General features: G+C 52.4%; 51 protein-coding genes and 1 tRNA gene (1 of these 52 running past the window's edge). 28 read left to right on the top strand and 24 right to left on the bottom strand.

Annotated elements, in window-relative coordinates:
• The 3 genes from pabB to A9165_RS04285 all read left to right on the top strand — a co-directional run.
• Positions 1–1,014: the 3' portion of an aminodeoxychorismate synthase component I gene (pabB, locus tag A9165_RS04295; protein WP_065955030.1), read on the top strand. The gene continues 366 nt to the left of window position 1, outside the view; 1,014 of the gene's 1,380 nt are visible here — the last part of the coding sequence; its start codon lies beyond the left edge, outside the window; the stop codon is at positions 1,012–1,014.
• A gap of 14 nt (positions 1,015–1,028) precedes the next feature.
• Positions 1,029–1,589 (top strand): CoA pyrophosphatase, encoded by a 561-nt coding sequence (locus A9165_RS04290; protein WP_065955029.1) that lies wholly within the window; start codon positions 1,029–1,031, stop codon positions 1,587–1,589.
• A gap of 217 nt (positions 1,590–1,806) precedes the next feature.
• Positions 1,807–3,186, top strand: a complete 1,380-nt coding sequence (locus tag A9165_RS04285; protein ID WP_065955056.1) for an L-serine ammonia-lyase — start codon at positions 1,807–1,809, stop codon at positions 3,184–3,186.
• Positions 3,187–3,211: 25 nt separating this feature from the next.
• Here A9165_RS04285 and A9165_RS04280 read toward each other — a convergent pair whose 3' ends face one another.
• Genes A9165_RS04280 through A9165_RS04265 form a run of 4 tightly spaced genes read right to left on the bottom strand, consistent with a single transcriptional unit; the run spans position 3,212 to position 9,490 of the window.
• Positions 3,212–3,472 (bottom strand): DUF2007 domain-containing protein, encoded by a 261-nt coding sequence (locus A9165_RS04280; RefSeq protein ID WP_008610232.1) that lies wholly within the window; start codon positions 3,470–3,472, stop codon positions 3,212–3,214.
• Positions 3,473–3,495: 23 nt separating this feature from the next.
• Complete coding sequence (locus A9165_RS04275) at positions 3,496–5,097, bottom strand: L-lactate permease (protein WP_083216219.1); 1,602 nt, start codon at positions 5,095–5,097, stop codon at positions 3,496–3,498.
• 29 nt (positions 5,098–5,126) lie between these two features.
• Positions 5,127–8,291, bottom strand: coding sequence for an efflux RND transporter permease subunit (locus A9165_RS04270; protein WP_065955028.1), 3,165 nt, complete (start codon positions 8,289–8,291; stop codon positions 5,127–5,129).
• 2 nt (positions 8,292–8,293) lie between these two features.
• Positions 8,294–9,490, bottom strand: a complete 1,197-nt coding sequence (locus A9165_RS04265; protein WP_065955027.1) for an efflux RND transporter periplasmic adaptor subunit — start codon at positions 9,488–9,490, stop codon at positions 8,294–8,296.
• Between the two features lie 398 nt (positions 9,491–9,888).
• On the opposite strand from A9165_RS04265, the gene A9165_RS04260 reads away from it, so the two are divergent.
• Positions 9,889–10,197: an isoamylase early set domain-containing protein gene (locus A9165_RS04260; protein ID WP_065955026.1), complete on the top strand. Its 309-nt coding sequence runs from the start codon at positions 9,889–9,891 to the stop codon at positions 10,195–10,197.
• Positions 10,198–10,244: 47 nt separating this feature from the next.
• Here the strand turns inward: A9165_RS04260 and A9165_RS04255 are convergent, their stop codons facing one another.
• Positions 10,245–11,363: a beta-ketoacyl-ACP synthase III gene (locus A9165_RS04255; RefSeq protein ID WP_065955025.1), complete on the bottom strand. Its 1,119-nt coding sequence runs from the start codon at positions 11,361–11,363 to the stop codon at positions 10,245–10,247.
• Between the two features lie 280 nt (positions 11,364–11,643).
• Between A9165_RS04255 and A9165_RS04250 the strand changes: the two genes are divergently transcribed.
• Together A9165_RS04250 and A9165_RS04245 are read left to right on the top strand one after the other, a co-directional pair.
• Positions 11,644–13,344 carry an autotransporter assembly complex family protein gene (locus tag A9165_RS04250; RefSeq protein WP_065955024.1) on the top strand — a complete coding sequence of 567 codons (1,701 nt, stop codon included), beginning with the start codon at positions 11,644–11,646 and terminating at the stop codon, positions 13,342–13,344.
• Positions 13,341–17,126, top strand: a complete 3,786-nt coding sequence (locus tag A9165_RS04245; protein WP_065955023.1) for a translocation/assembly module TamB domain-containing protein — start codon at positions 13,341–13,343, stop codon at positions 17,124–17,126. Before A9165_RS04250 ends, A9165_RS04245 begins: the two co-directional genes overlap by 4 nt.
• 51 nt (positions 17,127–17,177) lie before the next feature.
• Here A9165_RS04245 and A9165_RS04240 read toward each other — a convergent pair whose 3' ends face one another.
• From A9165_RS04240 to A9165_RS04230, 3 genes are read right to left on the bottom strand one after another with little or no spacing between them, the layout of a single operon-like run.
• Entirely contained in the window at positions 17,178–17,957 is a 780-nt protein-coding gene (locus A9165_RS04240) for a methyltransferase (protein ID WP_065955022.1), read from the bottom strand.
• Positions 17,958–17,992: 35 nt separating this feature from the next.
• Positions 17,993–18,751: a Nif3-like dinuclear metal center hexameric protein gene (locus A9165_RS04235; protein ID WP_065955021.1), complete on the bottom strand. Its 759-nt coding sequence runs from the start codon at positions 18,749–18,751 to the stop codon at positions 17,993–17,995.
• Positions 18,748–19,998 carry a glycosyltransferase gene (locus A9165_RS04230; RefSeq protein WP_065955020.1) on the bottom strand — a complete coding sequence of 417 codons (1,251 nt, stop codon included), beginning with the start codon at positions 19,996–19,998 and terminating at the stop codon, positions 18,748–18,750. The genes A9165_RS04235 and A9165_RS04230 overlap by 4 nt, the downstream gene beginning before the upstream one ends.
• 178 nt (positions 19,999–20,176) lie before the next feature.
• On the opposite strand from A9165_RS04230, the gene trxB reads away from it, so the two are divergent.
• From trxB to infA, 4 genes are all read left to right on the top strand, one after another.
• Positions 20,177–21,133, top strand: coding sequence for a thioredoxin-disulfide reductase (trxB, locus tag A9165_RS04225; protein ID WP_065955019.1), 957 nt, complete (start codon positions 20,177–20,179; stop codon positions 21,131–21,133).
• Between the two features lie 50 nt (positions 21,134–21,183).
• Positions 21,184–21,906, top strand: a complete 723-nt coding sequence (gene aat / locus A9165_RS04220) for a leucyl/phenylalanyl-tRNA--protein transferase (RefSeq protein WP_065955018.1) — start codon at positions 21,184–21,186, stop codon at positions 21,904–21,906.
• Entirely contained in the window at positions 21,899–22,621 is a 723-nt protein-coding gene (locus A9165_RS04215; RefSeq protein WP_065955017.1) for an arginyltransferase, read from the top strand. Before aat ends, A9165_RS04215 begins: the two co-directional genes overlap by 8 nt.
• Positions 22,622–22,716: 95 nt before the next feature.
• The gene (gene infA, locus A9165_RS04210; RefSeq protein ID WP_008610216.1) at positions 22,717–22,935 is read left to right on the top strand and encodes a translation initiation factor IF-1; all 219 of its coding nucleotides are present in this window, start codon (positions 22,717–22,719) and stop codon (positions 22,933–22,935) included.
• Between the two features lie 117 nt (positions 22,936–23,052).
• Here infA and clpA read toward each other — a convergent pair whose 3' ends face one another.
• Positions 23,053–25,329: an ATP-dependent Clp protease ATP-binding subunit ClpA gene (gene clpA, locus A9165_RS04205; RefSeq protein ID WP_008949422.1), complete on the bottom strand. Its 2,277-nt coding sequence runs from the start codon at positions 25,327–25,329 to the stop codon at positions 23,053–23,055.
• A gap of 64 nt (positions 25,330–25,393) precedes the next feature.
• Complete coding sequence (gene clpS, locus A9165_RS04200; protein WP_008610212.1) at positions 25,394–25,714, bottom strand: ATP-dependent Clp protease adapter ClpS; 321 nt, start codon at positions 25,712–25,714, stop codon at positions 25,394–25,396.
• 199 nt (positions 25,715–25,913) lie between these two features.
• Here clpS and cspD point away from each other — a divergent pair, with 199 nt between their 5' ends.
• Positions 25,914–26,129 (top strand): cold shock domain-containing protein CspD, encoded by a 216-nt coding sequence (gene cspD / locus A9165_RS04195; protein WP_008610211.1) that lies wholly within the window; start codon positions 25,914–25,916, stop codon positions 26,127–26,129.
• A 137-nt stretch (positions 26,130–26,266) separates the two neighbouring features.
• Here the strand turns inward: cspD and A9165_RS04190 are convergent, their stop codons facing one another.
• Entirely contained in the window at positions 26,267–28,495 is a 2,229-nt protein-coding gene (locus A9165_RS04190; protein ID WP_065955016.1) for an NADP-dependent isocitrate dehydrogenase, read from the bottom strand.
• Between the two features lie 221 nt (positions 28,496–28,716).
• Here A9165_RS04190 and A9165_RS04185 point away from each other — a divergent pair, with 221 nt between their 5' ends.
• The 6 genes from A9165_RS04185 (at position 28,717) to A9165_RS04160 (ending at position 34,357) form a co-directional block, all read left to right on the top strand.
• The gene (locus A9165_RS04185) at positions 28,717–29,337 is read left to right on the top strand and encodes a pseudouridine synthase (protein WP_141686133.1); all 621 of its coding nucleotides are present in this window, start codon (positions 28,717–28,719) and stop codon (positions 29,335–29,337) included.
• A 14-nt stretch (positions 29,338–29,351) separates the two neighbouring features.
• Complete coding sequence (locus A9165_RS04180) at positions 29,352–29,807, top strand: NUDIX hydrolase (protein ID WP_065955014.1); 456 nt, start codon at positions 29,352–29,354, stop codon at positions 29,805–29,807.
• 109 nt (positions 29,808–29,916) lie between these two features.
• The gene (gene mnmA / locus A9165_RS04175) at positions 29,917–31,020 is read left to right on the top strand and encodes a tRNA 2-thiouridine(34) synthase MnmA (protein WP_065955013.1); all 1,104 of its coding nucleotides are present in this window, start codon (positions 29,917–29,919) and stop codon (positions 31,018–31,020) included.
• A gap of 1 nt (position 31,021) precedes the next feature.
• Positions 31,022–31,654, top strand: coding sequence for a high frequency lysogenization protein HflD (hflD, locus tag A9165_RS04170; RefSeq protein WP_065955012.1), 633 nt, complete (start codon positions 31,022–31,024; stop codon positions 31,652–31,654).
• A gap of 14 nt (positions 31,655–31,668) precedes the next feature.
• Positions 31,669–33,039, top strand: a complete 1,371-nt coding sequence (gene purB / locus A9165_RS04165) for an adenylosuccinate lyase (RefSeq protein WP_065955011.1) — start codon at positions 31,669–31,671, stop codon at positions 33,037–33,039.
• 163 nt (positions 33,040–33,202) lie between these two features.
• The gene (locus tag A9165_RS04160) at positions 33,203–34,357 is read left to right on the top strand and encodes a cupin domain-containing protein (protein WP_065955010.1); all 1,155 of its coding nucleotides are present in this window, start codon (positions 33,203–33,205) and stop codon (positions 34,355–34,357) included.
• Positions 34,358–34,432: 75 nt separating this feature from the next.
• On the opposite strand, the gene A9165_RS04155 is transcribed toward A9165_RS04160, so the two are convergent.
• Positions 34,433–34,861, bottom strand: a complete 429-nt coding sequence (locus A9165_RS04155) for a DUF4826 family protein (protein ID WP_065955009.1) — start codon at positions 34,859–34,861, stop codon at positions 34,433–34,435.
• A 230-nt stretch (positions 34,862–35,091) separates the two neighbouring features.
• On the opposite strand from A9165_RS04155, the gene A9165_RS04150 reads away from it, so the two are divergent.
• Positions 35,092–36,135 (top strand): amino acid dehydrogenase, encoded by a 1,044-nt coding sequence (locus A9165_RS04150; RefSeq protein WP_065955008.1) that lies wholly within the window; start codon positions 35,092–35,094, stop codon positions 36,133–36,135.
• A gap of 71 nt (positions 36,136–36,206) precedes the next feature.
• Here the strand turns inward: A9165_RS04150 and A9165_RS04145 are convergent, their stop codons facing one another.
• The 4 genes from A9165_RS04145 to A9165_RS04130 all read right to left on the bottom strand — a co-directional run bounded on the left by A9165_RS04145 (position 36,207) and on the right by A9165_RS04130 (position 40,105).
• Positions 36,207–36,434 carry a hypothetical protein gene (locus tag A9165_RS04145; RefSeq protein WP_065955007.1) on the bottom strand — a complete coding sequence of 76 codons (228 nt, stop codon included), beginning with the start codon at positions 36,432–36,434 and terminating at the stop codon, positions 36,207–36,209.
• Between the two features lie 45 nt (positions 36,435–36,479).
• Positions 36,480–36,971: a GNAT family N-acetyltransferase gene (locus tag A9165_RS04140; RefSeq protein ID WP_065955006.1), complete on the bottom strand. Its 492-nt coding sequence runs from the start codon at positions 36,969–36,971 to the stop codon at positions 36,480–36,482.
• A gap of 140 nt (positions 36,972–37,111) precedes the next feature.
• A complete protein-coding gene (locus A9165_RS04135) occupies positions 37,112–39,427 on the bottom strand; it encodes an acyl-CoA dehydrogenase (protein WP_065955005.1) in 2,316 nt (771 codons plus the stop codon).
• 18 nt (positions 39,428–39,445) lie between these two features.
• Entirely contained in the window at positions 39,446–40,105 is a 660-nt protein-coding gene (locus A9165_RS04130) for a TetR/AcrR family transcriptional regulator (protein WP_065955004.1), read from the bottom strand.
• Positions 40,106–40,386: 281 nt separating this feature from the next.
• Between A9165_RS04130 and upp the strand changes: the two genes are divergently transcribed.
• Genes upp through A9165_RS04115 form a run of 3 tightly spaced genes read left to right on the top strand, consistent with a single transcriptional unit; the run spans position 40,387 to position 43,110 of the window.
• Complete coding sequence (upp, locus tag A9165_RS04125; RefSeq protein ID WP_008949434.1) at positions 40,387–41,013, top strand: uracil phosphoribosyltransferase; 627 nt, start codon at positions 40,387–40,389, stop codon at positions 41,011–41,013.
• Between the two features lie 25 nt (positions 41,014–41,038).
• The gene (locus A9165_RS04120; protein ID WP_065955003.1) at positions 41,039–41,926 is read left to right on the top strand and encodes an alpha/beta fold hydrolase; all 888 of its coding nucleotides are present in this window, start codon (positions 41,039–41,041) and stop codon (positions 41,924–41,926) included.
• A gap of 59 nt (positions 41,927–41,985) precedes the next feature.
• Positions 41,986–43,110: an META domain-containing protein gene (locus A9165_RS04115; RefSeq protein ID WP_065955002.1), complete on the top strand. Its 1,125-nt coding sequence runs from the start codon at positions 41,986–41,988 to the stop codon at positions 43,108–43,110.
• Positions 43,111–43,206: 96 nt separating this feature from the next.
• Here A9165_RS04115 and rplT read toward each other — a convergent pair whose 3' ends face one another.
• The 4 genes from rplT to thrS all read right to left on the bottom strand — a co-directional run bounded on the left by rplT (position 43,207) and on the right by thrS (position 46,361).
• On the bottom strand, positions 43,207–43,563 hold the full coding sequence (rplT, locus tag A9165_RS04110) for a 50S ribosomal protein L20 (protein ID WP_008949437.1): 357 nt from the start codon (positions 43,561–43,563) through the stop codon (positions 43,207–43,209).
• 17 nt (positions 43,564–43,580) lie between these two features.
• On the bottom strand, positions 43,581–43,778 hold the full coding sequence (gene rpmI / locus A9165_RS16565; RefSeq protein ID WP_083216218.1) for a 50S ribosomal protein L35: 198 nt from the start codon (positions 43,776–43,778) through the stop codon (positions 43,581–43,583).
• A gap of 91 nt (positions 43,779–43,869) precedes the next feature.
• Positions 43,870–44,412 (bottom strand): translation initiation factor IF-3, encoded by a 543-nt coding sequence (gene infC, locus A9165_RS04105; protein ID WP_083216217.1) that lies wholly within the window; start codon positions 44,410–44,412, stop codon positions 43,870–43,872.
• A 32-nt stretch (positions 44,413–44,444) separates the two neighbouring features.
• Positions 44,445–46,361 (bottom strand): threonine--tRNA ligase, encoded by a 1,917-nt coding sequence (thrS, locus tag A9165_RS04100; RefSeq protein WP_065955001.1) that lies wholly within the window; start codon positions 46,359–46,361, stop codon positions 44,445–44,447.
• Between the two features lie 292 nt (positions 46,362–46,653).
• On the opposite strand from thrS, the gene A9165_RS04095 reads away from it, so the two are divergent.
• Complete coding sequence (locus A9165_RS04095; RefSeq protein ID WP_065955000.1) at positions 46,654–47,514, top strand: fructosamine kinase family protein; 861 nt, start codon at positions 46,654–46,656, stop codon at positions 47,512–47,514.
• Between the two features lie 27 nt (positions 47,515–47,541).
• Positions 47,542–47,742 carry a CPXCG motif-containing cysteine-rich protein gene (locus A9165_RS04090; RefSeq protein WP_008949442.1) on the top strand — a complete coding sequence of 67 codons (201 nt, stop codon included), beginning with the start codon at positions 47,542–47,544 and terminating at the stop codon, positions 47,740–47,742.
• Positions 47,743–47,745: 3 nt separating this feature from the next.
• On the opposite strand, the gene A9165_RS04085 is transcribed toward A9165_RS04090, so the two are convergent.
• Positions 47,746–48,369, bottom strand: a complete 624-nt coding sequence (locus A9165_RS04085; protein ID WP_065954999.1) for a riboflavin synthase — start codon at positions 48,367–48,369, stop codon at positions 47,746–47,748.
• Positions 48,370–48,431: 62 nt separating this feature from the next.
• Between A9165_RS04085 and A9165_RS04080 the strand changes: the two genes are divergently transcribed.
• The 3 genes from A9165_RS04080 (at position 48,432) to A9165_RS04070 (ending at position 50,958) form a co-directional block, all read left to right on the top strand.
• Positions 48,432–49,805, top strand: coding sequence for an MATE family efflux transporter (locus A9165_RS04080; protein WP_065954998.1), 1,374 nt, complete (start codon positions 48,432–48,434; stop codon positions 49,803–49,805).
• Positions 49,777–50,790, top strand: a complete 1,014-nt coding sequence (locus A9165_RS04075) for a DUF3080 family protein (protein WP_065954997.1) — start codon at positions 49,777–49,779, stop codon at positions 50,788–50,790. Before A9165_RS04080 ends, A9165_RS04075 begins: the two co-directional genes overlap by 29 nt.
• Positions 50,791–50,881: 91 nt before the next feature.
• A tRNA-Val gene (locus A9165_RS04070) sits at positions 50,882–50,958 on the top strand.
• A gap of 221 nt (positions 50,959–51,179) precedes the next feature.
• On the opposite strand, the gene A9165_RS04065 is transcribed toward A9165_RS04070, so the two are convergent.
• Together A9165_RS04065 and A9165_RS04060 are read right to left on the bottom strand one after the other, a co-directional pair.
• Positions 51,180–52,004 (bottom strand): class III extradiol ring-cleavage dioxygenase, encoded by an 825-nt coding sequence (locus A9165_RS04065; RefSeq protein ID WP_065954996.1) that lies wholly within the window; start codon positions 52,002–52,004, stop codon positions 51,180–51,182.
• A gap of 176 nt (positions 52,005–52,180) precedes the next feature.
• Positions 52,181–52,390, bottom strand: a complete 210-nt coding sequence (locus A9165_RS04060) for a cold-shock protein (RefSeq protein WP_008983216.1) — start codon at positions 52,388–52,390, stop codon at positions 52,181–52,183.
• Between the two features lie 272 nt (positions 52,391–52,662).
• Here A9165_RS04060 and A9165_RS04055 point away from each other — a divergent pair, with 272 nt between their 5' ends.
• Complete coding sequence (locus A9165_RS04055; RefSeq protein ID WP_065954995.1) at positions 52,663–53,163, top strand: TspO/MBR family protein; 501 nt, start codon at positions 52,663–52,665, stop codon at positions 53,161–53,163.
• A gap of 69 nt (positions 53,164–53,232) precedes the next feature.
• On the opposite strand, the gene A9165_RS04050 is transcribed toward A9165_RS04055, so the two are convergent.
• The gene (locus A9165_RS04050) at positions 53,233–56,142 is read right to left on the bottom strand and encodes a S9 family peptidase (protein WP_065954994.1); all 2,910 of its coding nucleotides are present in this window, start codon (positions 56,140–56,142) and stop codon (positions 53,233–53,235) included.
• A 226-nt stretch (positions 56,143–56,368) separates the two neighbouring features.
• On the opposite strand from A9165_RS04050, the gene A9165_RS04045 reads away from it, so the two are divergent.
• On the top strand, positions 56,369–57,595 hold the full coding sequence (locus tag A9165_RS04045) for an Nramp family divalent metal transporter (RefSeq protein WP_065954993.1): 1,227 nt from the start codon (positions 56,369–56,371) through the stop codon (positions 57,593–57,595).
• Positions 57,596–57,671: the final 76 nt, after the last annotated feature.

Raw genomic sequence — 57,671 nt, 5'->3', positions numbered from 1 at the left:
GCGCAAGCTGATTTGCAGTTACCGGATATGGCGCTGGGTCTGTATCAATGGGCGCTGATTTATGACCAACAACAGAAGCAGCTATGGTACACCGACTACCGGCAGGATGCAGAACAACACTGGCATAAATTGCAGCAAAGATTACGCACGCAACCGCCGCTATGCCGCCCCTTTAGTTTGCAAAGTGACTGGCAAGCCAATATGACCCAGGCTGAGTATCAGCATAAATTCGCCCGGGTACAGCAAGAGCTCAGTAGCGGTAACTGCTACCAAATCAATCTGGCACAGCGCTTTAGCGCCGCTTATCAGGGCGATGAATGGCTGGCGTATCTAAAGCTGCGGCAAAAAAATGCAGCGCCTTTTTCTGCCTTTATCCGCTTGCCAGCCGCCGCCGTACTCAGTATCTCGCCGGAACGCTTTTTGCTGCTTGAGGATGGTCAGATTGAAACCAAACCAATAAAAGGTACCCGGCCGCGTGGGTTCTGTGCCCAAACCGACCAGATTGAAGCCGAAAATCTGCAAACCTCGACGAAAGATCGCGCCGAAAATGTGATGATCGTTGATCTGCTGCGCAACGATCTGGGTAAGGTGTGTCAGCCGGGTTCGGTCGAGGTGCCGGCATTGTTTGCAATTGAGAGCTTTCCGGCCGTGCATCATCTGGTCAGTACCGTTACCGGCACCCTGGCAGCACCGAATAGCGCCTGTGATTTGCTGCGGGCGGCCTTTCCCGGCGGCTCTATTACCGGCGCCCCGAAAATCAGTGCCATGCAATTAATTGAACAGCTGGAACCCCACCGGCGCAGCGTCTATTGCGGCGCCATCGGCTATATCAGCAGTACCGGCCGTATGGATACCAATATCGCGATCCGCACCCTGGTTTGTGAACAGGGGCAGATCTATTGCTGGGCTGGTGGTGGTCTGGTGGCGGATTCGAAAGCTGACAGCGAGTATCAGGAAACGCTGGATAAGGTGGCAAAAATTCTACCGGTGTTAAGCGCCATGCCGCCAGAATAGACAGTGGAGCGCCGATGCAGCTACAACAACTTGTCAGTCGCTTTATCCTCAGACCGCTGCCGCAGCTCAGCCCGCAGCCTGCTGTAGGCCTCAGGCAAAGCGCGGTACTGGTGCCACTGATCTATTCTGCTGATCAGCTGAACATCTTGTTTACCCGCCGTGCCCTCACCTTGGCGCATCATCCCGGGCAAATCAGTTTTCCGGGCGGCATGCTGGAACCCGGCGAGAGCGCTGCTGACGCTGCGCTGCGTGAAACCGCAGAAGAAATTGGCATTAGCGCGGCGCATATCCGCTTGCTCGGCGCTTTACCCGCGCACAATACGCTGACCGGTTTTCAAATTCAGCCCTACCTTGGATTGCTGCACGCAGGTCAGAGTTACCAACTTTCCAGCGCAGAGGTCAGTGAAGTATTTGAAGTACCATTAAGTTTTTTTCTGCCGCCACAACACCGATTACAACTGACGGTACCACTGCGCGGTAAGTCACGGCAGATCCATTTTATGCCCTATCAGGATAAACTGATTTGGGGTGCCACGGCGGCCATTATTCAACAGCTGGTAACGCACGTTTCTTAAACGAAACTGTATACAAAGCGTTACGCCTGCAGCATCATTTCTGGCCGCTAAGCCCGCTACCACTGCTACTGAACAGACCTGTGCAGCGCTTACAGTTATGCTGGCTATCCGCTACAATGGCGCCATTAAGAATGGCGTTAACCCTACACTGTATTTGCTAAGCGGGGCATTCAGCGCTTTGCAAAGCAGCGAACAATAGAAAAGTATAATAATTATGATAATCAGTGCATTTGATATGTTTAGTATAGGCATTGGCCCTTCCAGCTCGCACACGGTTGGCCCAATGCGTGCGGCGAAAAAATTTACCGAACAGCTGCAACAGCAACAACTGCTCAGCCGCTGCGATAGCATCAAGGTTGAACTCTTTGGATCTCTGGGTCAGACCGGTGTTGGCCACGGCACCGGCAAGGCGGTGATCCTGGGCTTGTCTGGCTACTTGCCGGAAAGCGTCGACCCGGATGCGGTAGAAGGTATTCTGCGCCAGGTGCATGACAGCCAAAAGTTACAACTGGCGCAGCAGCACGCGGTGAATTTCCCACGCGACGGCGCCATTGTGTTCCACCGCCGGAAAACGCTGAAAGAGCATTCGAATGGCATGGAACTGATTGCTTATGACAGCGAGAAAAATGTGCTGCTAAGCGAGGTCTACTTTTCCATTGGTGGCGGTTTTATCGTGAAAGCCGAAGATTTTGCCAAAGAAAAAGAAGCGGCCAGTCAGTTTGCCGCCGCTAACCCACCGCCCTACCCATTTGAGTCAGGCGCAGAGTTATTGGCGCTGTGTAAAGAGCATGGCCTGTCGATTTCGGGTTTGATGCATGAAAACGAAAGAGTGCTGCGCAGCAGTGCGCAAATTGAAAGCGAGCTGAATAATATCTGGCTGACGATGCGCGCCTGTATTGAGCGCGGCATTCGCACCGAGGGCATTTTACCCGGCGGCTTAAAAGTGAAACGCCGCGCGCCTGCCTTACATAAAAAACTGATGGCAGAGAAAAGTGCCGACCCACTGCAGGTGATGGACTGGGTCAATCTGTTTGCGCTGGCCGTAAACGAAGAAAACGCCGCCGGCGGCCGGGTCGTTACTGCGCCGACTAACGGTGCTGCCGGCATTATTCCGGCGGTATTAATGTACTACGACAAATTTATTCAGCCGGTCAGCCCGGAAATCGCCAGCCGCTATCTGTTAACCGCAGCCGCCATTGGTATTTTGTATAAGAAAAATGCCTCGATATCCGGCGCCGAAGTCGGTTGTCAGGGCGAGGTTGGCGTGGCCTGCTCAATGGCCGCTGCGGCACTTACCGAAATTCTCGGTGGTAGCCCGCAGCATGTTGAGAACGCGGCCGAGATCGGCATGGAGCATAATCTGGGCTTAACCTGTGATCCGGTTGGCGGTTTAGTGCAGGTGCCCTGTATTGAACGCAATGCGATGGGGTCAATTAAAGCCATTAACGCTTCGCGACTGGCGCTACGTGGCAGTGGCGATCACAAGGTATCGCTGGATAAGGTGATCAAAACCATGTGGGATACCGGTAAGGATATGCAGACCAAGTACAAAGAAACCTCACGCGGTGGTCTGGCGGTAAATATTATCGAGTGTTAATGTGCAGCAGCACTATGGGTGCCGGCTAGCCAGCTGGCGCCAGGCCATCTTCATCAGTAAGCGGAAAATCAACCAGTTCCGCTTGCTGATAATCCTGCAATAATTGTTCTGCCTGCTCCGCCTGTTCGTCGGCGACAAAGACATTGGCAAAACCCAGGGCTGCCAGATCCCCTACCGCACCTTGCAAATAATGACCGCCAACGTAGGTGTCAATCCCCTGGCTATTAAGCATCCCGGCGATAATATGCGCTTCCAATATATCGTTGGCACGAAAGATAATTTTCATAAGGGTCCTTGTTTTCTTTCAGCTTAGCTGAAAAACCAGTACGCCACCAGTGCCGCCCCGCTGCAATAAAACAGCATCGGCCACAGTGTATAACGGATAATCTCCCCCTCGCGGCCATGTAAATTCACTACGCTGGCCGCCGCCACCACATTAACCACACAAATCATATTGCCGGCGTTGGCGCCAAGCATTTGTAGCGCCAGTACCAGAGACTGCGGCAGTTCCGCCTGCAGCGCCATCTGCTGCTGAAAGCTGCCAAACATCAGGTTAGAGAAGGTAGCGGAGCCAGCAATAAAGGAGCCCAAGGCACCAACAATGGCCGCAAGACCCAGCCAATAGTCTGCCAGGTGTGCCGCCGCCAGTTCAGCCAGTGCCAACGGCATCGCCGGTAAACCGGCGCTGTTAAGATCGGAGTGCAAGAAAATCCGTACCATCGGCACCGCCGCACCGAGCGCAATACAGGAAGGTAACAGCATCTTACTACTCTGGGTTAACGCCTGCTGCAACACACTTAACTTAGCCTTAAACAGCCACAGTGCCAGCAAGGCCGTGAGCAGGAATACCGTACCCGGTAAATACAGCGGCGCCACAGTAACACTGAGTTCAGAGCCTAAGATCTGCTGCCATTGCCAATTTAGCCCTTGCAACATCGCTCTAAAGGGCAGTTCCGGCACCCGGGTTAACACCAATAATGTGGCCACCAGCGCATAGGGCAACCAGGCTTGCCAAAGCGGGATCCGGGCGCTTTGCGCTGTAATCTCAGGCGTGTGCTCTGTAGCTGGCGGATTGTTGTCGGCTGTCACCGGTTTTGGCACTAACCAGCCCCGCCTTGCTGCCGTCGCGGTTAGCGCCAGCCCCAATAGCGCACCCAGGACAGAGGGAAACTCCGGACCAAGCAACCAGGTGACCAGCCAGGCCGGTAAGGTAAAGGCAAAGCCGGCGAATAACGCAAAGGGCGTGGCAGCCAGGCCATAACGCCAGTTAGCCTGAGTACTAAAATAGCGGCTGTATAGCAGCACCATCAGCAAAGGTAAAAAACTGGCGACAAAGATATCGATACTGATTGCCAGCAGTGCCGTTTGTTGCAGCTCTACCGCGCTGATCCCCGGTACGCCTTGTGCCAGCCCGACCAACACCGGAGTACCGACAGCACCAAAGGACACCGCCGCTGAATCCGCGACCAGTGCCAGCACAACAGCAGAAAGTGGAGTAAAACCCAGCGCCACCAACAAGGGCGCCACGATCGCCGCCGGGGTACCAAAACCGGCCGCGCCTTCCAGAAAGCCAACAAAGAGCCAACCGATAATCAACAGCTGTACTCTTTTGTCGGCAGAAAGCCGGGCAAAGCCTTGTTTAATCACCGCCATGGCGCCGGATAACAGCAAGACCTTTAACAACACCAAAGCACCGAAGATAATCCACAGAATAGTGGCAGCGATCACCAGGCCTTCCAGGGTGGCGGCCGTTAAGTGTAATAGCGGTACCTGCCATACCAGCAGGGCTAATAACGCGGATAACAGTAAACTCAATGGCATCGCCTGCCGGGCTGGCAGGCGCAATAAAACCAGTAGGATAAAAACGCTGAACAGCGGCATTGCCGCTGTCAGCAGTTGCAGCAAGGTCACTCAACCTCCGCTTATGCTAGTTGCAGATGTTATTTAGAGAAGCCCTGCTCGGAGGTCGCCGTTATGGCTTTCTTACCACGGAACAGTCTTTTTACATCCTCCAGCATAACATAAAGTGCCGGGATCAAGACCAGGGTAATTACGGTTGCAAACAGGATACCGAATGCCAGCGACACTGCCATCGGGATCACGATTTTCGCCTGTAAACTGCGCTCCAGTACTATCGGTGCCAAACCTACGAAGGTCGTTAATGAAGTCAGCAGAATAGCCCTAAAGCGCTGTGTTCCCGCCTCGACCACGGCTTGCTTAATCGCCACCCCCTGTGCCCGGGCGCGGTTCACAAAGTCCACCATAATCAGACTGTCGTTTACCACCACCCCTGCCAGTGCCACTAAGCCGAACACCGACATAATGCTCATCGATAAGCCCAGCAGCATATGGCCAATCACCGCCCCGATCAGACCAAAGGGGATCACGCTCATAATAATCAGCGGCTGGGAGTAGGATTTCAGCGGGATCGCCATTAAGGCGTAGATACAGAACAGCGCAAAGACAGCAGCCTTCATTAGATCACGCTGGGCATCCATTTCATCCTGGCTGGCCCCATCCAACTGGCCACTGACGCCGGGATATTTTTGCTCCAGTTCTTTCAGGATGCCGCGACGCACTTCAGACACCACCTTGCCAGGCTCCACCAGACTCTTGTCTGCCGCCGCGGTAATGGTCACTGCCCGCTCACCATTAACCCGGTTAATGGCGCTAAAGCTTGGTTGCAAGGTATAGCTGGCTACCTGTGAAAACGGCACCTCACCACCATTGGCCGTGCGGATCCGCATATTCTCCAAGTCACCCAAGGAACGGCGTTCTTCCCGCGGGTAGCGCACCATGACTTTTACTTCTTCACCGCCGCGTTGCACGCGCTGTGCTTCGGCACCATAAAACCCATTTCTGACCTGCCGCGCCAAATCAGCTAAGGTAAGCCCCAACAGATCTGCTTCAGGTTTTAACGCCAGCACAATTTCATCATTGCCACCACGCAGGTTATCTTCGATATCAAATACGCCCTCGTAACCCGCCAGCGCCGCCTTTAGCTCTTCTGTTGCGGCTTGCAACTGCACCAGGTCGCGGCCACGTAATTGCAGCGCGATATCCGAACCGCTTCCCATGGTCGAATTATTAATGCGGAAGGTTTTTAAACCCGGGATCTCCGGAATTTGCTCACGCCATAAGCGGGCGATCTCGAAGGCGTCAATTTCACGGCCCTCGCTTTTATCCAGTTCAATCACCAGCTGACCGGCAGTATCACTGTTTAAAAACACCAGCCGGTGTTTCACAACCATATCCTCACCCGAGGCCAGTAGCTGCTGATCGACACGCATCAACGCGGCTTCGATTTCCTGGATTGCCAGTACCGTTGCTTCATTGGAGGCGCCTTCTTCCATCTGTACGCTAGCCTGCATAAAGTCGCTTGGCACATTTGGGAAGAACACCCAACGCACAAAACCTGCTGACATCACGCCAAACATCACAATCAACATGGCAAAAAATACCGCCATGGTAACATAGCGAAACTCAATACATCTCTCGATAAAGGGCCGGTAACGGTTTTCAATAAAGCTAAACAGTACCCGCGAAACAGCGCCGCGCACCCGCTTAAGAGTATTACTGCCGAATCGTCCTAAGGCATAAACACCACGACGGTTTGGATCCCATGGTTTGGTATTCATATTGGCGATATGCGCCGGCAGGATCAATTTGGATTCAACAATAGAAAACGCCAGACAGAGCACTACTACCCAGGCAATCGAGCCCCAGATCGCGGATTGCGCTCCCCCAACCATTAGCATCGGCACAAAGGCGGCAATGGTGGTTAACACGCCGAAAGTCGCCGGCATTGCCACTTTTTTAGCACCAGCAATGACCGCATCCGTTGATTTACCGCGTTTTTCAATTTCACTATAGGCGCTTTCGCCGATAATAATGGCGTCATCGACCACTATCCCAAGTACCAGGATAAAGCCGAATAGGCTGATCATATTGATCGAGACATTAAAAAACGACAGCGGCAGCAACGCCAGGGCACCGAGAAAACAGATCGGGATACCCACCATCACCCAGAACGCCACCCGGAACTCCAGAAACAGCGTTAACGCCAGCAGTACCAGAATAACGCCATAAATCAGGTTACTGGTCATCAAGTCCAGACGGCCTTGCAGGTAATAGCTAGAGTCCCCCCAGTAATCGAGTGTAATGGTTGCCGGTAATTCCTGGCGTTTTTTCTCAATATAGCTTTTTACTGTGCCGGCAATGCGCAAAGTATCATCTTCCCCCACCGCATCAATCCGGATCGATACACTGTTCTGACCATTAAAGGTCGCCAGCCGCGCCCGCTCGATAAAGCCGTCGGTAACGGTAGCGATATCGCCCAGCAACAAACGGGTACCATCAGCATTGCGCACTAAAGGGATACTGGCAAAATCATCTTCATAATAAGCCTGGCCCTTGGTTCGCAGCAAAATATTGCCGCTTTCCGAGCGGATAGCGCCACCGGGTAAATCGACTGAACTGCCACGCACCGCACTGACCACCTGGTCGAAGGTCAGGCCATACTCACGCAGCCGGTGTTCCGGGATTTCAATTGAGATTTCGTAATTGCGCGCGGCTACCACATCAACCTTACTGACACCCGGCAGCTTTTTAATCTCATCACGAATACTTTTCGCCAGTTCTTTTAATGTGGCCTCAGTGGCTTCACCATAAAGAGATAGCCACATCACATTACTCTGAAAGCGCACCCGGTATACCACAGGCCGTTCAGTTTGCTCAGGTAAGGTAGAGATGGAGTTAACCTGGGTTTTAATCTCTTCCATCACTTCGCTGATATTGTAGCCGGATGTGATTTCAACATTGACCGTTGCCAGCCCTTCTACAGCAGTTGAGCGCACCCGCTTAATGCCGTTAACACTGCGAATACTTTCTTCAATTTTATCAATAACTCCGGATTCTACTTCCTGTGGTGCAGCGCCCAGATAGGGCACCCGTATCGTCACCACCTCGGTTTCAATTTCCGGGAAAGTTTGCTTTTTAATGGTTAAGACTGAGCCCAAACCCGCCAACAGCAGCACGATCATTAACAGATTGGCCGCCACGCTATTGCGAGCGAACCAGGCGATGATACCTTTATTAGTATCCATACTTATTGCGCCTCCTGCTGCACTGCAGAGGCATTTGCGACCGTCTCAGCTAATGGTTGCTGTTCGGTCAGCCGTACCTGGGTCCCGGCCAGCGGGTTGGTAACAGGTGAAACGACCAGCCGATCAGCCGCTTCAAAGCCACTGCCGATATAAGCAAAGTCAGCATCGGCGCGGCTAAGTTGCACCTGGCGAAATTGCAGTTGTTGCTCGGCATCAACTACCAATAACTGATTGCCTGGGCGTAACAGATGCCTCGGTACCTTGGTCACCTGAGTCGCTGCGATACCGCTGATTTGGGCCTGTACAAAACGGCCAAACTGCAGCGGTACGCCAGTGCCTTCGCGCTGATAGGGATCCTGGATTTCCGCCACGGCATAAATTACCCGGCTACGTTCATCCAACACCCCCTCAGTGCGAACTATATTGGCCTGCCATTGCAAAGACTGGCCAGCTATCGTCGCGCTTAACACTACCGGCACCTGCTGCACCTGTCCCTGTTGCTGTGGTAAGAATCCAAAATCGGTATCGGATAAGGCCAAGCGTACCTCCGCGACTTCAGTACCGAGGATGCTGCCAAGCTGGCTACCGCGGCTGATAAACTGGCCCAGATTGGCCATCCGGCTACGTACCATCCCGTCGTAGGGTGCACGAATTTCGGTACGCGCCAAGTCTCGCTGCGCCCGCTCCAGCTCGGCTTCTTTTGACTGCACGTTGGCGAGTGCGCTGGCCAGCTGTGGCTGACGTAAACCCAGAGCCGGAGCTTTACCTTCGGTAAAAGAACGCCATTCGGTTTCCGCTACCCGCGCCCGCGCCCGCTCTTCTTCCAGTTGGGCTTTTGCGCCGGCCAGTGCCGCTTCTGCCGCTTTCACCGCGGTCAGATAATCTGCCGGTTCAACCTGGACTAACAAATCCCCTTTTTTAAAGAAACCGCCGGCAACAAAACTCTCAGCCACCCGGATAATCCGACCATTGACTTCAGAGATCAGCGTGGTTTCTAACTTGGGTGATACTGTGCCTTGCGAGGCAATGCGGTAGGTAAGATCCTGAGGTGCCAATTCAATGGTATTGACCAGTAATGGCAGTCGTTGCTCAACGACCTTAGCCGGAGGTTTTCGCATTGCACCCAAACCTATGGCTAATCCCACTGCACTGATCAGAATAATGACCGGTAATCCAACTTTGATAAATTTTGTTGCCATGAACTCGATGTCCCGCTAATTATAGTTTTACTGCTACCAATTTTACCCGTTGTGAAAAATGCTGCAGTAGCATGAATGTTAATTTTTATTTCAAGCCAATCATAACTACCACGCCTGCCAAACTTTTAATACGGCAATCACTTAGTGGCAGATTATGCAGCGCCCGCCACTACTGGTCTGGCAAAGCTTTAATGACTTATCAGAGACTAAAACGGCACGCCCAGCACAATTAACAGAAATATATTTTGTTACAAAGTTATCCAGATGCTGGTGGCGGATATGGGGCATGACTGCAATCGAATGCTTACTTTTTAGGCATTGGCAAAGTTCCCACTTTAGGTTAGCTTTAAACGGTAACTGGTACGTTACCGGTTATGCCAAAGCAACAGGAGTGAGCAATGAGCATCAGTAAGCAGTATTTAAAGACTAAGCCCGCTTGCAAAGTGACCTTTAAACTGACTGCCGACAGGCTACCAGCCGCGACACAGGTTGCTTTACTGGGGGAATTTAACGACTGGGATCCGGCAGCCTTGCCGATGAAGAAAAGCAAAAGTGGCGAATTCAGTGCCACTTTGACCTTGCCGGTAAATAGTGAGTACCAATTCCGCTATCTGGTTGATGGTGGTACCTGGCTCAACGACGAGGAGGCTGACGCCTATCTGCCATCGCGGGTATCATACGACGAAAATTCGGTGATCCGGCTCTGAAAAAAGGGGCCAGGCCCCTTTCTCCCGCTAACCTCAAGCGCAATGTCTTAACACTTTTCCAGTACTAAGCAGCCTACCGAATAGCCGGCACCAAAGGAGCAAAGAATCGCTTTGTCGCCACTTTGTAGCCCCTGCTGATATTTATGAAACGCAATAATCGAGCCTGCCGACGCTGTATTAGCATAGGTATCCAGCACCAGTGGTGCCTCTTCCGGCAACGGATCGCGGCCAAGAATCTTTTTGGCTGCAAAGATATTCATATTGATATTGGCCTGATGCAGCCATAAACGTTTTAAATCGTCAGCAGTAACCTGTTGTGCAGCCATTTCATCCAGAATCACCTCAGCCACTATAGGCAACAGCTCTTTAAACACTTTACGCCCCTGCTGTTTAAAAAACGGGGCCTTCGGATCTTGCTCGCTAAAGCAATGCTCGGTATAGCCAATATCGCAGCGGATATTATTGGAGAAGGTGGTTTTTAAACGCATACCCAGAATGCGAAATGCCTGGCGACTGGTACAGCTACTTTCGGCTTCAATAATGGTTGCAGTACAGACATCACCAAAAATAAAGTGACTGTCGCGGCTGCGGTAATCCACCTGCGGTGAAGCAAATTCAGGATTGACCACCAGCACCACTTTAGCCGTACCGCCACGGATGGCATTAACGGCATTACTGATCGCAAAAGTCGCCGAAGAGCAGGCTACGTTCATATCAAAGGCATAACCGCCAGCGCCCAGCGCCTGTTGTAACTCGACGGACAGCGCCGGATAAGGCCGCTGCATATTCGAAGCAGCACAGATAATTAAATCAATATCGGCCGGTGTTTTATTGGCTTGCGCCAGCGCCTGAGTTGCCGCCTGCAACGCCATTTCGACCATTTCTGGCAGTTCATCTTCGCCGCGTTTGCGAAATACCGGGTGCATCACCTCGGGGTCAAGAATGCCATCCTTATACAGTACGTGCCGGGCTTTAATACCGGAGGCTTTTTCGATAAATTCGCTGCTGGAATACTCCAGCGCTTCCAGTTCACCAGCGGCAATCTGTGCCGCGTGTTCGGCGTTAAATTGATCAACATATTGATTAAAACTTGCGACCAACTCGTCATTGCTAATACTGTGTTGGGGGGTAAATAACCCAGAGCCGCTAATCACCACCTGCTGCATACTTTCACCTTGTCTGCGCCGTTATTTATCTACTATCAGGTTACACACTGGCCGCGAGCGTCGCGCGGCGTGAACCTTTTGCACTTTTGGCACTCAGTATAACTGAAATGCTGGTCAGAGGTGATCCTTTCAAGACACCGCGCTTTAACTGGCGAAATTTCCCGCAGTTGGACTCAGTTTTACTGTACTGCGTTCAGGCTTAAGGTACACTTTGAGTTGAGTTGACCGATACCGCCGCCAGCAAGTTGTCCGGTATTGACTGCATCTTAACAGGATTTTAATGCGCTATTTGTTATTAACCTTGCTACTGCTAAGCCCTGCTGTACTGGCGCAAACCACCCTGCGTCTGACAGGTCTGTCAGGTGAGTTGGAGGATAACGTTAAGTTATTCCTCGACCGCTACACAGCGGGTGAGATTTCGACCTCGCTGCGCTTTCAGGCCCGGCTGGAGCAAGATATTGCGCAAGCGATGCAGGCGCTTGGCTACTACCATAGCGAGATTACCATTACGCTGCAAAGTACCCGAAACAATGGCAGCCGCTTATTAATTCAGGTCACACCCGGCGAGCCAATTCGGATCACCGAGACCGATATTCAAGTGCTGGGCGATGCGGCCACGGATCCCGAGTTTCAGCATCTGTTACGCCAGGCGCCACAGGTCGGCCAGGTGGTGCACCATGGTCGTTATGACAGTTTTAAAAGTGCCCTGAATAGTCTGGCGCAGCGTCGCGGCTATTTTGATGCCCGTTTTAGCCTGCAGCGGCTGGAAGTATCGCCACCCCGGCGTCAGGCCTTTGTGCGTTTACATTTTGATAGCGGCCAGCGGTACCGCTTTGGCGAAGTGCGCTTTAGCGGCTCGCAAATTGCCCCCGAGCGCCTGACCTCACTGGTGCCTTTTCAGCCTGACGCGCCCTATTTGGCAACCCAACTCGGTGAACTGAACCAGGCACTGGCTAACACCAACTGGTTCTCCTCTATCCTGGTTACGGCCAGTACCGAGGCCATCGACCAGCGGCTGCTGCCAATTGATGTTGAACTCGCGCCGCGTAAACGCAACAGTATCGAAACCGGTATTGGCTACTCTGACGACGTCGGCGCCCGCATTAAACTAAACTGGCTAAAACCCTGGTTAAATGATCGCGGCCACAGCCTGAACAGCAAACTGGCGCTGTCGCAGGCGGAACAAAGTATTGAAGCCGCTTACCGGCTGCCGCTGGAAAGCGTTGCTACTGACTTCTGGCAGTTGCAATATGGCCTGCGTAACCGCGATTATCAGGACACCCGCTCTATTGAATCGAATCTGGCACTGGAGCGGCACTGGCTGCTGCGCAATGATTGGTACCGTACCGCCAGTATCCGCTGGCTCTATGAAGACTATACCCAGGCAGATCAGAAAGATAACAGCAGTTTAATTATGCCGGGGATCAGCTTTTCCCGCAGCCGGCAAACCGGCAGTGGCATGCCGACCCGGGCGGATCGTCTACTACTGGGGATCGAAGTATCCGATCAGAGTTGGGGCTCTGCCGCCAGCTTTGTCCGCTTACGCGGTCGCGCTGGTTATATCGACAGCTTTGGCGACCGGCATCGTCTGGTTAGCCGGTTAGATGGTGGTGCGGTGCTGATGGAAGCGGTTGATAATTTGCCGCCGTCACTGCGCTTTTTTGCCGGGGGCGATAATAATCTGCGCGGCTATGCCTATGAGTCTGTTTCCCCCCGCAACCAGGACGGTGAGTTGATTGGTGGCCGCTATATGGCAACCGCCTCGCTGGAATATCAATATAGAGTAACCGGTAACTGGTGGCTGGCAACCTTTGCTGACTATGGCAGTGCCTGGACCAAGACACCGGATTGGAAAAAAGGCGTGGGCCTCGGCGTCCGTTGGGGCTCACCTATAGGTGCCGTGCGAATCGATTTTGCCTGGGGTTTGGATGCAGAAGGCAAACCCTTCCAGCTGCATTTCTCTTTGGGACCTGAGCTATGAAGCGCCTGCTAACCTGGCTTGACCGCGGCATTTTCTGGCCGCTCTGGGCATTGTTACTATTACTCTGCTGGTTGCTGTTCAGTCAGTCCGGCTTACGATTTAGCCTGTACCTGACAGAAAAAGCCGTGCCAGAACTTAAGGTTGCCCAGGCTTCCGGCAGCTGGCTTGGCGGCGTAACCCTCAAGCAGCTAAGTTATCAAAGCCCTGAGCTGGACCTTAGCCTGGAGCAGCTACAACTGCGGCTACAAAAACGCTGCCTGATCCAGTTCCGGCTCTGTATTCCCGAGCTGGCGCTAAGCGGCGTCAGCATAACCAATCGGCACCCTGAGCAGGTATCGGCACAGGCGGCAACTGCTGGAGCTGACCCCGCACTTGACAGCCAAGGCGAACCGACAACGCTTTCGGAGGCTAATGCGCCACGACGGCTGGCCGGCCTGGCGTTTCCGATCCCGTTAAAAATTGACCGGCTGCTGATTGAACGGCTACAACTTCACTTGCCAGAGCAGCAACTGGCCTGGCAGCACTTTAGTATTGGCCTGAACGCCTGGGGTAACCGACTACAGTTACAGCAAGGCCGGCTGGACGGTTTGGCTATCACACTTGCAGAAAGTAGCGGTGACGCCGAACCGCTGACCGCCTACCCAGCACCAGAGCTTATCCCCTTTAGCTTACCGCTATCGATTTTTATTGATGATTTTCAGCTTAGTCGCAGTCAGCTGCAGCAAGGCGAGCAGCTCTTTAGCTTGCCGCTGCTGACCTTTAGTGCGCAGCTAACGCCACGGCAAGTGCGCCTGCTTGATTTACAACTGACGCATCCACAGCTACAAGCTCAGCTTAGTGCCAATTTTGATTTAGCAACAGACTTTCCATTATCTGCGCAGTTCGATGCCCTGCTGCAAGACACCGCCCTGGCCGGGCAGCGTCTGCAGGGACAACTGCGCGGCTCGCTGGCCGAGCTGATTGCTGAGTTCAACGCTAGCGGGCCACTTAACCTGGCATTACAAGGACGACTGGCACTGCTCAGTGCCGACTTACCGCTGCAACTGGCACTGCAAGCCCAGGAATTACGCTGGCCGCTTGAGCAACCGGACTATCAGCTTTCCGCTCTGGCGCTGGAGCTAAACGGCAATCTGACCGAGCTGCAATTAAGCCTTGCCACAGAGCTGCGAGCCACGGGGCTCCCCGATGCCGGACTGCGTCTGGATGCCAGCTGGTTTAACTGGCAACAACGTGCTGCTATCCGCGAGCTGCAGCTCACTACTCTTGATGGCCAGGTGCAGGCCAGAGGCGAGCTTAACTTAGAGCCGGCCCTGAACTGGCAATTGCAGCTGGCGATGGACGGCATTAAACCCGGTGCCTTCTGGCCGGATTATCAAGGACAATTAAGTGGTCAATTGCAAGTCGCGGGTAAACTGGACCCAAACAGCGGTCTAGCACTGCAACTGCCACAGCTGGCGATGCAAGGCGAACTGCGGCAACTGCCGCTGCTGCTGGCAGGCTCTTTGACTTTGAACAGCAATGCGGATTTTAGCGACTGGCAGTTTAACAGCCCGGATCTGCTGTTAAGTCATGGCCATAACCAGTTACGGCTCTATGGCCAATTGCAGCAAGACTGGGAGCTGCAGGCTGAATTGTCAGTACCGGATGCAGCCTTATCTTACCCAGAGCTGCGCGGCGCACTGCAAGGCAGTATTGCCGTAACAGGCCCGATGCTGACGCCAAAAGTCACACTGCAGCTAAACGCAGAGCGACTGGCATATCAGGATGCCCGGCTACGCCAGGCATCACTCACCGCCACTACTGATTTGGCAGATAAATTGCGCACCAGCCTGACGCTGCAGCTGTCGCAAGCGCGCTGGCAACAGCAACGCTTACAAGAATTACAGCTAAGCTTAGCGGGTGATGAAGATGCGCATCAGCTAAAGGCACAGCTTAAAGCTGAAGGGCTGGCGGTTAATCTGCAGGCGGCAGGCTCGCTAAGCCAACGCCAGCTTTGGCAGGGGCAGCTAACCGAGTTGTTACTGGCCAGCCAGTTAGGTGACTGGCAACTCGTCGAGCCACTCGCTATTAAGGCAGATCTGCCGGCGCAACAGCTGACGCTGGCAGAACATTGCTGGGCGCAATTAGATGCCAGACTCTGCCTGAGCGAAACAGCCACGCTATCGGCTACGCAGGTGCAGGCGAAACTGGCGCTAAGCGACTACCCGCTGGAAAATCTGAATAGTCTGTTACCGCTACAAAGTAGCATTAATGGTGAGCTTGCCGCTCAGCTCGATGTAAACTGGCGGCACGGGCAGGCGCCGCAACTGACTTTTGGTTTACAAAGCGTCAGTGGTCAGTTGCTGCAACAATTTGACGTACCAGTGACCCTGCCCTGGCGCGATCTGGAACTGAGCGCTGAAATGGCGGCCCACCAGTTACGCAGTAAGCTGACGTTACAATTAGCTGATAGCGGCCAATTGACAGCGCAAGCCTTAGTTACGGAATTGGATCAAGCCGAAAAACCCCTGCGCGCCGAACTTTCACTCACCAGTCTGACTCTGGATTTTTTAAAACCCTTGCTTGATGAATACAGTGAACTGGCCGGTGCCCTGTCCAGCCAGTTAAGTCTGGATGGCAGTCTGGACAACCCGCAGCTGCGTGGCGAGCTGCGCCTTGATGGCTTAAAAGTACGGGGTAAACTGGCGCCAACTGATATCGAACAGGCGGACCTAGTGGTCAGCTTTCGCGGTGAACGCGCTGAGTTAAACGGCCTGGTACGCACGCCTGAAGGCAAAATTGACCTGGCAGGCTTTGCCGATTGGCGCGATCTTGACGCCTGGCAAGCTAACCTCGGGATCAGTGGCGATCCGCTGCGACTACAAATCCCGCAAGCAGAGCTGTTTGTGCAACCTAATCTGCTGTTAAATGCCGAGCCGGGTCGCAGTCGGCTCACCGGCACCCTACAGGTGCCCCGTGCAAGGATCAGTGTCAATACTTTACCGCAAAATGCCATCGGTATATCCAGCGATCATGTGCTGCTGGACCGGCGCCTGCAACCGATCACTGAGGAGCAAAACCGTCAATTTACATTAGAAACCGATATCCGCGTGCGCTTAGGGCAACAAGTCAGGCTGGAGGCCTTCGGCTTAAAAAGCCGCTTAGCAGGTGAGCTGCGGGTGCAGCAACAGCAGTTCAACCCCAGTGTGCGCGGGGAAGTCTCACTGGTTGATGGTACCTTCCGGGCTTACGGCCAGGATTTGCTGATCCGTCAGGGCAAACTGACCTTTAATGGCCCGGCCGATCAGCCGTTTTTAAACGTTGAGGCCATTCGCAATCCAGCCAATATGGAAGATGATGTCATTGCCGGTATCCGGGTCACAGGCCCGGCTGATGAGCCGGTGGTCGCCATCTTCTCCGAACCGGCGAAACCCCAGGCCAATGCGCTGTCATACCTGATTATGGGCAAGGATCTGGACAGCGAATCGGGCTTTAACGCCAACAGTGTTACCACCAGCCTGATTGGTATGAGTATTTCCTCCAGCGGCAAGCTGGTTGGCGAAATCGGTGAAGCCTTTGGCGTTAGTGATTTAATGCTGGACACCGAAGGTGCCGGCGATAATTCGCAGGTGACGGTAAGTGGCTATCTAACCCGGGATCTGCAGCTAAAATACGGCATTGGTATCTTTCAGCCAATTGGTCAGTTTACGCTGCGTTACCGCCTGCTGCGTAATCTGTATCTGGAAGCTGTATCGGGTCTGGATAATGCGGTCGACTTGTTATACAAATTTGAATTCGATTAAGGTGTCATCTGCGTTGCGGCTGCCGATCGGCAGCCGTTCTTTCTAAGCCGTTCAGGCTCTTAACAGCAAATGGATATAACGGCCAAGCGAAGCATAAGGCTCCTGCCGGTTATACTGCAGCTCAAGCGCTTCTAACTCAGCATAGTGACTTTGCTGTTGACTGCGATCGCGTAAATAATCATGAAAACAGCGCACCCCGGTTTTCCCCAGCAGCACAAAGCCCGCCTGCTGACACCACTGCAATACCTGCTGGGGCGCTAACGGTTGCTGCGGATTCAGCCGTACCGGTTTTTTTGCTTTTAACCCGGCCTGTACATAGGCAAAGTTACCGTAAATGATATTACTAAAGCGATGTGCATCCTGGTTATAGAACATCAGCGACACTAGGCCACCCGGCTGCACCAGTTGCCGTAACTGGCTTATCGCGGCTTCTGGCTCGGCTAACCATTCCAGCACCGCATGACACAGCACCAAAGGGTAACGTTGCCCGCCCAGTCGTTGCGGTAAGTCTTGCAGTGGACTCTGACTGATCTGTAACTGCGCGCTCAGCCCCTGATGCTTTGCCTCCTCTGCCGCCAGCTGCAGCATTTCGGCCGAAATATCAGTCAGATGCAGTTGATGCCCCAGCGCTGCTAGTTTTAGCGCCAGCTGACCCTGGCCGCCGCCAACATCGAGAATGGCGGTCGGCGTAGCGAGCTCGGGTAATTCCAGCAAATCTCGCAGCAATACGGCCTGGCGAATTTTACCCTTGGTAGTCTGGTAAATATTGCTGGCAAAGCGGCTGGCCAGGTTATCAAAATTACGATCTTTTAATGGCTTAGATTGCATCATAGTGGCGTTTGCTAAAGCATCTGGTTAGGCCGGCTTTAAGCCGGATTGGGAATATCGATAAAGTGGACGCTGAGGCCAAGTTCTGCCGTCAGGTATTCGCCCAGCGCCTTAATACCATAGCGCTCAGTGGCATGATGGCCGGCAGCGATAAAATGGATCCCCAGCTCGCGCGCGACATGAATGGTTTGCTCCGACACTTCGCCGGTGACAAATAACTGCGCCCCGGCCGCCGCCGCTTGTTCAATATAGCCCTGGCCGCCACCGGTACACCAGGCTACAGTGCGGATCTCACCAATACCGGCATCTTCGAGCAAAACCTCACGCTCTAGCTGCTGGCTAAGCGATGCCGCAAGCTGTGTGAGCTTTGCTGGCGCGGGTAACTGCCCCATTTGCAGTACGCCGGCAGGTTCAGCCGTTAACACCGGCTGCGGCGCCGTGATCCCCAGTATTTTGCCAAGTTGAGCGTTATTACCCAGCTGTGGATGCACATCCAGTGGCAAATGATAGGCCAGTAAATTGATATCGTGTTTCAGCAAGGTGGCCAGGCGCTGCTTTTTCATCCCCACCACCGGCATCGCTTCGTTTTTCCAGAAATAGCCATGGTGTACCAGCACCGCATCGGCGTTGAGCGCCACCGCCTGCTCCAGCAGGGCCTGACTGGCGGTCACGCCGGTCACTACCGTACGGATCGTGTCGCGCCCTTCTACCTGTAAGCCATTCGGGCAATAATCTTTAATGCGGGCACTGCCGAGTTTTTCATCAATAAAAGCGACGAGTTGCTGCCGTGTAATCATGTTGAAACCCTGTTTTTTGCGGTGATCCACAGCCCCATATAATGGCTGCTGCGATAAGCGTGTGATTGTAACATCAGACCGGTAAAATTGCGTTGCCGCCGCGCAGCGGTTTGCTCAGCACTGGCAGTGAGCAAAGGTGCTAATTGTCGCCAAACCCGGCTTGCCTGCTCAGCGCCAAAGCGCTGCTGCAGGATCTGATAGCCCTGCTGCTGTGCTGCCAGCCAGGGCGTTTCATCCTGATATAAGGTCACGGCGGCCTGACAAAACGCCTCTGCAGTATCGGCAATAGCGCCGCCCCAGCCTGCGCCAGCCTGCATGCCCTCGGCGCCAATCGAGGTGGTAACACTGGGAGTGCCGCATTGCATCGCTTCGAGCAATTTGCCTTTTAACCCGGCGCCAAATTGCAGCGGTGCCAGACAAAGCCGAGCCTGTTGCATCACCGCTACCGCGTCCGCAGCCCAGCCTTTCACCAAAAATCCGTCGCGGGCATTATGCAATGCCGTGGCTTTAGGCGGCGGATAGGCACCGTAAATATGTAACTCGGCCTGCGGTAAAGCCTTACGGATCTGCGGCCAGAGTTTTTGTTTCAGCCAGAGTACCGCCTGCCAGTTCGGGGCGTGGCGAAAATTGCCGATACTGATAAAGTGCGCGCGCTCAGCAAAAGTCGGCACGGCCGGCACCCTGGCCGCATGCCAGAACGGGCAGTAACAGAGCAGCTCAGATGGCACCCGGTAATGTTGCTGCAGCAGCTGCATCTCATAATCAGAAATCACCAGTGTCAGATCACAGCGATAGATGGCGGCAATTTCCCGCAGCGCCAGCTCGTTATTTAGCCGCTCCGCCGCCACCTCTTTCGCCACCAGCGCGTCCCCGGCTTTAACGGCGTCGTGCCTTGCCTGACGCAGCGCATGTAAGTCTTCCATATCCAGTAGGCGCAGGGCATCCGGACAACTTGCCGCGACCCGCCAGCCAAACTGTTCTTCCAGCATAAAACGGTCAAATAACACCGCCTGCGGGTTCACGTCTTTCAGCCACTGGTCAAAGCTATCGCAATTCAGGGCAATGCGCTGTTCCGTCACACCAATGGCCGGTAAATCCACCCGATGCGGCCCGGGCTCAGCCGCGCTGGCAAAGCAAACCTGCCAGCCTTGCGCCTGAAACAGCTGAATTAAACTCAGCATCCGGCTGCCCGCCGCGGAAGACGCCGGCTCAGGCCAGACATAGCCGATAACTACTAATAAAGGCATAAAGACTCCATCATTGAGGCACAATATTCTACTGGCTTTGTTTTGAAAAATCCTTGCGCGTGCGCCTTTATTTACAGTTATACCGTCGCCATTTCCCGACAACGGGGTTTCGCTTTGTGCTGGCTTTCCGTAGAATCCCGCTATCTTTTTTTGCATTATTTTCCAATGGAGTGCTCTGATGTCAGAGGTTAAACACAGCAAACTGCTTATTCTGGGCTCTGGCCCTGCCGGTTACACTGCCGCCGTTTACGCGGCCCGCGCCAACTTACAACCGGTACTGGTAACCGGGATGCAGCAAGGCGGTCAGCTGACCACCACCACCGAAGTCGAAAACTGGCCCGGTGATGCACACGGTTTAACTGGCCCGGCGCTGATGGATCGGATGCGTGAGCATGCTGAAACCTTTAATACCGAAATCGTGTTTGACCATATCCATACCGTTAACCTGCAACAGCGGCCCTTTATCCTGACTGGCGACAACGGCCAGTACAGCTGTGATGCGCTGATTATCGCCACCGGCGCTTCCGCCAAATATCTGGGCTTACCATCAGAACAGGCTTATAGCGGCCGTGGTGTGTCAGCTTGTGCCACCTGTGACGGTTTCTTCTACCGCAATCAGAAAGTCGCGGTAGTCGGTGGTGGTAATACTGCGGTGGAAGAAGCGCTGTACTTATCCAATATCGCGGCCGAAGTGCATCTGGTGCACCGTCGTGACAGCTTTAAAGCGGAGAAAATTCTGATTGACCGCTTAATGGCTAAAGTTGCCAGTGGCAATATTATCCTGCATACCCACCGCGAGCTGGATGAAGTGCTGGGTGATGAGATGGGCGTGACCGGTGTGCGGTTAAAGTCGACTCAAGGCGAAGCGGCAAAAGAGCTGGCACTGCAAGGCGTTTTTATCGCCATCGGCCACAAACCCAATACCGATATTTTTGCCGGTCAACTGGAAATGAATGGTGGTTATTTGAAAGTGCAAAGCGGCACCGAAGGTAACGCGACACAAACCAGCATTGCCGGGGTGTTCGCTGCCGGTGATGTGGCCGACCATATCTACCGTCAGGCCATTACCTCAGCCGGCTCCGGTTGTATGGCAGCGCTGGATGCCGAGCGCTATCTGGACGCCCTGGGTAAATAACAGCGTATGAAGCCGCAACATGCGGCTTCAGCTTGCCCGCGCCCTGTCTGATGCCTATCTATCTGCCGGAGCTATTAGCAGATGAACTCTGGTTCCCGCCCGTGCAACAGGCGCTGCGGGAGCCCGATGGCTTGCTGGCTATGGGCGGTGATCTCTCGGTGGCACGCCTGCAGCTCGCCTATCAAAGCGGTATCTTTCCGTGGTTTTCTGAAGGCGATCCCCTACTCTGGTGGAGCCCTGCTATCCGCGCCGTCTTTGCGCCCGATACGCTTAGCTTGAACCGTACCTTGCGTAAGCAATTACGCCGTGATGCATTAAGCATCACGCTAAATCAGGCGTTTGCAGAGGTGATCGGTAAGTGTGCCGAGCCCCGGCCCAGTCAGGCGCAAACCTGGATCCTGCCACCGATGCAGCAAGCCTATCTGGCGCTGCACCAACAAGGTTTGGCGCATAGTGTCGAGGTCTGGCAAGGTGAGAAACTGGTCGGTGGCTTATATGGCGTGCAGCTGGGTCAGCTGTTTTGCGGTGAATCGATGTTTAACCGCATTGATAATGGCGCTAAGTTTGCATTGATAGCGCTGCAACAGCATTTGCAGCGCTATGCACCCGGCTGGATTGACTGTCAGTTACCTAACCCGTTCTTACTGAAACTTGGCGCCACTACCCTGTCCCGGCGCGACTACCTGCCGCTGATTGCAACCTTAACCAAGACACCTGCACCGGCAGAGCATTGGCGAAGCCAGCCGCTGCTACTGGAGCCTGGGCATGACTGAGCAGAGCTTGCAGTTTGGCCTGACCCCGCCTGCCGCCTGTAGCTACCTGAGTTCGCAACAGGAGCAACTGGCGGTATTGCTCAGTCCACAGCCAATGGACGCCAGTTTATATCAGTTGCTGATCAAACATAATTTCCGCCGCAGCGGTGATCAACTGTACCGGCCACATTGCCCCAGTTGTCACGCCTGCCAATCACTCAGGATCCCGCTGCCAGATTTTATGCCAAGCAGCAGCCAGCGTCGTCTGCTCAACAAAGCCGCGCGCAGCGGCTGGCAGTATCAGCTCAGCAAGGTGCCCGATTCAGTGGCTGAGCGACAACAATTATTTGCCTTATTTGCCGACTATATTGCTTTTAAGCATCCGGATGGGGTGATGCATCCGGCAACGCAGGAGCAACTGGACTCCCTGCTAAACAGTAAATGGCAGCCGATCAGCTTGCTACAGCTGTATCAAGCCGGGGTGTTGCAGGCCGTGATGGTGGTAGATGAACTCGCCGGTGCTTATTCAGCGGTGTACACCTTTTTTGCCCGGCAGGCAGAGGCTTTCTCCCCCGGTAAGTTGGCCATCCTGTATCTGCTACAACTGGCGGCACAGCAGCAGCTGGACTATGTCTACCTCGGCTATCAGGTCGATGGCTGTCGCAAAATGGCCTATAAGCAGGAATTTCTGCCGCATCAGCGCTATTTCGATGGCAGCTGGCACTCATTTGCTTAAAAAAGCGCTTGCTGCTTTACTTATCGGTGGCTTTTCGGCACAATCTGCGCTGTTTTTCTAAAGGCACCACATTTTATTAGAGGCGAGTACGCTGAATGGCGAAAGAAGATGTAATTGAAATGCAAGGTACCATTCTGGATACCCTGCCAAACACCATGTTCAAAGTTGAGCTGGAAAACGGTCACGTGGTGATCGCGCATATTTCTGGCAAAATGCGTAAAAACTATATCCGCATTTTAACCGGTGACAAGGTTACCGTAGAACTGACGCCTTATGATCTGACCAAGGGCCGGATCGTGTTCCGCCAGCGTTAAGCAGCCTGGGTCTGCACGAAATGCCGACTTAGTGCTTTTCGTCGCCAGCTTAAGGCAAACCCGGCATCGCCGGGTTTTTGCGTTTTAGTCCACATCTGTTTGCCGGTGAGCGGCTTATTAACCCGGCTGCGCTTCGGTCGCCGCGGTTTTACTGGTCTGATAGTGGAATTCCAGTTTATCCGCCACCAGTTCCACCCGCACATCGCCCCCCTCTGTTAGCACCCCAAACAGGATTTCATTAGCCAGTGGCTTTTTCAGTTGTTCCTGGATCACTCTTGCCATCGGCCGTGCGCCCATCGCCTGATCATATCCCTTGGCTGCCAGCCAGTGCCGGGCTTCACTACTAAGCTCCAACGACACCTGTTTCTTATCCAGTTGTACCTGCAGTTCGCAAATAAACTTATCAACGATTTGCAGAATAATCTCCTGATCCAGATGTTGAAACCAGATAATGCCATCGAGCCGGTTACGGAATTCCGGACTAAAGGTTTTATTGATTTCACTGAGCGCGTCATGGCTATGATCCTGCTGTTTAAAGCCAATCGACTTACGTACCGTCTCCTGCACCCCGGCGTTAGTTGTCATCACCAGGATCACATTGCGGAAATCAATCTTACGACCATTATTATCGGTCAGGGTGCCGTGGTCCATCACCTGCAACAGGATATTGTAGATATCCGAGTGTGCCTTTTCGATTTCATCCAGCAGCACCACTGAATATGGATGCTTGGAGACCGCATCAGTCAGCAAGCCGCCCTGCTCAAAACCGACATAGCCCGGTGGCGCACCAATTAAACGGCTCACCGCATGCCGCTCCATATACTCCGACATATCAAAGCGTAGCAGCTCAACACCCATCACCTTGGCCAGCTGTTTGGTAACTTCGGTTTTCCCAACCCCGGTAGGCCCGGCAAACAGGAAGCTGCCGATGGGCTTTTCCTCGTTACCCAAGCCTGAACGCGATAAGCGGATCGCCGCCGTTAGCGCTTCAATGGGTGCATTCTGGCCAAAGACCACCAATTTCAGATTACGATCCAGATTGGCCAGCACTTCTTTATCCGAAGCGGAGACTGACTTCTCCGGAATACGGGCGATTTTGGCAATCACCTGCTCAATTTCAGCAACGTTAATCACTTTTTTGCGCTTCGATGCCGGTAGCAGCCGTTGTGAGGCACCGGCCTCATCAATCACATCAATGGCTTTATCCGGTAAATGCCGCTCGCTGATATATTTTGCCGATAACTCGGCGGCAGCGCGCAGCGCTTTCTGGGTGTATTTCACGTTATGATGCTGCTCGTAACGTTCTTTTAAGCCAAGCAGAATGCGGGTGGTATCTTCAACACTGGGCTCTACCACATCGATTTTCTGAAAGCGCCGTACCAGTGCGGTATCTTTTTCGAAGATATTTTTAAATTCCTGATAGGTGGTTGACCCCATACAGCGTAAGCGGCCGCTCGACAGCAACGGCTTAATCAGATTCGACGCGTCCATCACACCGCCTGAGGCCGCACCTGCCCCAATCACGGTATGAATTTCATCAATAAACAGGATAGCGTTTTTCTCACGCTCAATTTCTTTTAACAGCGACTTTAAGCGCTTTTCAAAATCGCCACGGTACTTGGTACCGGCGAGCAAAGCACCCATATCCAGTGAGTAGATAGTGGCATCAGCAATCACTTCCGGCACTTGCTGCTGTACGATGCGCCAGGCCAGACCTTCAGCAATGGCCGTTTTGCCGACGCCAGCTTCGCCGACTAACAGCGGATTATTTTTCTTCCGCCGGCACAGTACCTGCACTGCCCGCTCCACTTCGGTATCGCGGCCAATGAGCGGATCGATCAGGCCATTTTTCGCCTGTACATTCAGGTTGGCAGTAAAGTTTTCCAGGTAACGGTGCTCTTCTGCGCCCTGCTCGCCAATCTCTTCCTGCTGGCTATCATCATGCTGTTCCAGCTTTTCAGTTTTGGTGATGCCGTGCGAGATGTAGTTCACCACATCCAGCCGGGTGATATCGATTTTTTTAAGCAGATAAACCGCTTGCGATTCCTGCTCAGAGAAGATCGCCACCAGAACGTTAGCGCCATTGACTTCCGACTTACCTGAGGATTGCACATGAAAGACCGCGCGCTGTAGCACGCGTTGAAAGCCGAGTGTCGGCTGCGTATCGCGCTCCAGCTCCCCCTCCGGCAGCACCGGTGTGGTGGAGTCGATAAAGCTGGCCAACTCCTGGCGCAGCTTATCCAGATTAGCGCCGCAGGATTTCAGCGCCGCGCCCGCAGAAGGGTTATCCAGTAAGGCCAGTAACAGATGTTCAACCGTCATAAATTCATGCCGGCGTTCGCGCGCAAACCTGAATGCCATATTCAGCGTTAACTCAAGATCTTTATTTAACATACATCACTCCTAATCCACCTGAGTTAGAGACATCCTTGGCCACAGCCCCGGGATGCCAACGGTTTTAAGCGCGTTCCATGGTACAGAGCAACGGATGCTGATGCTCCTTGGCATAGGTCATCACTTGCTGCACCTTGGTTTCGGCAATTTCGGCAGTAAAAACCCCACAAACCGCGCTGCCTTCATAATGTACTTTCAGCATAATTTCGGTGGCTCTTTCATACTGCATATTAAAGAACCGGCTCAGTACATCGATGACAAAGTCCATTGGGGTATAGTCATCATTATGCAAAATCACCTTATACATCGGTGGCGGTGCCAACCGCTGCCGGGTGAGTTCTGCGATATCATCAAAATGTACGTTGGGATTCTGCTTACCGCTCATAAATTAACTATAGCCATCCGAGCGCCATCCAGCAAAGGCGCGTGTTATTAAAATTGCGTAAAGGTTTTAGCTTATTTTTGCAAATACCTTGACTGTTTGCTCAAATTATCTACATTAAGTAACGGGGCCAGTTCCGGCTCCTGCTTAGTGCTTCACTAGCATACAGAATATAGCTAACTTAGAGAAGGAAGTAAGTAGTATGGCTACCGGTAAAGTGAAATGGTTCAATAATGCCAAAGGATTTGGATTTATCCGGGAAGACGGACGCGACGAAGATATTTTCGCCCATTATTCAACCATTAACATGGATGGCTACCGCACGCTAAAAGCGGGCCAGGACGTGGTATTCGACTTGTCTGAGGGCCCCAAAGGCTTACACGCTGTCAATATCAAGCTGCCCGGCGTTGACGAATAGCACAGCGGACCTGAAAACAAAAAAGCAGGCGGCGCCTGCTTTTTTGTTGTCCTGAGTTTGCTGTGCTATTACAGAGCGCACAAGACATCTTTGTGGCCCGCCCCGGCTATAGCCGGATAGCGGGCCGCTCACTGCTATTACAGTGCCGCCAGCGCCGCGTTTAAGGTTGCGCTTGGCCGCATCGCTGCAGCCACTTTGGCCTGATCCGGACGGTAGTAACCGCCGATATCCACCGCCTTACCCTGCACGCCATTTAACTCCGCCAGAATTTGCTGTTCGCTAGCTTCCAGCGTATCCGCCAGTTTAGCAAAGCGTGCTGCCAGTGCGCTGTCAGCCTGTTGTTTTGCCATGGCACGAGCCCAATACATCGCCAGATAGAAGTGGCTACCACGGTTATCCAGCTCGCCGGCTTTACGACGTGGTGATTTGTCGTTATCCAGGAATAAGGCCGTCGCCTGATCCAGAGTATCAGCCAGGATCTGCGCCACCTTGTTACCTGCGACCTGCGCTAAGTGCTCCAGTGAGGCCGCCAAGGCCAGAAACTCACCCAGTGAATCCCAACGCAAGTGGTTTTCATCGACAAACTGCTCGACGTGCTTAGGCGCTGAACCACCGGCGCCAGTTTCGAACAAGCCACCGCCGTTCATCAGTGGCACGATAGACAACATCTTGGCGCTGGTACCCAGCTCCAGGATTGGGAACAGGTCAGTCAGATAGTCGCGTAGCACGTTACCGGTCACAGAGATGGTATCCAGACCTTGTTTCATCCGCGCCAGTGAGTGACGGGTGGCATCAACCGGCGACATAATCTGCAGATCCAGACCAGTGGTATCGTGCTCTTTTAAGTAACTTTGTACTTTCTTAATCAGCTCTGCATCATGGGCGCGTGCGCTATCCAGCCAGAATACCGCTGGCGTGTTGCTTAAACGGGCGCGATTAACGGCCAGTTTCACCCAGTCACGGATAGGGGCATCTTTTACCTGACACATGCGCCAGATATCACCGGCTTCGACCTGATGGCTAAATACCACTTCACCTTTGCTGTTGGTCACCACTACAGTACCGGCGGCGGGGATTTCGAAGGTTTTGTCGTGTGAACCGTATTCTTCGGCTTTTTGCGCCATTAAGCCAACGTTCGGTACTGAGCCCATGGTACGCGGGTCGAAAGCACCGTTCTTCTTGCAGAATTCAATCGTTTCCTGATAGACACCGGCATAGCAACGATCCGGGATCACGGCTTTGGTATCATGTAACTGACCATCCGGGCCCCACATCTGACCTGAGCTGCGGATCATTGCTGGCATCGAGGCATCGATAATCACATCGCTTGGTACATGCAGGTTGGTAATGCCTTTATCGGAGTTCACCATCGCCATCGCTGGCTTGCTGGCATATAGCGCCTTGATATCGGCCACTATGGCTTCCTGCTCGGCTTGTGGCAGCTGCGGCAGCTTGGCGTACAGATCGCCAATACCGTTGTTCACATCCACGCCCAGCTTGTCGAAGGTAGCGGCATATTTGGCAAAGATTTCTTTGTAGAACACCTTTACCGCATGACCGAACATAATGGGGTCTGATACCTTCATCATGGTAGCTTTTAAATGCAGCGAGAACAGTACGCCCTGCGCTTTCGCGCTCTCTACTTCAGCGGCATAGAAGTCACGCAGCGCTTTAACACTCATAAAGGTGGCATCAACCACTTCACCCGCCAGCACCGCGACTTTTTCTTTTAGTACTTTGACGCTGCCGTCCGACTGCTGCAGGCTGATTTTCAGCACATCATCAGCAGCCATGGTAGCGGATTGCTCAGAGCCATAAAAATCGCCGGCCGTCATATGAGCGACATGAGACTTGGAGCTGCTGCTCCAGGCACCCATGCTGTGCGGATTTTTCCGGGCGTATTGTTTGACTGAAGCTGGCGCGCGACGATCTGAGTTACCCTCACGTAATACCGGGTTAACCGCCGAGCCTTTGATTTTGTCGTAGCGCGCTTTGACATCACGCTCCTGCTCGGTTTTTGGCTCTTCCGGATAATCCGGCAGCGCATAACCCTGAGCCTGTAATTCTTTAATCGCTGCTTTCATTTGCGGAATAGAGGCACTGATGTTTGGCAGCTTGATAATGTTGGCATCCGGCTGTTTCGCCAGTTCACCCAGCTCAGCCAGATCGTCGTTGATGCGCTGTTCAGCAGTTAAAAACTCCGGAAAGCTCGCAATAATACGGCCAGACAGGGAAATATCACGGGTTTCAACGGCTACACCGGCCGCGGCAGAAAAGGCCTCAATAATCGGCAATAACGACTGAGTCGCCAGCGCTGGCGCTTCATCAGTAATGGTGTAAATAATTTTTGCACTTTCTTTCGACATGTTAGTTCCTGTATTGTTAGCGCCGGATCGCCATGACAAGGCCATCGCCACCCGTGTGTGGAAATTGTTTAAAACGCAGCCAAACAAAGCCCGCTGAGTATATCAGCATCAGGGCGAATAAAACAGGCAGCGCACATCCAGCGGCACACTAGCCGGTTAAACGGCAGCCCGGTGCCGCGGCGTTTAAATATTACGATCAACATCAGATGCAGAGATCAGGCGTGAATGCTCAGAAACGGCCGACCCGGCCAAAACATAAGGCTTTTTCAGCAAAAAACAATAGGACTAAGGTAGAAAATCCACTATTGGTACTCTTTAATAAGCCCTATGATGTGCTAAGTCAGTTTACCGACAACAGTACACCGCCACGCCAGACGCTGGCTGACTTTTTGGCCATTCCGGATATCTATGCTGCCGGCCGGCTGGATCGGGACAGCGAAGGTCTGCTGCTGTTAACCAACTGCGGTAAAACCCAGCAAAGCATTGCTGATCCGGCATTTAAAGCACCTAAAACCTACTGGGTGCAGGTCGAGGGGCAAATTACCGCACAGGCCCTGGCACAGCTGCGTCAGGGTGTACAACTTAACGACGGCATGACGCTACCGGCCCAGGCTGAGCTTTTGGCGGAACCCGAACTCTGGCCGCGGCAGCCGCCGGTTCGCTATCGGGCCAATATTCCGACCAGTTGGCTGGCATTAACCATCCATGAAGGGCGTAACCGTCAGGTGCGGCGGATGACAGCCGCAGTTGGCTTTCCTACCCTGCGTTTAGTGCGGGTTAGGATTGGTGACTGGCAACTGGGTGAGCTGGCACCGGGCCAGCACCGTATCATTGAACTTTAGGGTTTAGGACAACTATGAGCAGGAACAGACTCCATCTGACCGTAGCGGCGGTGATTTATTATCAGGGCCGGTTTTTACTGGTACAGGAACGCGACAAACTCAGTGGCCGGGAAGTGTTAAACCAGCCAGCCGGCCATATGGAAGAGGATGAAGATCTGCTCAGCGCCGTCTGCCGCGAAGTATACGAGGAAACCGGCCTGACCCTGCTGCCGTCGGCCTGGCTTGGCATTTCGCAGTTAAAGGCCAGCAATGGCCATACCTATGTGCGGGTGAATTTTTTGTTTGAGCCCGACCAGCTACCGACAGCATTTCAACCCCAGGACCCGGATATTCTGGCGCTACACTGGCTTGATAAACGCGAACTGCTGGCACAAAAACTGCCTCCGCGCAGTCAGCTGGTGCTGGATGCCATCGATCTCTGTTTAGCCGGCACCCGGCTGCCGTTGTCATTGATCCAACCGCTTTGCTGACAGTAAACCGCAGCTTAGTCAGCTTTTTACGGTAGCGAGCATTTTTGCCGCCGCTATTTTGGTGTTATAATCCGCGCCTTTAATTCAGCCAGTCTTTAAGTGCGGTGTCATGTCAGAGCATAGCAGTAAAAAAGTAATCGTCGGGATGTCCGGCGGCGTCGATTCGTCCGTTTCCGCCTACCTGTTGTTGCAACAGGGTTATCAGGTGGAAGGCCTGTTTATGAAAAACTGGGAAGAAGACGACAACGACGAATACTGTGCTGCAGCAGAAGATATGGCCGACGCCCAGGCCGTATGCGATAAACTGGGTATCAAATTACACAAGGTCAACTTTGCCGCCGAATACTGGGATAATGTATTTGAGTATTTCTTAGCCGAATATAAAGCCGGGCGCACCCCTAACCCGGACATTATGTGCAATAAAGAAATCAAGTTTAAAGCCTTTCTCGAATTTGCTGCCGAAGCGCTGGGCGCCGACTATATTGCTACCGGCCACTATGTACGCCGCCGTTATCAGGATGGTCACTGGCAAATGCTGCGTGGTCTGGATCACAATAAAGACCAAAGCTACTTCCTCTATACTCTGGCTGAGCAACATATTGCACAAACCCTGTTTCCGGTCGGTGATTTGGAAAAGCCGGCCGTCCGCGCCATTGCTGAGCAGCAAGGCCTGGTCACCCATGATAAAAAAGACTCCACTGGCATCTGCTTTATTGGCGAGCGCAAGTTTAAAGATTTTCTGCAGCAATATTTACCGGCTCAGCCGGGCGATATTGTCAGTATTGATGATGGCAAAGTTATCGGCCGCCACGAGGGCCTGATGTATCACACCCTGGGCCAGCGCAAAGGCTTAGGTATTGGCGGTTTACGCGATGGCGGCGACGATCCCTGGTATGTGGTCGGCAAAGATCTCACGCTCAACCGGTTACTGGTTGCTCAGGGCCATGATCACCCGGCGCTGTTATCCAGCGGCCTTATCGCCAGTCAACTGCACTGGGTGGATCGCACCGGGCCACAGCAAGTTTGCCGCTTAACAGTAAAAACCCGCTACCGGCAACATGATATCCCCTGCACAGTCACACCGCGCTCTGATGGCCGGCTGCAGGTGATTTTTGATAGTCCACAAAAAGCGGTAACCCCCGGTCAATCAGCAGTGTTCTATCTGAATGAAGTCTGCCTTGGCGGTGGTATTATTGATGAGGCACTAAACTAAGATGCAAGTATCTTTAGAAACACAAATTTATGCGCTGGCCGGCCTGTGTCAGGCGGCCAAGTTAGTGCAAAAAGTGGCCCGCAGTACCGATTCGCAACAAGCACAACTGGAAGTTATGCTGGGTAGCGTAATCAATCTGAACCCCGCTACGCCGCTGGATATTTATGGTGGCGAACTGACGAATTTACGCGAAGGGCTACAACTGATTATCGAGCAGTTGGGCGATAAACCACAAAAAGACGTTGAGCTCACCCGTTACCTGGTTGGCGTGCTGGCGCTGGAGCGGCGGCTGAATAAAAACCGCAACAATATGGCAGAGCTGGGCAAGCAACTCTCGCAGTTGGAGCGGCAATTGCAGCATTTTAGTGTTACCGATGAGACTATTATTGGCAAACTGGCCGATATTTATACCGACTGCATTAGCAGCCTCGGCGCCCGCATTCAAATTTACGGCCAACCGGAATTACTCAGTCAAAGCAGTGTGCAGCAAAAAGTGCGCGCTTTGCTGCTGGCGGCAATCCGCTCTGCCGTACTCTGGCGTCAGGCCGGCGGCAGCCGGCTAAACTTTATTTTTAAACGACGGAAAATCCTGGCTGCAGCGCAGAAAGCGCTGGCCAGTCTTCCCGCACTATAAGATCAGGAGTTTTCATGGAACTTAATGCCCTTACTGCCATTTCGCCGGTCGACGGCCGCTACGGTAGCAAAGCTGCCGCGCTGCGCCCGATTTTCAGCGAGTTTGGTTTAATCAAGTACCGGGTTTTGGTCGAAGTGCGTTGGTTGCAGCAACTGGCCGCCGAGCCAGCGATCAGCGAAGTGCCGGCGTTATCCGCAGAGGCCAATGCGCTGTTAAATCACATTGTCGATAACTTTAGCCTGGCCGATGCGCAGCGGGTAAAAGACATTGAGCGCACCACTAACCACGACGTGAAAGCGGTTGAATACCTGTTAAAAGAAAAAGTTGCCGGCAACAGCGAACTTGCCGCCATCAGTGAATTTATTCACTTTGCCTGTACCTCCGAAGATATCAATAACCTGTCGCATGCGCTGATGCTGCGCGAAGCGCGCGACAGCGTATTACTGCCTGAATGTGATGCCTTGCTAACAGCAATTAAAAAGCTGGCGCTGGAGTTAAAAGCGGTGCCGATGATGGCACGTACCCACGGCCAACCGGCGTCCCCTACTACGATGGGTAAAGAGCTGGCGAACGTCTATGTGCGTTTAAAGCGCCAGCGTGAGCAAATTGCTGCAGTTAGCCTGCTGGGAAAAATCAACGGTGCTGTCGGTAACTACAACGCGCACTTATCGGCCTACCCGACACTGGACTGGCATGCCTTTGCCGAGCGTTTTGTCAGCTCGCTGGGCATCAGCTGGAACCCCTACACCACGCAAATTGAGCCGCATGATTATATTGCCGAGCTGTTTGATGCCATCGCCCGTTTTAATACCATCCTGCTGGATTTTGACCGCGATGTCTGGGGCTATATTGCACTGGGTCACTTTAAGCAAAAAACCGTGGCCGGCGAAATCGGCTCTTCAACCATGCCGCACAAGGTTAACCCGATCGACTTTGAAAACTCGGAAGGTAACCTCGGCATCGCCAATGCGCTGTTTAACCACTTATCCGCCAAGTTACCGGTATCACGCTGGCAGCGTGATCTGACCGACTCTACCGTGCTGCGTAATCTCGGTGTCGGCTTTGGCTATACGCTGATTGCCTATCAGGCCACCTTAAAAGGGATCAGCAAGCTGGAAGTGAACGAAGCCAACCTGCTGGCCGAGCTGGACGCCAACTGGGAATTACTGGCCGAGCCGGTGCAGACGGTAATGCGTAAATATGGCATTGAAAAGCCGTACGAGAAGCTAAAAGAACTGACCCGTGGTAAGCGGATCAGTGCCGCCGATCTGGCCGTCTTTATCGATGGTCTGGCGCTGCCGGATACGGTAAAAGCCGAGATGAAGCAGCTGTCTCCTGCCGGCTATATCGGTGATGCTATTCGCCTGGTAGAGTTACTGGATTAATCCAGTAACTTTATTAGCAGGGAACCGGATTGCTTTAAGCCAAGTCTTGAAGGCATGGATGCCTGAATGAAGCCTACAGGGATGTATTTACGGCGTCTTGGCGTAAGCAATCTGGTTCTTGCTCTGTAATCGTAAATTCAGCTGCTTTACTTGGGATCCTAAAATGTATCAGTTAAATCTGGGTGAATTAAGCCTGGCCGATTTTATGCAGCAGTACTGGCAAAAGCAGCCGCTGTTGATTAAACAAGGCTTTAAGAACTTTCAGGATCCGCTGTCAGCGGATGAGCTGGCGGGTCTGGCGTTGGAAGATGACGTCGAATCGCGGTTGGTCGAATGTCGCGACGGTAACTGGCAGCTGGAAACCGGCCCCTTTGAAGACTTTAACCGCTATGGCGATAAGGACTGGACTATCCTGGTGCAGGCGGTTGACCACTGGCATCCACCGGCGGCGGAGTTAATCGAGCCGTTTCGCTTTATTCCAAACTGGCGGATTGATGATCTGATGGTCAGCTTTTCCACGCCGGGTGGCGGTGTTGGTCCGCATCTGGATCAATATGATGTGTTTATTATTCAGGGCGAAGGTAAAAGACACTGGCGGGTTGGTATGCCAGATGCGTCACTAAAGCAATTCTGCCCGCACCCACGCCTGCTGCAAGTCACACCCTTTACCGCCTGTATTGATGTGATTATGGAGCCGGGTGATATTCTATATATTCCACCTGGCTGCCCGCACGAGGGGATTTCACTGGAGAACAGTCTGAACTACTCAGTCGGTTTCCGCGCGCCGGCACAAAAAGACTTACTGACCGGTTTAGCCGATTATCTATTGGATAATGATATTACCGGTAAACGCTTTAGCGATCCACAGCGCAGCCTGACCGGCAATATTGGCGCTATTAGTGAGCAGGATCTGGATCAGGTGCAGCAGCTGTTGGTGCAGCTGGTCAGTGACCGCGACAAACTGCCGCTATGGTTTGGCCAGTATATTACCCAAGCCAAACATGAGCTGGATCAGCAAGAGCCAGATCCACATTATCAGGCTGAGGAAATTGCAGAATACCTGGAAGAAGGCTCGGTATTGGCGCGCCTTGGCGGCCTGCGTTGCAGCTACTATCAGGCAAACGAAAGCAGTGATATTCAGCTGTTTATCAACGGCACCACTATAGTGCTGCCAGCCGAAGAGCAGGTTACAGCGCAATTACTCTGTGACAGCAAACGCATCGACCAACAGCAATGTCTGCATTTTACCGCGCGGGAAGAACGCCTGTTATTATTGACGGACTTGATTAACCAGGGCTTGTGGTATTTTGAAGAATAAACCGCAGCGCTGCGCATAAAAAAAGCCGCAATAGCGGCTTTTTTTGTCAACTAAATTTGACAGCCTGGCGCTGACTTATTGCCCCTGCCACAACGGCTCGTTATCAAACAGATCATATAAGCCCTCTGCCCGGTTCACTAACAGATTAGCGAACTCAACCTGGGTCTTATCGGTAAAGCCAGCCTGCGCAATTTGTTCGGCCTTTAACTGCCAGTGCAGCGCAAAAGCGCGGATCGCTTCGCGGGCATTGGGGGCCGCACTAAATGGCATATGATCGGTTGGCAGATCGCCACTGATCACCCAGAATGACTTGGCATCACGGGTATTTAACTTCCACACTGCGACCAAAGGCGGCAAATAACGACTTTCACTCACGGCCACGTTATCCGGGATAATACCCTTGGTTGCCAGATATTCGTTAGCTTTCTGAAATTGTGCCCGGACCCATTCTGCGCGCTGCGCTTCGGTGATTTCAGTGGGTTGTTGAGTTGACTGCTCACTCATAAGATGACTTCCTGTGTTGTAGATGCCGCTACTTTATGTGAGCTATCCGCGACAATCAAGCTTTACTGAGTTTGTCGCGACCAACACTGGACAGACCAGCCACAAGTTAACGTCAGGACTGGTATTCAGTGGTGCAAAATGGTACATTCCGCGCCATTACGACGAAAGTCGCAGTTAACGTAAACGTAAACCATCCAGCTGTAATAGCTATTCTTGCAAGGGAGTCCGTTGTGGCCGTATTTAATCACCCAGAATTTGATCAGCATGAGCAAGTAGTTTTCTGCAGTGATCAGGAAACCGGTTTAAAAGCCATTATCGCTGTGCACAGCACCCGCTTGGGGCCCGCAGTTGGTGGTTGCCGGTTATGGGATTATGCATCTGACGAAGATGCGCTGGTGGATGTACTGCGTTTGTCACGCGGTATGACGTATAAGAACGCCATGGCCGGCTTACCTCTGGGTGGCGGCAAGTCAGTGATTATCGGTAATGCCAAAACCATTAAATCTGAGGCCTTATTTCAAGCCTTTGGCCGCATGGTACACCGCTTAAGCGGTAGCTATTACAGCGCTGAAGATGTGAACATTACTACCCATGACATTATGCAGGTGCATCAGGTTACACCTTATGTCGCTGGCTTAGAGGGTAAAAGCGGTAACCCAGGTCCTTTTACGGCGCTGGGTACCTATCAGGGCATTAAAGCCGCTGCTAAGCATCAGTTTGGCTCTGCCGAGCTGGCAGGCAAAACGGTTGCCGTACAAGGCTTAGGTAGCGTCGGCTTCTATCTGTGTGAACACCTGCATAAAGAAGGCGCTAAGCTTATTGTCACCGACATTAATCAGGATGCGGTGAACCGTGCGGTCGCTCAATTTGGCGCCACTGCCGTCGGTCTGAATGATATCTACGGCGTAGCGGCTGATATCTATGCGCCCTGTGCGCTGGGTGCCACCTTAAATGATGACACTATCCCGCAATTAAAAGCCAAAGTAGTAGCCGGCTGTGCCAACAACCAGTTAAAGCGCCCTGAGCATGGCCAGAAGCTGCGTGAGCTGGGTATTCTGTATGCACCGGACTACGTCATTAACGCCGGTGGCATTATTAACGTTGCCTTTGAAATGCGCCCGCAAGGATACAATGCGGCAGAGTCTACAGCGAAGGTAATGCAAATTTTTGACACCCTGCTGCAGATTTTTGAGCGCGCCGACGCTGAAAATAAACCCACCAGCACCGTCGCTGATCAGATGGCTCAGGAAATTATCGCCCGCGGTAAGGCGTAGGCCACAGCTTTAGCCATCAGAAAACGCAAAGGGAGGCACTAGCCTCCCTTTGTTTTACAAAACAGCACGCACTAACGCGACAGCTTTAGCAAAATTTCAAAACTTAAAATCAGCAAACACACGCCAATAAACAGCGCCACGCTCAGGTTAATCCAGAAATCGCCGCTTTGCCGCCGTTTTAATACCTTCTTCGGCTGAGCTTTTGCTGCCGGAACCTTGTCGGTCTCAACTACCGGGCTTTTTGCCGGCTTTGTGCTTTGCCCGGCCGCCGCTGCGGCCTTTACTTGTTCCTTAGACATTGACTACTACACCTGTACAACTTTTAGGAAATCAATACCACGACATCAGGCCGAATACTGCGCTGCTAATGCCTGCAACTTCTCACCGGTTACCCGGTTGATCCGCCAATCGTGCAACAATGTTGCCCCCTGCGCCTGATAGAAATCAATTGCTGGTTGATTCCAGTCCAGCACTGACCATTCAAAACGGCCACAGCCTCTGTCTACGGCCAGTTTCGCCAGATAGGTCAGTAATAACTTGCCCAGCCCCTGGCCACGAAACTGCGGTAACACAAACAGATCTTCGAGATAAAGACCTGGCTTGGCTAAAAAAGTCGAGTAATTATGAAAGAACAAGGCAAAGCCAGCCGGCTGACCGTCACACTCAGCAATCACAACTTCTGCTGCCGGGCGCGCTGAAAATAAGGTTGCGGTTAGCTGCTGCTCAGTGGCCACCACTTCATTAGCGAGTTTTTCATATTCGGCCAGGCCCTGAATAAATTTTAAAATCAGCGGCACATCAGCCTGGGTAGCTAAACGGATAGTATGCTGCGCCATCTTATTACCTCTTCTTTTTGGTCTTATTATTGATCGGGGCCTATTCTAACGTTTTTCCAGCGGTAACCAATGCCAAAGCCATAAAAAAACCGGAGTTGTTAGCTCCGGTTTTTCGCCAGGTGATATTTGCTGCTGCTCAGTTAAGCCGCATCACGCTTACCCACGCTCATGCCTTCCAGCACGCCGGGTTTAAAGCTATCCACACTGATGGCTTTAAAGCGCAGCTGGTTCATCTTACGTAAGCTGGCCGCCTCCGACTCGCTTAAGATATTGGCGGCTAATGCCTGATTAATGCTATCCAGCAACGGCTGTTTACGTGGTAACTGACCGGCCTTTTGCGCCTGAGCAATTTTCTTCAGCAGCGGCTGGGCGTTGTACATCGCAACAAAGGCATTTTCCATTAACCCTGTGGCATCATCTTCAGCTTTACCGACATAACACAGGTGCGTTAAGCGATCGCGCAATGTGTTTGGCTTGGATAAGGCCTCACAAATTTGTTGTGCCACCTCGTCAGACGGCATTTTGTAACCGATACCAAACGGGAATACCAGAGTACGGATGGTACGCGCCACAATGCGATTCGGGAAGTTGGCAAAGAAACCATCAAAGGCTTTACCAATCTCAAACAGCGAGCGCTGCACACTGTAGTGCACGAACGGCAGATCAGCCTGCTGCCGGCCGTTATCTTCGTAAAACTTCAGCACGGTAGAGGCAATATATAGCTGGCTTAACACATCACCTAAGCGGGCTGACAGCATTTCCTTACGTTTTAAATCACCGCCTAACATCAGCATTGAAATATCAGCACTTAACGCCAGGGCACGGCTCATCCGGCTTAATTGCTTGTAGTAGCGGGCCGTTTCGCCCGATACCGGCGCACTGTTAAAAACACCGGCCGTTAAACCCTGCCACAGTGCAGCAAAGGTGTTGCCAACCGCAAAGCCAATATGTGCCATCAATAGCTTATCAAATTGTGCCAGGCCCTCTTCGGCATTCGGATTGGCTGCGGCTTCCAGCTCTGCCAGTACATAAGGATGGCAACGGGTAGCGCCCTGACCGAAAATCATCAGGTTACGGGTCAGGATATTAGCACCTTCTACCGTAATCGAAATCGGTACACCCATATAGCCATGTGCCAGATAGTTCATCGGGCCACACTGAATGGCTTTACCGGCATGAATATCAAAGGCATCGTTTAATAAGGTGCGCGACATCTCAGTCATATGATATTTGGCAATCGCCGTCACTACCGATGGGCTCAGGTTCAAATCGATAGCACCGGCTGTCATCACCCGCATCGCTTCTAGGGTGTAAGTTAAACCACCAATACGCGCTAAACCTTCCTGCACACCTTCAAACTTGCCAATCGACATGCCGAACTGCTGACGCACATAACCGTAAGCTCCGGTCATGCGTGCTGCCAGGTGGCCGGTTGCTGTCGCCAGTGCTGGTAAAGAGATACCGCGGCCTGCTGATAAACACTCTACCAGCATGCGCCAACCACGACCCGCATAGGCCGGACCACCGATAATCCAATCGAGTGGAATAAACACATCTTTACCGTAAGTAGTGCCGTTCATAAAGGCCATATTCATCGGGAAATGACGATCACCAATCTGCACACCTGGGTGGCTGGTTGGGATCAGCGCACAGGTAATACCCAGCTCTTCTTTATCACCTAATAGTTTTTCCGGATCGTACAGCTTAAAGGCCAAACCCAGTACCGTCGCAACCGGTGCCAGCGTGATGTAACGCTTATCCCAGTTCAGGCGAATGCCCAGTACTTCTTTACCTTCGAACTGACCTTTGCAAACCACACCCGTATCCGGAATACCACCGGCATCCGAACCGGCTTCCGGGCCGGTTAACGCAAAGCACGGCACGTCAGTGCCATTCGCCAGCGTCGGCAACCAGCGATCTTTTTGCTCCTGGGTACCATAGTGCATCAGCAGCTCGCCCGGGCCTAAAGAGTTAGGTACCATGATGGTCACCGCCGCGGTTAAGCTGCGGGTCGCGATGCGCGATACGATAGTAGAATTAGCGATAGCCGAAAACTCACGACCGCCATAGGCTTTTGGAATAATCATCGCAAAGAAACCTTCGCGTTTAATGTAATCCCACACCGCTTTTGGCAGATCACGGTCTTCCTGTACGATTTTATAATCGTCCAGCATGGTCAACAGGGTTTCGACCTGATTATCCATAAAGGCTTGTTCTTCGGCTGAGAGTTCAGCTTTCGGAATAGCATGCAACTTATGCCAGTCCGGCTTACCTTTAAACAGTTCACCGTCCCACCATACATCGCCCGCTTCCATGGCTTCACGCTCGGTATCTGACAACGGCGGCAAAATTTTCTTGAAAATGCCAAACACCGGTTTGCTAATCACACTACGACGCACCGAGGTAACGCCAAACAGCACTACCAACAGTGCCACTATTATCAATAAATACACCATATCAGCTTCCTTCCAGCATCAGGCAACGGTTTTGAGGTCTTGGCTATATACCGGCGCAGCAATTGCAGCCCCGAGATACGGGATTAAACGGCGGATCACCCCTTCAATATCCACCGATTCGTTAAAATCAGCCTGGGCAATTTCAGACAGTGCATCACTGGACGCCATCGTAAAGACGATAGAGCCCAGCGAAAAATGCAGCCGCCAGAACACTTCGCTTTGTGGCAGATGCGGGCAGCTTTGCTGCACCAGCAACACAAACTTATCCAGGGTACGACCATAATGTTGATTAATAAACCAGCGCAGATGCCCCTGTACATCGGTATAACCGCGCCCCAGTAACTGTAAGAAGGTTCGGGTACCGCGGCGCTGCAGCTGGTTCAGATCGAGCAAAGGCTTTACAAATACCGATAAGATCTGAGTTAAATCATTCGGCTTTTGACTGGCTAACAAGCGGTCAAACTCGTGATCCAGCCGCGGCATCAGTACCTGCAAATAACGCTGTAGCACGGCCTGGATCAGCTCTTTCTTCGAGCCGAAGTGGTAATTCACCGATGCCAGATTTACCTCTGCCTTAGTAGTAATCTGCCGTAACGAGGTATCGTTAAAGCCGCTTTCGGCAAACAGGCTCTGCGCAGCATCCAGGATGCGTTGTTGGGTATGCATTTTACTGCTCATTCTTCACTACGCCGTTAAACAAACTTTTAAACACCTGTTTGAAATGTACGTTTGAATAACTGGTCTGTCAAGTAACAAAAGCAATTCTGGTCGGACAAGTCGCATAATTGGCCGTCAAAGTGACAGCCGCTGCCGAAAGCTTGCTCAGTACGCAGCACTGCCGTATTATCGCGACACCGTTTCGCTACAGTAACGCCTTCGAAAGCGCAGTCTTAAAGGTCAAAACAAACCTGAAAACTGCCACTACAGATCCGGGCTTTCGAAGGGACATGGAGAACCCTATGCGCGTCGTCGAAGTCTCTCACCCCCTGGTACAGCATAAAATTGGCCTGTTGCGGGCCGCGGATATCAATACCCGCCAATTCCGGCAACTGGCGGTCGAGCTCGGCAGCTTGCTGACCTATGAAGCCACCAAAGACTTGCCGACCGAAACCGTAACCATCGAGGCCTGGAGCGGTCCGTGCCAGATCAAGCAAATCCAGGGCAAAAAAGTGACAGTGGTGCCAATCCTGCGCGCTGGCCTGGGTATGCTCGATGGCGTACTGGATCTGATCCCCAGCGCCCGTATCAGTGTGGTGGGTATTTATCGTGACGAAAGCACCTTGCAGCCGGTGCCCTACTTTCAAAAGCTTGCACCGGAAATCGATCAGCGGCTGGCGATTATTATTGACCCTATGCTGGCCACCGGCGGCTCGATGATTGCCACCATTGATTTGTTAAAACGACAAGGCTGTACCCACATCAAAGCTCTGGTATTGGTCGCGGCGCCCGAGGGGATTAACGCGCTGCGCCAGGCGCATCCGGATATTGAGCTCTACACCGCTGCGATTGACCAGGGCCTGAACGAGCATGGCTATATCTTGCCAGGCCTGGGGGATGCCGGCGATAAACTCTTTGGCACCAAATAAAGGCTGATTAAAATAAAGGTTGATCATGCAGTTAATTCCCTGGTCTTTTCATACCCATTACGGTTTTACACTACGCGGCTGGCAGACGCCGGTTAGCGGTAAGCCGCTGCTGCATTTTTTGCACGGTAATGGCTTTTGTGCCCGCAGCTATCAACCGCTGTTAGCTGAGCTGGCTGCCGACTACGATTTATTCCTCTCTGACGCTCAGGGCCACGGCGACAGTGACCATGGCGGCCCTTTTTTAGGTTGGAATATCGCCGCCGAGCTGGCGGCTCAGGCCTTTAATGCCCATCGCGCCCAATATGCTGAGGTGCCGGTTTATGGCGTTGGACACAGCTTTGGTGGCGTGCTGACTGCCTTAATGCATGCTGAGCATCCGGGGCTGTTTCAGGGGTTGGTATTACTCGATCCGGTGCTATTTCCGCCGTCGATGATTCTACTGGCCCGCACTCTGGAAGGCGTGCGGCTGTTTAAAAAGAACCCTTTGGCCAAGGCTGCACTGCGCCGGCGCCGGCAATGGCCGGATCGTCCCAGCGCTTTGCAGTACCTGCAAAGTCGCAGTTTATTTCAAAGCTGGCACCCGGAGGCTCTGGCAGCCTATGTCGATAACGCGCTTAGCGCCAGCAATGGTGAACTGCAATTAAAGTGTTTGCCCGAGCGCGAGGCAGAGATCTTCAGCTCCTACCCAAAAGGATTATGGCCGGCGCTGCGTAAAGCGGCGAAACCTATCACTGTAATTTACGGTGAACAGACCTTTCCTTTTGTGGTCAAAGCGCTGGCGAAGTGGCGCCAGCTGAATGCTGCGGTGCAGACGATCCAGGTACCTGGCGGCCATTGTTTTATGCAGGAGCAACCGGCGCCAACCGCGCTGCAGGTCAGGGCTGTGCTACAGCAGTTTGCTGCGGTAAAATAGCCAGACAACCCGCTTTGGGGTGCGTTATAATACGCCGAATTTTTTAGCGAAGAGTCATTATGAAAAAACTCGTTATTGCCAGTGCTGTGCTGCTAGCCGGCTGTAGTCAGCTTCCCCATTTTGGCGCTGATCAGCCCACCACGCTGTCGGCCCCCACTAAGCCGGCGACGCCAGCGATTCCGCTGCCGGCAGAGGTAGAAGATGTGAATGAAGTGGCAAACAGCGCGACCACAGAAGCCCTGGCCACCGACTTCGAACATATCTTTATCGACAGTGATATGACCTTTGAAGGTGTGCTGCCCTGTGCCGACTGCCCGGGGATCAGCTATCATATTAACCTGTACCGCGATGGCCGCTTTGAAGCGCGGCAGGAATATCTGGAACGGGGTCAGGTGGAACTGGTCAGTGGTGCCTGGTTATTAGAGCGCCGCACCCTGCATCTGGTTAATCAACAGGTTAATCTGCCATCCTTTCACTTTCGCTCCAACCGGCAATTAGTGATGACCGATCTGGCGGGCCGCCCTATTACCCGCTCTGATGCCTATCAGTTAAACCGGCTGGATGCGCTGAAAAAGCTGGATACCCGCCAACCAATGCTTGGCTTATACCTGCTGCAGAATAATCAGGCCACCTTTACCAAATGTCAGACCGGCGAAAGCTTACCGGTAGCCAATACGCAAAACCATTTGCCAATGATGCGCCTGTATCAGCAGGACAGTCGCTTTAATAATAAAGCGGTGATTGCCAGTCTGGTTGGCCGTAAGGGGCCGGATCAGCACGGCACCGATACACTCTTTATCGATAAGTTTGAGCAGTTCTGGCCAAATGCGACCTGCCCGAATCAATTCGCGATGAAAAATCTGCAGGGTATTGTCTGGCGGGCGGAAAAAATTGCCGATCGTTATGTGCCACATTCATTGAATGTACGGCTGATTTTTGAAAAAGATAAGTTGTATGGCTTTAGTGGTTGCAACAACTTTAATGCCAGCTACCAGCAACGCGCCAATACCTTCGCCGTACAGCAGTTAGCCAGTACCCGTAAATTCTGTGCCGATGCCAGCACTATCGAGCAACAGTTTACCGAAAAGCTGCAACAAGCCGATCGCGCTGAAGTGAATGCCGATAAGCTGCAGTTGTTCCGCAATAACCAGGTGATTATGGAGCTGATCCCGGCGGTTAACTGAACCTTGGGTATCTGACCCCGAACCTTTTCGGGGTCAGATACCAACAGACGAGCATAAAAAAACCACCTTGCGGTGGTTTTTTTATGCTTCACACTATTAAACTAAAGCTTGTTTGGCTTTAGCTACGATAGCAGTGAAAGCCGCTTTGTCATATACAGCGATATCGGCCAGGATCTTACGGTCGATTTCAATTGAAGCCTTTTTCAGACCTGCAATTAAACGGCTGTAAGATAAACCGTTCATCCGTGACGCTGCGTTGATACGCGCGATCCACAGTTGACGGAACTGACGCTTACGCTGACGACGGTCACGGTAAGCATATTGGCCGGCTTTGATAACGGCCTGGAAAGCAACCCGGTAAACACGGCTACGGGCACCGTAGTAACCTTTAGCCTGCTTTAATACCTTCTTATGGCGCGCGTGCGCCGTGACACCACGTTTAACTCTTGGCATTTCTGTCTCCTAATGACTTATGCGTACGGCATGCAACGGACTAAGCCGGCAACATCGACTTTAGCGACTAAGGTTTTTGGACCTAACTGACGCTTACGCTTAGAAGACTTCTTCGTCAGAATGTGGCGAAGGTGTGATTGCTTACGTTTAAAGCTACCAGAAGCGGTCTTTTTAAAACGCTTCGCAGCACCTTTATTGGTTTTCATCTTAGGCATAGTATTTAAACTCGCATTGTTAAATTACAACGAATAATAAGGCGTTAAAAAACTGCGGCAAGCCGCAGCTTCTTACACTTGCAGGCACTTATTACTTCTTATTTGGGGCCAGCATCATAATCATCTGACGACCTTCCACCCGTGAAGGGAAAGATTCGCAGATGGCGATATCAGACAGATCCTCTTTAATTCGAGTCAACATCTCAATACCGATTTCCTGATGCGCCATTTCACGACCACGATAGCGCAGCGTTACTTTAGCTTTGTCACCCTCTTCAATGAAGCGACGCAGGTTGCGTAGTTTTACCTGGTAATCGCCTTCATCAGTTCCAGGCCGGAATTTAATTTCCTTAATCTGGATCTGTTTTTGCTTCTTCTTTTGCTCTTTCAGAGCTTTACCTTTTTCGAACAGGAACTTACCGTAGTCCATCAACTTACATACTGGCGGTTCAGCTGTCGGGCTGATTTCTACTAAATCGGCGCCGCTTTCTTCTGCCAGACGATTGGCTTCAGCAATACTGACTACACCCAGCTGTTCACCTTCTACACCAATTAAGCGTACCTCTGGTACGTTAATTTCTTCATTGATCCGGTTAGGACGGTTTGAAGGTAATGTTTTCTTTCCTACTTTAATAGTATGTTCCTCCGAAAAAGTTTCCTGTTTGCTTAGCTCGCGGTCCGGTTTTTAATTTCAGCGGTCAGTTTTTCAACAAAAGCAGCCACCGACATCTTACCCAGATCCTCTGCTTTGCGGGTTCTGACTGCGATATCGCCAGCTTCAACTTCTTTGTCACCAACTACCACCAGGTACGGGACGCGCTTAAGCGTGTGCTCGCGAATTTTAAAGCCTATCTTCTCATTTCTCAAGTCACTTATTGCTCTTATGCCCTGAGATTTGAAAGTTTTTACCAATTGTTGCACATATTCGGCCTGATTATCGGTAATATTCATCACCACCACCTGGGTTGGCGCTAACCAGGTTGGGAAGAAACCGGCATATTCTTCAATCAGAATACCGATAAAACGTTCCAGCGAACCCAAAATCGCGCGGTGGATCATGACCGGCACCTGCCGCTCACCACTTTCCGCCACATAGCTGGCACCTAAACGGCCTGGTAAGGCGAAATCCAGCTGGATAGTGCCGCACTGCCAGGCACGGTTTAAACAGTCGTGCAACGTAAATTCGATTTTCGGGCCATAGAAAGCGCCTTCGCCTGGCTGCAGGTCGTAGGCAATCTCATTGGCTTTTAAGGCATCTATCAGGCCCTGCTCAGCGCGATCCCAGATTTCATCTGAACCAATACGCTGGGCTGGCCGGGTCGACAGCTTGACCTTAATGTTTTTAAAGCCAAAGGTGCTGTAAGTATCAAATACCATCTTGATACACTTGGTCACTTCAGTCTGCACCTGCTCTTCGGTACAGAAGATATGGGCATCGTCCTGCGTAAAACCGCGCACCCGCATCAGGCCATGTAAGCCACCTGATGGCTCATTACGGTGACAGCAACCAAACTCCGCCATCCGAAGCGGTAAATCACGGTAAGATTTTAAGCCCTGGTTAAAGATCTGCACATGGCCCGGGCAGTTCATCGGCTTAATGGCGTACTCACGGTGCTCAGACTGGGTAGTAAACATATTTTCGGCATACTTTTCCCAGTGCCCGGATTTCTCCCACAGCACCCGGTCCATCATAAAGGGGCCTTTTACTTCATCGTACTCGTACTGACCCAGCTTTTCGCGCACGAAGGTTTCCAGCTCACGGAAGATGGTCCAGCCGTCGTTGTGCCAGAACACCATTCCCGGCGCTTCTTCCTGCCAGTGGAATAAACCGAGCGCCTTACCGATTTTACGGTGATCGCGCTTTTCCGCTTCTTCCAACTGAGTTAAATAGGCCGCCAGCTGCTTCTTATCGGCCCAGGCGGTGCCGTAAATGCGCTGCAGCATTTTGTTTTTCGAGTCGCCACGCCAGTAGGCGCCGGCCACTTTCATAATTTTAAAGTGTTGGCAAAAGCGCATATTGGGTACATGCGGGCCACGACACATATCGGTATATTCTTCGTGGTGATACAGTGCCGGCTGGCTATCACGCGGGATATTCTGCTCCAGAATTTCCATTTTGTAGCTTTCGCCACGGGCATTAAAGGTATCCCAAGCTTCCTGCCAGCTGACTTTGCGCTTTACCACATCGTATTCGGTTTTCGCCAGCTCTAGCATCCGCGCTTCCAGCGCCGCTAAATCGTCGCTGCTGATCGGCTGCTCCAGATCGACATCATAGTAAAAGCCGTTTTCAATCACCGGGCCGATCGCCATCTTCACATTGGGCCACAGCTGCTTGATGGCGTGGCCTAATAAGTGAGCACAGGAGTGGCGCATAATTTCCAGGCCTTCCTGATCTTTGATGGTGACGATACTTAGGTTGGCGTCCTGGGTAATCAGCTCACAAGCATCAACCAGCTCACCATTGACCTTACCGGCGATGGTCGCTTTGGCTAAACCCGGGCCGATATTTTTGGCCACATCTAATACGGAAACAGCTTGTTCGAAGGCGCGCTGGCTGCCATCTGGCAGAGTAATAACTGGCATGATAAATCCTTAACAGTGGTGGCCCATACCAAGGGTCACTTGTGGGGTTGAGAAAATTCAGGCACTTGCCGGGCAGTTAATGGCTTAAACGAAAAGCCATCTGCACGACGTCGCGCGCTGAAGCAATAAAACGCAGCGGCATAGTATCACTTCACTGCTGTTCTGACCAGAGAGCCAGCCGCATCCGGCGCGAAAGCGATATTGCAACGCCAACACTGCGGTATGCGTCGGATCAAGGAAATTTGCGCTAAATCAGCCATACTCAAAATAGGCAGACAACAGGAAGGTGACTATGTGGCAGAGTATTGCAGCGCAAATCAGCAGCGAGCTGGATATCGATTTTCAGATCACCGACAAGGCTTCAGTTAATGGCGGCTCGGTGAATCTGGCCTGGCATATTCAGGGCCAGGGGCGGCAGTTTTTTGTCAAACTGAACCAGCGCGAGCGACTGGAGCAATTTGAAAATGAACAATGGTCGCTGCAAAAACTGGCGCAGCAAGGCGCCATCCGGGTTCCACAGGTGATTTGTGTGGGTCAGACGCTGGATAAAGCCTTTTTAGTGTTGGAATACCTACCGCTGCAAATTGAAACTGAACTCGGCTGGCAGCAACTGGGCGAACAGCTGGCCGCGCTGCACGCCCGCCACGATCAGGCAATGTTTGGCTTTGACTGGGATAACTTTATTGGTCTGACCGTGCAGCCCAATCAATGGCAAAGTAACTGGAGCAGTTTTTTCTCCGAGCAGCGCTTAGGCTGGCAGCTACAACTGTTAGCCGAACAAGGCTTTGGTCTGGGGAATATAGATAAAATGGTTGAGCACAGCCGGCAAATTCTCGCCCATCATAAGCCGCAGCCCAGCCTGCTGCATGGCGATCTATGGCGCGGGAATGTTGGCTTTTTAAGCGAGGGGCCGGTGGTATTTGATCCGGCCTGCTATTTTGGTGATCGGGAAGCTGATCTTGCCTTTACCGCCTTATTCGCCCGTTTCCCGGCACCATTTTATCAAAGCTATCAGGCGGTTTATCCGCTTAGCGATGGGCACCAAGAACGAAAAAATCTCTATAATTTGTACCATGTTCTAAACCACGCCAATCAATTTCGCGGCAGTTATTTATTGCAGGCGCAGGAGCTGGTTAAACAGCTATTCCAATAAGCGGATAACGTTAAGTGGGAGGCCACTATGCAGCCGATATTTCACAGTATCCAATGCCCGTTCTGCGGACACTCAACCGATATTAGTGTCGAAGCCACCGATGAAGATCAGGATTACACCGAGGATTGCAGCAACTGCTGCAATCCGATGCATATCCGGGTGCATATTGATGAACTACGACATCGGGTGCAGATTTTTGTCGATGCTGATGATGAGCAGTATTACTAAACTTTAGAGCTTGGCAAAGCGCTCAGCCAACAGCCGCTCTACGGTGCGGATAATGGTTACTGTTTGCTGATCTAACTCGATATTCAGTTTATCGCCAACTTGCTTAGTGCCTAAATTGGTGATCTGCAGCGTCTCCGGGATCAGATAAAGGCTAAAGCCCTGCGCCGTCACTTCACCGACCGTTAAACTGCAACCTTCCACCGCAATAAAGCCTTTTGGCTGGATGTAAGGCAGCAGCTCGGCTGGTACACTCAGCTCAAAGCCGACATTGTCCGCGTCGCGGTGAATGGCGCTAAGCGTAGCAGTCGCCTGAATATGACCCGAGACAATATGGCCGCCCAGCTCATCGCCAAAGCGCAAAGAGCGCTCCAGATTAACCCAGCTGCCCACCACCAGATCGCCAAGATTGGTTTTTTGCAGGCTTTCGGCGATCACATCAAAACAGACCCAACCGGCAGCGGCATCAAACTCAGTAGCAGTTAAGCAGACGCCATTAATGGCAATGCTGGCACCACGGGTTAATTGCTGTAAATGCGCCGCGCCAGCCTGTACCGTTAAACGGCGAATGCCGTTTGTATCGCGAATTTGGCTGATCTCGGCCTTGGTTTGTACTATTCCGGTAAACATTCACACCTCTGTTTGTGGTACATTAGTCGCCCATTTTTACGCTTAAAACGACATTTGCGCCCATGTTACCTTTTTCCCGCTTTGAAGCCAGAACCATTTTAAAACTGTCTGGCCCGATAGTATTAGCTCAGCTAACCCAAACCCTGATGTATTTTGTCGATACCGTTATGGCCGGCCGGGTCAGTGCTACCGATATGGCCGCTATTGCTGTGGCCTCGGGTTTATGGTTGCCAGTGGTGCTAACCATGCAGGGCTTGCTGCTGGCACTGACACCTATTATCGCGCAATATTATGGCAGCCAGCAGACTAAACCGATCAGCCATTTTACGCTGCAGGGGCTTTATCTGGCGATGTTGCTGGCGGCAGTGCTGTTTGTGGTGATGCTATTCGCCGATCTGCCGCTCGCCCGGCTTAATATGGATCCGCTACTGCGGGAAAAAACCATCGATTATTTGTTCTACGTGAGTTTTGGCTTGTTCCCCGCGGCCGGCTATATGGTGATGCGCAATCTGTTTGAAGGCCTGGGGAATACCAAAGCCAGCATGTGGATTGCCTTTGTTGGGATTTTGGTTAACGTGCCGGCGAACTATATTTTTATCTACGGTAAGCTGGGGATGCCGGCATTGGGCGGCGCCGGCTGTGGTGTGGCAACCAGCCTGGTTTTCCTGGCAATGTTTGTTGCCATGTTGGTTTATGGCTACACCAGTCGCAGCACCCGCCCCTACCGCCACTGGCCGGAAAAGCTGTGGTTAAGCGTAAAAGATCAATGGCAAATTATCCGCATCGGCACCCCGATTGCGTTTTCCATCTTTTTTGAAGTGACGCTGTTTGCCTGTATTCCACTGGTGATAGTGCACCTGGGGCCTATAGTGGTCGCCGGCCATCAGGTTGCGCATAATTACAGCGCTATTGTCTTTATGCTGCCGTTGTCGCTCGGACTGGCAACTACCATCCGGGTAGGCCATTTGGTCGGACAACAAAATGTGATGGCGCTGAAAAAAGCGATTAGTACGGCGATAGTGTTATCGGTAGCGATGTCGTTGCTGACGGTAATCTTTACGCTGCTATTCAGAGGTTATGTTGCGGCATTGTACTCGCCGGATCCGGCAGTTATTGCGCTGGCCAGTTCGCTGTTAATCCTGGCGGCGATTTATCAGTTCTCCGATGCGGTGCAGGTGGTTGCGGCCTGCGCGCTACGCGGTATGAAAATTACCAAGCCGGTGTTTTTTATTACCTTAATCTCGTACTGGCCAATCGGTTTTGGTTTGGGTGCCGTATTAGGTTTAACCAACTGGCTGGTGAAACCGATGGGTGTGTTTGGCTTCTGGACCGGCATTATTATTGGCCTTACCTGTGCCGCTATCGCCCTTGCGATAGTGCTGCGCAAACAGATCAACAGGATAGAGCATGCTTTTAAAACAGGTACTGCTGCTTAATCTTTTAGTTTTAGCGCTGCTGTTAAGCGGTTGCAGCGACAGTGCCGGCGTGGCAACGCTGCGCGACTATCAGCAGCGGTTAAACCGGGTGCTGGAGCTGGATAGCACTAAACCTCAGTTGCCGGCTGCGGCTGCATTACCGGCCAAGTCGGCACTGCAACAACCCTTGCCGGATCTGCGGATTGATCTGCTTGATGCCTTTGCCACCCGCCGCTGCGGCCTGGATCAGCTAATCGCCGAGCGTAACAGCAGCCTGGGTAAAGTTTTTACTGCCAGCAAACGCCTGCATTATGAACTGCGCTTTCTGGCCACGCTTGAGCTTTGCCTGACTGAAGCATGGGACGAGCCGCTAAAAAGCCAACTGACGCAGGTTTACCAGCAAAAACAACAAACTATCGGGATTGCCCTGAGCAATATGCTGCAAACCGATGATACCTTGCGTAAAACCTGGCTCGGTAGCAACAAGGCACTGATACCGGGTAGCGACAACGGTTTTACCGCCAGCCTGGGCGCACTGCAGCAATTACTGGAGCTAAAACAAGCTATCGCCCGCGAAGATTGGTATAGCGCCAGCCGCATCGATCCCGAAGCCGCGCTGGCCAGCTTGTACCGCTCCGACTTCTTCCCGCAGCTGCAGTTTAGTCTGCGCTACGCCAATAGCTGGTTTAATGCGGTTAACCCGCCGCTACTTAGCCTGGCACCCGCCAGCCTGTGCCCACGCGGCCAAAGCGAACAACTCACCATTTTAACCACGGTATTTCGTAAATACTTTATCGGCGAGGTACAGGCGTACCTGGCTGAGCTTAACCGCTATCAGCAACAAAGCTGGCCATTAATCGCCGAGCTTTACCAGGGCAGCGCCCTGCTACCAGTATTGCAGCAGCGCTATCAGCAACCGGCCACAGAACTGCAACAACAGCTACTACAGCACGTTGGCTGGTACCAACAACTGAACCAACTGTGTCCGGTAGGACTGACCGGCTAATTTTCAGGCAAACACAACGCCGGAACTTAAAAACACTTGCCAAAGTGCAAGGCGCGCAATAACATAGCGCCCGTTGTCAGCGACAACATTTGCGTCCTTAGCTCAGCTGGTTAGAGCACCACCTTGACATGGTGGGGGTCGGTGGTTCGAGTCCACTAGGACGCACCAAATTCCTAACAAAAACAGCACCTTATGGTGCTGTTTTTGTTTTTACTGCTGGTACACTCTAACTACGAAGCCCTGTCTGAGGTCCCCTCGTCTTCCCGAAGCAGCTACTGAAACAAACTCTAACCTGCAAACTACAACAAGTCATGGCAAAAGTACTAAATGATGCAACGTTTCAACACTGTCGTTGCCTGCTTGTGATCTAGCCAACTTTGCTCGTCATTCTAACCAAACCGAAATGCTGACAACTGGGTGCGCAGCACATTTTCTGAATACACTTTACGGCCGTTTGCCGCGCCGGCGGCTCCGGCAACAACCATTAGCGGCAGCAAATGCTCTTCGGCCCCGCGCGGATGGCAATCTATGGCATGGGGCGCCGTTTGCCACTGCTGCAACAAGGCATAGCGTGTTGCCGGCTCGGCCTGCACGGCATCGGTTAACCAGCGATCAAAGATCTCTGAGGGCGCGGTATAGCGGGGATCGCCATAGCCCCGCATATTATGAAAGCTCATGCCACTGCCAACGATTAGTACGCCCTGCTCGCGCAGCGGCGCCAATACCGTACCAAGCTGAAGATGCGCTGAGGCATCCAGGCCGCGTTGCAGTGACAGCTGCACTACCGGGATCTCTGCCTTAGCAAACATCAGTTTTAACGGGATAAAAACGCCATGGTCAAAACCGCGGCTTTGCTCCAGCCGACTGGGTAAACCCGCTGTGCTAATCCGTTCGGCAATCGCCGCCGCCAGCTCAGGTGCGCCGGGAGCCGGATAAGTCAGCTGATAAGTTGATTCCGGAAAACCAAAATAGTCGAAAATAAGATCGGGTTTGGCCGCGGCGGTCAGCGCAAAGGCGTCATCCTGCCAGTGTGCCGAAATTAGCAGAATGGCTTTTGGCGGCGCTGGTAAATCAGACTCGATACCGCTTAAAAAAGCAGCCATCTGCTGCCAGGTATTGGCGGGGTTCCAGTTCATAAAGAAACAAGGGCCGGCGCCATGTGGGATAAAATAAGTCGGCTGCGTTAGCGGCGAATCAGGCATTGCTTCAGACATCAGTAAAAGCTCCCGTGGTAAAGTTGCACCAGTTTAGCTTATTCCCGCCAGAATAACGTCCGCTCCTCGATTAATAATGACTTTAGATTGAAAGCAAAAAACCACTGCGATACAGTGGTTTTGTCGTGTAGTTCCTTGCCAAAAAAACTTACTGGCTCAGAGCAGGCGGTTAAGCCTTACATCACAGAAATTTTTGATGCTTGTGGGCCTTTTTGGCCGGCCGTTACGGTAAATTGCACCCGTTGGCCTTCTTGCAGTGATTTAAAACCGCTGCTTAAAATTTCGCTGAAATGCGCAAAAACGTCAGGGCCTGACGCTTGTTCAATAAAACCAAAGCCTTTAGCTTCGTTAAACCATTTTACGGTGCCGGTAGTTGGAGTAGACATAAGAGCTACCTGTATCAATTAATTAAAGTTGCCTGCGATGAGGCGATAGTGCTGCAAGAGATGTTTAAACTTATGAATACAGGAAAGGGTACTAAACGGCAGTAACATTCAAGGTTTGCATAAATAATGAACAAACTAATTAAGCAATGCCAGTGTATAGGTTTAAATCGGGATGTCAAAGCTTATTGTATAAATATTGAAAATAAAGATTAAATGATCTGCTATTAACCACCGCCGTATCTAACGCCAATAAACGATTTAAGGAAAGCAGCATGCCTGTTTCGGTTTACACCAAGCGCCAACAGGGATTGGCGCTGCTGTTGATTATAGTTGTAACCTTTTGCGCTGCGGCGGTTGGCAGTATTGGCTCGTTAAATGCGCCGCAGTTCTACCGGGAACTTAGCTTGCCAGCCTGGGCACCGCCGGGCTGGCTGTTTGGCCCGGTTTGGACCTCGCTATACGGCATGATGGCGGTTGCTGCCTGGCTGGTATGGCGCAGCGCTGCATTGCACAGCACCAGCCGCTCGCTACAGCTTTATATGTTGCAGCTTGGCCTGAATGCACTCTGGAGCTGGTTGTTTTTTGCCTGGTATCTGGGTGCGGTAGCGTTTTTAGAAATTATTCTGTTATGGCTGGCGATTATCGCCACAATGCGAAGCTTTTATAAACATAGTCGTTTGGCCTGCTGGCTGCTGCTTCCTTATTTACTCTGGGTAAGTTTTGCGACCTTGCTCACTTTTAGTATCTGGCAGCGCAATCCGCAGTTACTGTAGTAAACGCAATCCGATCACGTTACAGACTGTCTGCGGCGATACTGCAGACAGTCTGTAGCGAGTTAACGCTTAGTCATTGCGCTTATACGGCTGCCCTTGCTGCCACCACAGTGGTGCCGGTTCGCCTTTTAGGTAGTGATTAAAAAACTCCAGCATTTTCATGCTGTAATCCACCTTGTTGGCAAAGTCCGCCAGATGGTGATCTTCGCCCTCGTATTGCAGCATTACCACATCTTTATCCAAGCGGCGCAATGCTAAATACAGCTCAATCCCCTGCTCCCAAGGCACAGCACCGTCTTTATCACCAAATTGGATCAATAGCGGCGTGTTAATTCTATCGGCAAAAAACACCGGGGAATTATCAATATAAGGTTTGAGATTGTCGAACATCGACTCGCCAATTCGGCTTTGGCCGGTTTCATACTGGAACTGTCGCGCCAGGCCGGTTTGCCAGCGAATACCGCTATAGGCACTGGTCATATTCGCTACCGGCGCGCCAGCGACAGCAGCGGCAAAACGATCGGTTTCGGTGATCACAAAAGCCGTTTGATAACCAGACCAGCTATGGCCATGCAAACCAATGGCCTTAGGATCGGCAATCCCCAGTTCAATTAAACGGTCAAGCGCCGGCAGTAAGGACTCTGTGGCGCTTGGCCCGGGCGCGCCTTCGCGGAAACGGATATCCGGTAAAAACACCACATAATCCTGACCTAAATAAAACGGGAAGTTCGGCCGGTGATTAACCCGCATCTGGTTATAGCTAAACAAACGGTCAGAGAATTGCTCGTAGTAATACACCAGCACCGGATAGCGCTTAGCTGGGTCATACCCATCCGGTGTTAATACCACGCCTTGCAGCCGCTCGCCATCGGCGGTAAACCAGTCAATCAGATGGCTGTCGCCCCAGACGAAATGGCGCTGCTGCGGATTAACATTAGTTAGCTGCGTTGGCTCGCTAAAATCAGGCTTCGCCAGTTTAAGATCCGGAAACTGGCGAAAGCTCTGCTCGGTAAACAGGTAGGCATTCTGCTGTTCCAGCGCTTCAACAAAATCGTAGCGCTTATTGCCGCTGATCAGGGTTTGTCGTTCACCCGTTGCCAAATTCAGCTGATAAAAGCCGCTCTGTTTGCTCTGCTCGTTAAAACCGCGTAATAGCAGCTTGCTATTCACGGCAATCGCCTGCGCTTTGGCATCGGTTTGTTCAAAGCGGTAACGCCAGTGCGTGTCGCGGCCATTTACCGTCAGATTACGGTTGTCGCCATTCAGGCCCAGTTGCCAGATATCAAAGCGATCATAAACCAGTACCGCCGACTCATCGGCTAGCCAGCCGGCTACGCCGTAAGCTGCGGCAGGCTCGGGCCGATCGTGCATTTCATCAACCCAGGATACCTTGATATCCGCTGCCAACTGACGTTTGCTGCCATCGCTGCTATCGAATAACCAGAGTTTGCCCTGCTGCTGATACAGCGCATAACGGCCAGAGGGTGAGAGGTGCGCACGCTCGTAAGATGGGTTGCCGGCAAAGACCTGCTGCCGCTGTCCGGTATGCAAATTAACATGCCAGATATCATGTAACCGGCCCTGCCAGGTCAGTTGCTGCAGATAAGGACGGCCATTGCTGAGCAGCGCCGCCTGCGGGTTTTGCGACGGGTACAGCCGATCTTCGATATCGGCACTTAGCGCTACCAGTCGTGGTGTGGCGCTGCTTGCCAGGCTACTGTTATCCACACTGCTATTATCCAACCAGAACAAAGCCGGAGCGGTGCGGCGCTGTGCTTGCTGATACTCCGCTTTTTGCTGCGGGATAATCCGCGGATCCTGACCATGCCACACCTGCAGTTTTCGCCCAGCGGCCAGGCGGGCTAAATCAAACAGTTGCTCGTCCGTTTCCAGTGCCGCCGCAGCTTCTGCCGGCGCGACGAGCGGCCGAAAACCTAACAGTACCGCCCGGCTATCCTCACGCCACTCCGGTGCCTGCTTATCACTTAACAGCCAGCCATCTTGTGCTACAGCTAATGGCCGGGCCGGGTTTTGATTGCTGCTTGTTAAAGTTTTAGCCGACCAATGCCAAAGTTGCTGCGCACTCTCCTGGCCTTTTTCGGCTTTAGCGGCGCTAAAAAATACCAGTTGCTGGCCATCCGGGCTAAAACGCAATTGCTGTTTGATGTCGGCGTTAGCTTCAGTAAGTGTCAGGCTGCGCTGCTCGGCAGGGAAATAAACTAACACCTGCTGGCTTGGTTTGGTGTTTTTTGCCGCTTTGTCTGTTGTGGTTTGCTTAGTGGCGGCTTGCTCAACGCCTGCTTGCTCAACGACCAGGGCGATTAAGTCCGAGTCTTTGGCGGTAGCAAACTCTGTCACCTGCCCTAAATCGCTCACCGTATCGCTTTGTAAATCCAGCAGTTGGAGCAATTGGCTACTGTCTTTGCTATCGGCTTTGCGTGCCAGTAACAGGGCATAGTTACCGGCACCGGTAAAGCTAAAGCGTTCGATATTGGTAAATACCCGCTGCTCGCCAGTCGTGGTATTAACTAATACCGCGTTCTGCGCTAGGGCATCACGTTTAGCCTTATCGTTTTTAGCTTGTTCACGCGCTAACAGCGGCGCCTGCTGGCGAAACAGCGCAAAACTGCCGCTTTGATTGAGCTGGCCACGATCTGCGCGCTCAACACTAAACTCGCGCTCGCTGAGTAAATGGCGCACATAGCCGGTGCTGTCGCCAAAATCCGGCTCAGCCGTATAAAGCAGCCACTGCTGATTACCGCTAACCGCACGCTCTTTGATCTCGCGAAACTGCATAATATCGCTCAGGCTTAACGGTTTAAGATGAGTTACATCGGCGCTACTGGCCGCAATAGTCACGGCGCTTGGCTGCAACTGCGCCGTTTTAGTTGTCGTTCCAAGCTGACTACAGGAAACAAGGGTTACCGAGAGTGCCAGTGCCAGGGCGACACGGCTAACAGAGTATTGAAATCTTTTCATAGCAAGCACTTATTCTGGTTATTTTGCAGTGCTTACCCTAGCACAGGCAGCAAGGCGTCAGCAGCAAAATCCTGCCAACTGGCGATTTGACAGGATAAAAAGCAACATCTGTATTTTAGTGAATGTCGTTTTCAGGTGATCAGTTATTCACACCAAAAACTCAACTATTGCTTTTGCCTTTCATTCTGAGGTTATGATAAGCAACTAATTATCTCTGGATTGAGTTATGCGCTTTATCCCCCGCTTTGGCCCCGCCACCCTGGTTTCCGCTGCTTTTATTGGGCCTGGTACCGTGGTTACTGCATCACTGGCCGGTGCTAACTTTGGTTATGCTTTGCTGTGGGCCTTGCTGTTTTCGGTGTTGGCAACGCTGATTTTGCAGGAGATGGCGGCACGATTAGGCATCGTAACCGGTCGGGGGCTGGGTGAGAATTTGCGCCAGCAACTGCAGCATCCGCTGCTGCGGGCCTTACTTTATCTGCTGGTTATTGCCGCTATTGTGCTGGGTAACAGTGCCTATCAGGGCGGTAATCTGACTGGTGCCAGCCTGGGTGCTGAAGCCATTTGGGGGGATACCGCCTGGCGACTTGCGCTGACAGAGCAGAGCAAGCTGAACCCCTGGGCTTTGCTATTAGGCGCCATCGCTGCGGCGATCCTATGGCAAGGCCGCTATCAGTTAATTGAGCGCTGGTTAATTGGCCTGGTGCTATTAATGAGTCTGGCCTTTATCAGCAGCATGCTGCTAACCCAACCGGCATGGTCGGCCATACTGCGCGGACTTTTAGTACCGCAACTACCGGAGGGCGCAACGTTAACGGTGATTGCACTGATTGGTACTACCGTTGTGCCCTACTCGCTGTTTTTACATGCCGCCAGTGCGGCCCGTAAATGGCAAACTACCGACAAATCCCAGGCGCTGGCGGAGTCTGCCGCCGATCTGCGTAACGCTATTCCGCTGGGTGGCCTAATTACTTTGGCAATAGTCTCGACGGCGGCTAGCGCATTTTTTGGCAAAGGGCTGACGCTTAGTAACGCCGGTGAGCTGGCACTGTCGCTGGAACCACTGTTTGGTGCCAGTGCGCGCTATCTGATGGCGCTGGGCTTACTGGCGGCCGGTTTATCTTCGGCGCTAACGGCACCACTGGCGGCGGCCTATGCGTTGCAAGGTTTATTGGCACTGAATCCGCAGCAGTTTCGCCTGACCTGGCTGCTGGTGATGCTAATAGGTATTACGGTATCCAGCATGGAGCTGAAACCTCTAAGCGTGATCTGGTTTGCCCAGGTCGCCAATGGCATTTTATTACCGATCATTACGCTTTGTCTGTTAGTCGCAGTCAATTCCAAAGCCCTGGGGCATTATCGCAATACCAAACGGCAAAATCTGCTCGGTTTTAGCGTGCTGGCTATCACCCTGCTGTTAAGCAGCCGCACCCTCTACCTCGCCCTCAGCTAATTTATCCACAGCACTCCACAGCACTCCGGTACCGGTAAGAGCTCAGACCTCCGACCGGTACCGGAGAATAATATGA

Origin of the sequence: Alishewanella sp. HH-ZS (genome assembly GCF_001704375.1) — a bacterium.
GTDB classification, from domain to species: domain Bacteria; phylum Pseudomonadota; class Gammaproteobacteria; order Enterobacterales; family Alteromonadaceae; genus Alishewanella; species Alishewanella aestuarii.
This window is presented reverse-complemented; position numbering and strand designations above follow the sequence as displayed.

Bases quoted from the DNA above. Each gene is read 5' to 3' on its own strand.
- A9165_RS04065 (WP_065954996.1), bottom strand. From the start codon at position 52,004: ATGTCTGAAGCAATGCCTGATTCGCCGCTAACGCAGCCGACTTATTTT.
- A9165_RS04115 (WP_065955002.1), top strand. From the start codon at position 41,986: ATGAAAAAACTCGTTATTGCCAGTGCTGTGCTGCTAGCCGGCTGTAGT.
- A9165_RS04240 (WP_065955022.1), bottom strand. From the start codon at position 17,957: ATGATGCAATCTAAGCCATTAAAAGATCGTAATTTTGATAACCTGGCC.
- A9165_RS04260 (WP_065955026.1), top strand. From the start codon at position 9,889: ATGAGCATCAGTAAGCAGTATTTAAAGACTAAGCCCGCTTGCAAAGTG.
- upp (WP_008949434.1), top strand. From the start codon at position 40,387: ATGCGCGTCGTCGAAGTCTCTCACCCCCTGGTACAGCATAAAATTGGC.
- A9165_RS04085 (WP_065954999.1), bottom strand. From the start codon at position 48,369: ATGTTTACCGGAATAGTACAAACCAAGGCCGAGATCAGCCAAATTCGC.
- trxB (WP_065955019.1), top strand. From the start codon at position 20,177: ATGTCAGAGGTTAAACACAGCAAACTGCTTATTCTGGGCTCTGGCCCT.
- thrS (WP_065955001.1), bottom strand. From the start codon at position 46,361: ATGCCAGTTATTACTCTGCCAGATGGCAGCCAGCGCGCCTTCGAACAA.
- A9165_RS04215 (WP_065955017.1), top strand. From the start codon at position 21,899: ATGACTGAGCAGAGCTTGCAGTTTGGCCTGACCCCGCCTGCCGCCTGT.
- A9165_RS04190 (WP_065955016.1), bottom strand. From the start codon at position 28,495: ATGTCGAAAGAAAGTGCAAAAATTATTTACACCATTACTGATGAAGCG.
- A9165_RS04090 (WP_008949442.1), top strand. From the start codon at position 47,542: ATGCAGCCGATATTTCACAGTATCCAATGCCCGTTCTGCGGACACTCA.
- mnmA (WP_065955013.1), top strand. From the start codon at position 29,917: ATGTCAGAGCATAGCAGTAAAAAAGTAATCGTCGGGATGTCCGGCGGC.
- aat (WP_065955018.1), top strand. From the start codon at position 21,184: ATGCCTATCTATCTGCCGGAGCTATTAGCAGATGAACTCTGGTTCCCG.
- hflD (WP_065955012.1), top strand. From the start codon at position 31,022: ATGCAAGTATCTTTAGAAACACAAATTTATGCGCTGGCCGGCCTGTGT.
- A9165_RS04080 (WP_065954998.1), top strand. From the start codon at position 48,432: ATGTTACCTTTTTCCCGCTTTGAAGCCAGAACCATTTTAAAACTGTCT.
- A9165_RS04230 (WP_065955020.1), bottom strand. From the start codon at position 19,998: ATGCCTTTATTAGTAGTTATCGGCTATGTCTGGCCTGAGCCGGCGTCT.
- purB (WP_065955011.1), top strand. From the start codon at position 31,669: ATGGAACTTAATGCCCTTACTGCCATTTCGCCGGTCGACGGCCGCTAC.
- A9165_RS04075 (WP_065954997.1), top strand. From the start codon at position 49,777: ATGCTTTTAAAACAGGTACTGCTGCTTAATCTTTTAGTTTTAGCGCTG.
- A9165_RS04050 (WP_065954994.1), bottom strand. From the start codon at position 56,142: ATGAAAAGATTTCAATACTCTGTTAGCCGTGTCGCCCTGGCACTGGCA.
- A9165_RS04060 (WP_008983216.1), bottom strand. From the start codon at position 52,390: ATGTCTACTCCAACTACCGGCACCGTAAAATGGTTTAACGAAGCTAAA.
- clpS (WP_008610212.1), bottom strand. From the start codon at position 25,714: ATGAGCGGTAAGCAGAATCCCAACGTACATTTTGATGATATCGCAGAA.
- A9165_RS04145 (WP_065955007.1), bottom strand. From the start codon at position 36,434: ATGTCTAAGGAACAAGTAAAGGCCGCAGCGGCGGCCGGGCAAAGCACA.
- A9165_RS04140 (WP_065955006.1), bottom strand. From the start codon at position 36,971: ATGGCGCAGCATACTATCCGTTTAGCTACCCAGGCTGATGTGCCGCTG.
- A9165_RS04155 (WP_065955009.1), bottom strand. From the start codon at position 34,861: ATGAGTGAGCAGTCAACTCAACAACCCACTGAAATCACCGAAGCGCAG.
- A9165_RS04120 (WP_065955003.1), top strand. From the start codon at position 41,039: ATGCAGTTAATTCCCTGGTCTTTTCATACCCATTACGGTTTTACACTA.
- A9165_RS04255 (WP_065955025.1), bottom strand. From the start codon at position 11,363: ATGCAGCAGGTGGTGATTAGCGGCTCTGGGTTATTTACCCCCCAACAC.
- A9165_RS04290 (WP_065955029.1), top strand. From the start codon at position 1,029: ATGCAGCTACAACAACTTGTCAGTCGCTTTATCCTCAGACCGCTGCCG.
- rpmI (WP_083216218.1), bottom strand. From the start codon at position 43,778: ATGCCTAAGATGAAAACCAATAAAGGTGCTGCGAAGCGTTTTAAAAAG.
- A9165_RS04160 (WP_065955010.1), top strand. From the start codon at position 33,203: ATGTATCAGTTAAATCTGGGTGAATTAAGCCTGGCCGATTTTATGCAG.
- A9165_RS04270 (WP_065955028.1), bottom strand. From the start codon at position 8,291: ATGGATACTAATAAAGGTATCATCGCCTGGTTCGCTCGCAATAGCGTG.
- A9165_RS04280 (WP_008610232.1), bottom strand. From the start codon at position 3,472: ATGAAAATTATCTTTCGTGCCAACGATATATTGGAAGCGCATATTATC.
- A9165_RS04130 (WP_065955004.1), bottom strand. From the start codon at position 40,105: ATGAGCAGTAAAATGCATACCCAACAACGCATCCTGGATGCTGCGCAG.
- cspD (WP_008610211.1), top strand. From the start codon at position 25,914: ATGGCTACCGGTAAAGTGAAATGGTTCAATAATGCCAAAGGATTTGGA.
- rplT (WP_008949437.1), bottom strand. From the start codon at position 43,563: ATGCCAAGAGTTAAACGTGGTGTCACGGCGCACGCGCGCCATAAGAAG.
- A9165_RS04055 (WP_065954995.1), top strand. From the start codon at position 52,663: ATGCCTGTTTCGGTTTACACCAAGCGCCAACAGGGATTGGCGCTGCTG.
- A9165_RS04135 (WP_065955005.1), bottom strand. From the start codon at position 39,427: ATGGTGTATTTATTGATAATAGTGGCACTGTTGGTAGTGCTGTTTGGC.
- A9165_RS04235 (WP_065955021.1), bottom strand. From the start codon at position 18,751: ATGATTACACGGCAGCAACTCGTCGCTTTTATTGATGAAAAACTCGGC.
- infA (WP_008610216.1), top strand. From the start codon at position 22,717: ATGGCGAAAGAAGATGTAATTGAAATGCAAGGTACCATTCTGGATACC.
- A9165_RS04045 (WP_065954993.1), top strand. From the start codon at position 56,369: ATGCGCTTTATCCCCCGCTTTGGCCCCGCCACCCTGGTTTCCGCTGCT.
- A9165_RS04180 (WP_065955014.1), top strand. From the start codon at position 29,352: ATGAGCAGGAACAGACTCCATCTGACCGTAGCGGCGGTGATTTATTAT.
- clpA (WP_008949422.1), bottom strand. From the start codon at position 25,329: ATGTTAAATAAAGATCTTGAGTTAACGCTGAATATGGCATTCAGGTTT.
- A9165_RS04265 (WP_065955027.1), bottom strand. From the start codon at position 9,490: ATGGCAACAAAATTTATCAAAGTTGGATTACCGGTCATTATTCTGATC.
- A9165_RS04245 (WP_065955023.1), top strand. From the start codon at position 13,341: ATGAAGCGCCTGCTAACCTGGCTTGACCGCGGCATTTTCTGGCCGCTC.
- A9165_RS04250 (WP_065955024.1), top strand. From the start codon at position 11,644: ATGCGCTATTTGTTATTAACCTTGCTACTGCTAAGCCCTGCTGTACTG.
- A9165_RS04095 (WP_065955000.1), top strand. From the start codon at position 46,654: ATGTGGCAGAGTATTGCAGCGCAAATCAGCAGCGAGCTGGATATCGAT.